The sequence below is a fragment of the Streptomyces sp. NBC_01198 genome, assembly GCF_036010485.1.
GTDB lineage: Bacteria > Actinomycetota > Actinomycetes > Streptomycetales > Streptomycetaceae > Actinacidiphila.
The window spans coordinates 6,205,566-6,262,570 of record NZ_CP108568.1 but is presented as its reverse complement, the minus strand read 5'-3'; the positions used below and the strand labels follow the sequence as shown (position 1 = coordinate 6,262,570).

The window sequence follows — 57,005 nt, the reverse complement described above, 5'->3', positions numbered from 1 at the left end:
GGTGTCGAGCACGGTGCCGTCGTCGGCGACGGTCGCAAGTCCGACGCCGATGGCGCCGGAGGCACGGGAGTCATTCATACCGATGACGCTAACGCGTCGCCGGAGGATCCGTGCACCCGGCCCGCCGCTGTCCGCCCTGGTCCGGGACGGCAGGGGCGGCGGGGGAGTGCGCGGGCTAGAGCTGGGGCCGGTGGCGCGGTGCGGGGCGACGCGCTGGCCGCCGCAGCGACCGGGCCGGTGCTGCGGACGACGACGCGCAGGGGGCGCCCCCGTCCGACCTGCCCGGCCGGGCACCCGCCCTGGACCTGGGCCGTCAGTAGCGCGGCGCCGGCGGGGTGTCCTGCCAGGCGGCCGACTCCGCCGCCCCGGCGCCGAGGACGGCGCAGCGCAGCCAGTGCTCGCCCGGTTGGAGGTGGGCCAGCAGGGTGGGCAGGGCGGTGCGGCGGACGAGGACGTTGGTGCCAGGCAGCAGGTCGATCACCCGCCCTTCCCGCGCCGGTGCGGCGCCGGCGGAGTCCGGGGCGGGCAGGTCGAGCAGGCCGCTGAGGTCGCCGTCGGCGTTGACCGCCGACGCGCGCCCCGCGGCCTGCTCGCGGGCGGTCGGGCCGCGGTCGCGGTCGACGGCGAAACCGCCCTCGGCGGTGTGCAGGGCCCGACCGGTGCGGATGCGGTGGGTGCGCAGGTGCCAGGGGGCGGCGGCGGTCAGCCAGGTGGTGATCTCCACGTCCGCCCACGGCCGCCAGGAGCTGCGGACGGTGCCCTCCTCGTCGAGCCGCTCGCCGCCGGAGGCGCTGTCGCCCGAGGCCGCGGGGTCCTCGCAGGTCTCGCGCACCCGGAAGTGCACCGGCTCGCCCGAGTCGTCGCTGACGGCCAGCACCGAGTCGTACGCCCCCTGGACCAGGCCGAGTTCACCGGCCGGCAGGCTGAAGCCGAAGCGGGTGGAGTAGGCGAACTTGGCGTATTTGGCCGGCCCGCCCCGCGCCCAGCCGCTGTACTGGCGCCCGCTGAGCAGGGTGACGTCGCCGCCGGAACGCAGCAGGACGGCCCCGGCGGGCGGCTGGACGAGGGTGTCGGGCAGCTCGGGCGGCGGCTGCTCGGCGGCGGCCCAGAAGCGGTGGCCGGCGGGCAGCGCGAGCGGCAGGAAGGCCTTCATCGCCCAGTACGGCGAGGCGGGGCCGTTGTACTGCTCGGCGACGGCGGGCTGCGGGTAGCCGTAGCCGATGCTCAGCAGGCCGCCGGGCGTGGTCGCCGCCGACCGGTCGCGCCACCAGCGCAGGTGCCGCATCAGCAGCCCCTGGACCTCGCCGGCGGGCAGCGCGTCGACGCCGGCGTAGCCGAGCGCGCCCCAGAAGGAGCCCTGGGCGAAGCGGTAGGTGAGGCTGCGCCCGTAGGGCACCGCGGAGCCGTCGTCGGCGAACCAGTGCCGGAAGCCGAGGGCGAACTCGCCGGCCCGCTGCCGGAATCGGGCGGTGCGCGCCGGGTCCTCGTCACCGGCCAGCGCGGCGTAGATCAGGCCGTAGAAGTGCATCGCCCAGGGGATGTAGTAGTCGCGCTGCTCGGCGGGTCCGTCGCTGTACCAGCCGTCGGCGAGCGCGTAGGTCTCCAGCCGGTCCAGGCGGGCGTGCCGGGCGTCGCGGTCGTGGGCGTAGCCCACCCGGTCGAGGCCGAGGGAGACCATGACGGGGAAGAAGTTCCAGTTGTTGTCCGGGGTCCCCGCGTCGAGGAAGCGGGTCAGCCAGGCGCCGGCCCGGTCCTTCTCGGCGCCGCTGAGCGGGTCCCACAGCCGGTCGGGCGCCAGCGCCAGGGCGAATCCGACCGCGGCGGATTCGACGGTGCGCTGGTCGACGCCCTCGGGGGCGCCCCAGTATTCGGGGTGCGCGGGGTCGGTGCCCGCCGCCAGGCCGCGGGCCCACAGGTCCCAGTGCGCGAAGTCGCCGCCGCCGGCCGCCAGCGGTGCCAGGCCCCACAGCGGGCGGGCGTAGCCCTCCAGGTCGGCGGCGGTGTCGTCGTGGTGCGCGATGTTGACGCCGAGCCGGATACGCGCGCCGTCCTTGCTCGCGTACGGCACCAGGGCGCCGGCCAGTTCGGTCGCGTACGCCCGCATCTCCTCGCGTGCCGACGCGTGTTCGCCGCCGCCGCTCGTTGTCGCCGCAGCCATGCGGACCGCCCTCCGGACTCGATGTTGCGACAACTTTCGCAACTCCGCGGGACGGCGTCAACGGCCGGACATGAGACCGGCCGCGCCCGGAGGATCGGGCGCGGCCAGCCGGACGGGAGGCGTCAGACGTTGAAGCCCAGGGCGCGGAGCTGCTCCCGGCCGTCGTCGGTGATCTTCTCCGGGCCCCACGGCGGCATCCAGACCCAGTTGATCTTCAGGGCGTTGACGATGCCCTCGGTCGCGGTCTGGGCCTGCTCCTCGATCACGTCGGTGAGCGGGCAGGCCGCCGAGGTCAGGGTCATGTCGAGGGTGGCGACGTTCGTGTCGTCGACGTGGATCCCGTAGATCAGGCCCAGGTTGACGACGTCGATGCCCAGCTCGGGGTCGACGACGTCGTAGAGCGCCTCGCGGATCTCGTCCTCGGAGGCCGGCTTGAGAGCGACCTCGGTGCTGTCAGTCATGCGGTCTCCTCGGGTTCGGTGCCGGACAGCGCCTTCGCCGTCGCGTCCTTCCAGGCCATCCAGCTCAGCAGCGCGCACTTGACCCGCGCCGGGTACTTCGAGACGCCGGCGAACGCGACGGCGTCCTCCAGCACCTCCTCCATCGCCTCGTCGGGCTCGATGCGCCCGCGGGACTGCATCAGCTCCAGGAAGGTCTCCTGGATCTTCTGCGCCTGCTCGACGTCCTTGCCGACCAGCAGGTCGTTGAGGACCGAGGCGCTGGCCTGGCTGATCGAACAGCCCTGGCCCTCGTAGGAGACGTCGCCGATGACGGAGCCGTCCATCCGGACCCGCAGGGTGATCTCGTCACCGCACGTCGGATTGACGTGGTGCACCTCGGCCTGGCCGTCCCGCAGGCCGCGCCCGTGCGGGTGCTTGTAATGATCCAGGATCACGTCCTGGTACATCGAGTCGAGCTTCACAGCAGCACCACCATCGTCACCCGAAGAAGTTCCGGACCTGTTCGAGACCCTCGGCCAGGGCGTCGACCTCAGCCGGGGTGGAGTACAGATAGAACGACGCCCTGGTGGTCGCAGGAATTCCGTACCGCAGGCACACCGGCCGCGCGCAGTGGTGGCCGACCCGCACCGCGATGCCCTGCTCGTCGAGCACCTGGCCGACGTCGTGCGGGTGGATGTCACCCAGCACGAAGGAGATCGCGGCGGCCCGGTCCTGCGCGGTGGCCGGGCCGATGATCCGCAGGTCGGGGACCTGCAGAAGCCGCTCCAGGGCGTACTCCGTCAGCGCGTGCTCATGCGCGGCGATCTTGTCCATGCCGATCGCGGACAGGTAGTCCACGGCCGCGCCGAGCCCGATGGCCTGGGCGATCGGCGGGGTGCCGGCCTCGAACTTGTGCGGCGCCGGGGCGTAGGTGGAGGAGTGCATCGAGACGGTCTCGATCATCTCGCCGCCGCCGAGGAAGGGCGGCAGGTCCTCCAGCAGCTCCTGGCGGCCCCACAGCACGCCGATACCGGTCGGGCCGACCATCTTGTGGCCGGTGAAGGCCACGAAGTCGGCGCCGAGCGCCTGCACGTCCAGGACGGTGTGCGGGGCGGCCTGCGAGGCGTCGATCAGCACCAGGGCGCCGACGTCCTGGGCGCGGCGCACGATGGCCTCGACCGGGTTGACGGTGCCCAGGATGTTGGAGACCAGCACGAAGGAGACGATCTTCGTCTTCTCGGTGATGACCTGCTCGATGTCGGACAGGTCGAGCCGGTAGTCATCGGTCAGGCCGAACCACTTCAGCGTCGCACCGGTGCGCTGCGAGAGCAGCTGCCACGGCACGATGTTGGAGTGGTGCTCCATCTCGGTGATGACGATCTCGGTGTCCCGGTCCACCCGGTAGGGCTCGTCGGCCCAGCCGAGCATGTTGGCCACCAGGTTCAGCGACTCCGAGGCGTTCTTGGTGAATATCACCTCGTCGCGGCTGGGCGCGTTGATGAAGGCGGCGACCTTGTCGCGGGCGCCCTCGTACAGCGCGGTGGCCTCCTCGGCCAGCACGTGCACTCCGCGGTGGACGTTGGCGTTGGACCGCTCGTAGTACGAGTTGAGCGTGTCGAGCACCTGGCGCGGCTTCTGCGAGGTCGCCGCGTTGTCCAGATACACCAGCTTCTTGTCGTCGTGGACCAGCCGGTCCAGGGCGGGGAAGTCCTTGCGGATCGCCTCGGTGTCGAGGAGGCCGGGCAGCAGCCGCCGGCTCGCCGGGGAAGGGGTCATGCGACATCCCCCTCGGAGTTCGCTCCGCTCACGGGGCCACCCTTCACGTAGGACTCGTAGCCCTCTTCCTCCAGCTTGTCCGCCAGCTCGGCGCCACCGGACTCGGCGATCCGGCCGGCCGCGAAGACGTGGACGAAGTCGGGCTTGATGTAGCGCAGGATGCGGGTGTAGTGGGTGATCAGCAGGGTGCCGACCTCACCGCCCTCGCGGACCCGGTTGACGCCCTCGGAGACCACCCGCAGCGCGTCCACGTCGAGGCCGGAGTCGGTCTCGTCCAGGATCGCGATGTGCGGCTTGAGCAGTTCGAGCTGCAGGATCTCGTGCCGCTTCTTCTCACCGCCGGAGAAGCCCTCGTTGACGTTGCGCTCGGCGAAGGCGGGGTCCATGTTCAGCCGCTCCATGGCCTCCCTGACCTCCTTCACCCAGGTGCGCAGCTTGGGGGCCTCGCCGCGGATGGCGGTGGCGGAGGTGCGCAGGAAGTTGGAGACGGACACGCCGGGCACCTCGACCGGGTACTGCATGGCGAGGAAGAGGCCGGCCCTGGCCCGCTCGTCCACGGTCATCGCCAGCACGTCCTCACCGTCGAGGGTGACTGTGCCGCCGGTGACGGTGTACTTGGGGTGTCCGGCCAGCGAGTAGGCGAGGGTGGACTTGCCGGAGCCGTTGGGGCCCATGATGGCGTGGGTCTCGCCCTGCTTGACGGTCAGGTCGACGCCTTTGAGGATCTCCTTGGTGGAGTTGTCGGCTTCGACGGTGACGTGCAGGTCGTTGATTTCAAGCGTGGCCATGGGTGACTCAGGACTCCTGGGTGACGGAGACGAGCACGTCGTCCCCAACGATCTTGACGGGGTATACGGGCACGGGCCGCGTGGCGGGCAGCCCGGACGGCTTGCCGGTGCGCAGGTCGAAACTCGACCCGTGCAGCCAGCACTCGATCTGGCAGTCCTCGACCTCGCCCTCGGAGAGCGAGACGTTGGCGTGCGAGCAGATGTCGTTGATCGCGAAGACATCGCCGGCGGTACGGACCACGGAGACCGGCACACCGTCGATCTCGACCCGGCGGGGGGTGTCCTCGTCCAGGTCGCCGAGCGCGCAGACGCGTACGTACGAGTCGGTGGCGGTCATCCGACGGATGCCTCCAGTTCGGCGTCGATCCTCGCCATCAGCCGCTCTTCCAGGTCGGCCAGGCCGATCTGCTGCACCAGCTCGCCGAAGAAGCCGCGGACCACCAGGCGGCGGGCGTCCTCCTCGCGGATGCCGCGGGACTGCAGGTAGAACAGCTGCTCGTCGTCGAAGCGGCCGGTCGCGGAGGCGTGTCCGGCGCCGACGATCTCGCCGGTCTCGATCTCCAGGTTCGGCACCGAGTCGACCCGGGCGCCGTCGGTGAGGACGAGGTTGCGGTTCAGCTCGTAGGTGTCGGTGCCCTCGGCGGAGGCCCTGATGAGCACGTCGCCGATCCACACCGCGTGGGCGTCCTGGCCCTGGAGCGCGCCCTTGTAGGCCACGTTGGACCGGCAGTGCGGGGTGTCGTGGTCGATGAAGAGCCGGTGCTCCTGGTGCTGGCCCTCGTCGGTGAAGTACAGCCCGTACAGCTCGGCCTCGCCGCCGGGGGCGGCGTAGACGACCCGCGGGCTGAGCCGGACCAGGTCGCCGCCGAGGGTGACGACCACCGACTTGAAGGTGGCGTCCCGGCCGACCAGCGCGGTGTGCTGGGCGGCGTGCACGGCGGTGTCGTCCCAGTCCTGCACGGAGACCACGGTGAGCTTGGCGCCGTCGCCGACCAGATATTCGACGTTGCCGGCCAGCACGGTGTCACCGGTGTGCTCGATGACCACGACGGCCTCGGCGAAGGCGCCCACCTCGACGACCTGGTGGCCGTAGACGGTGCCGCCCTCGCCGTGCACGGCGATCCTGACCGGCTCGGTCAGGATCGCTTCCTTGGGGATGCTGACGACCGAGGCCTTCTCGAAGGAGCTGTACGCCTGGGCGGCGACCCGGTCGACGGGCTTGCCCGCCTTGCCGACCCGCGGGTCGGTGCGGTCCACGGTCTGCACGGTGACGCCGTCCGGCGCGCTCACCTCGACCCGCAGGCCGCCGGTGGCCTCGGCGGTGCCGTCGTGCAGGCCGCGCAGCCGTTCCAGCGGAGTGAAGCGCCACTCCTCCTCGCGGCCGTGCGGCACCGGGAAGTCGGCCACGTCGTAGGACGGGACCGCGCTGACCCGGGCGTCGGCGGGCTGTCCCACCGTGATGGCACCGTCCGTGGTGCTGCCCGCAGGGGTGTTGTCAGCCATGGCTTGTCGTACAGCTCTCTCTCGGAAGAACGTCGTCGGGATGTGGGACCTGGCAGGGCGGCCGGCGGCTAGCCGACGGAGCCCTCCATCTGCAGCTCGATGAGCCGGTTGAGCTCCAGGGCGTACTCCATCGGCAGTTCCTTGGCGATCGGCTCGACGAAACCGCGCACGATCATCGCCATGGCCTCGAACTCGGTCATGCCGCGGCTCATCAGGTAGAAGAGCTGGTCGTCGGAGACCTTGGAGACGGTCGCCTCGTGGCCCATGGACACGTCGTCCTCGCGGACGTCCACGTAGGGGTAGGTGTCGGAGCGCGAGATCGTGTCGATCAGCAGTGCGTCGCACAGCACGTTCGACTTCGATCCGGCCGACCCCTCGCCGATCTCGATCAGACCGCGGTAGGAGGTGCGGCCGCCGCCGCGGGCCACCGACTTGGAGACGATGTTGGACGACGTGTTCGGCGCCATGTGCACCATCTTGGCGCCGGCGTCCTGGTGCTGGCCCTCGCCGGCGAAGGCGATGGACAGCGTCTCGCCCTTGGCGTGCTCGCCCATCAGGTAGACCGCCGGGTACTTCATGGTGACCTTGGAGCCGATGTTGCCGTCGACCCACTCCATGGTGGCGCCCTCGTACGCGACGGCGCGCTTGGTCACCAGGTTGTAGACGTTGTTCGACCAGTTCTGGATCGTCGTGTAGCGGCAGCGGCCGCCCTTCTTCACGATGATCTCCACGACCGCGGAGTGCAGCGAGTCGGACTTGTAGATCGGCGCGGTGCAGCCCTCGACGTAGTGGACGTAGGCGTCCTCGTCGACGATGATCAGCGTCCGCTCGAACTGGCCCATGTTCTCGGTGTTGATACGGAAGTAGGCCTGCAGCGGGATGTCGACGTGCACGCCCTTCGGCACGTAGATGAACGACCCGCCGGACCACACCGCCGTGTTCAGCGACGCGAACTTGTTGTCGCCGGCCGGGATGACCGTGCCGTAGTACTCCTGGAACAGCTCGGGGTGCTCGCGCAGCGCGGTGTCGGTGTCCTGGAAGATGACGCCCTGCTCCTCCAGGTCCTCGCGGATCTGGTGGTAGACGACCTCGGACTCGTACTGCGCCGCGACACCGGCGACCAGCCGCTGCTTCTCGGCCTCGGGGATGCCGAGCCTGTCGTAGGTGTTCTTGATGTCCTCGGGCAGGTCCTCCCAGGACTCGGCCTGCTTCTCCGTGGACCGCACGAAGTACTTGATGTTGTCGAAGTCGATGCCGGACAGGTCCGAGCCCCAGGTCGGCATGGGCTTCTTGCCGAACAGCCGCAGACCCTTGAGCCGGAGCTTGAGCATCCACTCGGGCTCGGACTTCTTCGCGGAGATGTCACGGACGACGGCCTCGGACAGGCCGCGCTGTGCGGCCGCGCCCGCGACGTCGGAGTCGGCCCAGCCGTACTCGTACGTGCCGATGCCTTCGAGCTCAGGGTGAGTGGTCTCCGTGGGAGCAGTCATGCGGGGTTCCTCCCGGACGTGCTGGCAGATGCTGCCTGGTGTGTGGTCTCGGTGTGAGCGGGTCGGGCCGGTCGGTCGTCGGTGTCCTGGCCGGTCGGGTGCGGGGCCTGCGGGACGAAGGTGGTGCATACGCCGTCGCCGTGCGCGATGGTGGCCAGCCGCTGGACGTGCGTCCCGAGCAGGCGGGAGAAGACCTCGGCCTCCGCCTCGCACAGTTCGGGGAACTGTTCGGCCGTGTGGGCGACCGGGCAGTGGTGCTGGCACAGTTGCTCGCCGGCAGGACCGGGGGCGCTGCGGGTCGTAGCAGCGTACCCGTCGGCGGACAGCGCACGAGCGAGTGCCCGGGTGCGGTCCTCGGGGGCCGCCGCGTCCACGATCGCACGGTAGCGCTCGGCCTGCGCAGCGACACGGGCACGGGCGAACGCGGAGACCGCGGCCTGGCCGTCCGGCCCGCCGCCGGCGGACTCGGCGATCCAGCGCAGCGCGTCGGCGGCGAGTACGTCGTAGGCCTGGTCGAACGCGTCCCGGCCGCAGTCGGTCAGCGCGAAGACCTTGGCGGGTCTACCGCGTCCGCGGTGACCGTAGACTCGCTGGTCGCGGGCCTCGACGACGTTGTCCGCCGCGAGTGCGTCCAGATGGCGGCGCACCGCGGCCTGGGTCAGGCCGAGCCGCTGCGCCAGGTCGGCCGCGGTGGAGGGTCCGTGGTCCAGGATGGACCGGGCGACCCGGTTGCGGGTGCGCCGCTCCCCGGTCGTCTGCTCCTCCGCCGCACCCTGCGCGGCACCACCGACGTATTTCACAACCCCATTGTTGCGTAATTCGTCAGGCCCGGGCAAGCGGCACCACTGCCGGGCGCGGTGTGCTGCGTCACTTAGGGTCACCTAATCCCGCCCTGCCGCCAGAACCGCCGCCACGCCTCCCTAGACTCGTCCGCATGCGAAACGAGCCCGCCGTCGAGGTGACCGGTCTGGTCAAGCGGTACGGGACCAGGGCCGCCGTCGACGGCCTCGACCTCCGGGTGCCGCACGGCAGCGTCACCGCCGTGCTCGGCCCCAACGGCGCGGGCAAGACCACCACCGTCGAGGTCTGCGAGGGATACCGCCGCCCGGACGGCGGCAGCGTACGGGTCCTCGGGCTCGACCCGGTCACCCGGGGGGCCGAGCTGCGGCCCAGGATCGGCGTGATGCTGCAGGCCGGCGGGGTCTACCCGGGCGCGCGCGCCGAGGAGATGCTGCGGCACACCGCCGCGCTGCACGCCCGCCCCATCGACCCGGCGGTGCTGATCGAGCGGCTGGGCCTGGAGTCCTGCGGCCGCACCACCTACCGGCGGCTGTCCGGCGGGCAGCAGCAGCGGCTCGCGCTGGCGATGGCCGTGGTCGGCCGGCCGGAACTGGTCTTCCTCGACGAGCCCACCGCCGGCCTCGACCCGCAGGCCAGGCACGCCACCTGGGACCTGGTCAGGGAGTTGCGGGCGGACGGCGCCACCGTGGTGCTGACCACGCACTTCATGGACGAGGCCGAGCAGCTCGCCGACCAGGTGGTGATCATCGACGGCGGCCGGTCCATAGCCCGCGGCACCCCCGAGGAGCTGTGCCGCGGCGGCGCCGAGGGCACCCTGCGCTTCTCCGGCCGCCCCGGCCTGGACCTGGCCTCGCTGCTCAAGGCGCTGCCCGCGGACAGCGCGGCGGCCGAGCTTGGCCCGGGCAGCTACCGCATCGAGGGCAGGATCGACCCGCAACTGCTGGCCACCGTCACCTCCTGGTGCGCCCAGCACGGCGTGATGCCCGACCGGCTCGCGGTGGAGCGCCGCACCCTGGAGGACGTCTTCTTGGAACTGACCGGCAGGGAGCTGCGCGGATGACCGCCACCACGGGCACCACGACCGGGCGGGCGTACGCCGCCGGCTCCTTCACGCCGGCGCCCGGCGCCGCCCCCACCGCCACGATGATCCGCGCCCAGGCGGTGCTGGAGACCAGGATGCTGCTGCGCAACGGCGAGCAGCTGCTGCTGACGGTGATCATCCCGGCGCTGCTGCTCGTGCTCTTCAGCGCCGTCGACATCGTGGACACCGGCGCGGGCAAGTCGGTGGACTTCCTGACCCCCGGCGTACTGGCGCTCGCGGTGCTGTCCACCGCCTTCACCGGGCAGGCCATCGCGACCGGTTTCGAGCGCCGCTACGGGGTGCTCAAGCGGCTGGGCGCCTCACCGCTGCCGCGCTGGGCGCTGCTGGCCGCGAAGACCTGCTCCGTGCTGGTCACCGAGCTGCTGCAGGTCGTACTGCTGACGGTGATCGCCTTCGCGCTCGGCTGGTCGCCGCACGGGAACCCGCTGGCGGTGCTGGTGCTGCTGCTGCTGGGCACCGCGGCCTTCTCCGGGCTCGGGCTGCTGATGGCCGGCACCCTGAAGGCCGAGGCGACGCTGGCAGGCGCGAATCTGGTCTTCCTGCTGCTGCTGGTCGGCGGCGGGGTGATCGTGCCGATGGACAAGTTCTCGGGACCCGTGCGGTCGGTGCTCGAACTGCTGCCGGTCTCCGCGCTGTCCGACGGCCTGCGTGACGTGCTGCAGCACGGCGCCGGGATGCCCTGGGGCGACCTGGGCATCCTCGCCGTCTGGGCGGCCGTCGGGCTGGCGGCGGCGGGGCGCTTCTTCCGCTGGGAGTGAGTCCGTCCCCCGGAATCCCCCGGGGCGGCGGCTTCCGGACGCGGCGTGCGGCACCCTCGTGAAACCGTGCACAAGGCGGGCGCCTACCATGTGTCCGTGCCGAAGCTGCCCGAAATCGCGCGAAACCCGCTCGCCTTCATCGCCGCCCGGTGGACGCCGAACCCCGAGACCGTCCGCCGGGCGACGCTCGCGGCCCTGGTCATGTCGGTGGTCATCGTGGTCACCGGCGGCGCGGTCCGGCTGACGGCCTCCGGCCTCGGCTGCCCGACCTGGCCGACGTGCAGCGGCGACAGCCTGCTCGGCACCCGCGAGATGGGCGTCCACCACATCATCGAGATCAGCAACCGCATGCTGACCTACGTGCTGTGCGCCGCGGTCGGCTGGGCGATCGTGGCGGTGCGCGCGACGCAGCCGCGCCGCACCGGCCTGTACCGGCTGGCCTGGGCGCAGTTCTGGGTCGTGGTGGGCAACGCGGTGTGGGGCGGCCTGACCGTGCTCACCAAGCTCAACCCCTACGTGGTCTCGCTGCACTTCCTGCTGTCAGCCGCGCTCATCACCGTCGCGGTGCTCACCTGGCAGCGGGTCGCGGAGGGCGACGCCTCGCCGCGGCCGCTGGTGGGCAAGCCGGTACGGCAACTGGGGCAGTTGCTGGCCGCCGCCGCCGCGGTGCTGATCGTGGTGGGCACCCTGGTCACCGGGGCGGGGCCGCACCCGGGCGACGCCAGCGGCACGTACAAGATGCAGCGCATCGAGGTCGACTGGCGGACCATCGCCCAACTGCACGCCGACTTCGCCTGGGTGGTGGTCGGGCTGACCGTCGCGCTGTGGTTCGTGCTGCGCGCGGTGGACGCGCCGGCCGGGCCGCAGCGCAGGGCCGTCGAGCTGTTCGCGGTGCTGATGGGCCAGGGCGTCATCGGCTACGTCCAGTACTTCACCCACCTGCCCGCCGTGCTGGTGGACCTGCACATGTTCGGCGCCTGCCTGGTGTGGATCGGGACGCTGCGGGTGCTGCTGTCCTTCCGGGAGCGGACCGCGGCGGCGGCGTACCTGTCAGCGCCAGGTCCCGTCGGGCGGGAGGTGCGGGACGCGGCCGGCGGCGGCCTCAGGCAGCCGGTAGACGCGCCGCGCGTTCCCCTCCCCGACCAGGGCGGCGACCCGCTGTCCGTCCGCCGCTGACCACTCCCCCGCCGCCACCCGCTCGCCGACCAGCCGGTCGAGCGCGGCCAGGAAGCCGCGCGACCCGGTGACGTACAGCTCGGGCAGGCCGATCGCGCCGCCGGCGTAGAGCACCTTGCCGAAGGGGACGCGGGCGAGCACCGCGGCCGGGTCGGTGCCGATCCCCAGATACACGTGCGGCAGTCCGGCGGCCAGCAGGGCCGCGGCGCTCTCGTGGGCCGGCCCCGGCAGCAGCACCACGTCGGTGCCGAGCCCTTCGGCGGCCCGCAGCAGGCCGGTCACCGCGGCCGGCCCCGGCCCGTCCTGCCGGTGCCGTAGCACCAGCGGCAGGCCGCCGGCCAGCGCCTGCCACACCAGGTGCCGCAGCAGCACCGGGTCCGCGGGCCGCTCGCCGACCCGCCGGGTGGCCAGCCAGTACGCGGCGGCGTACCGCACCTCGAAGTGACCCGGCGGCCCGTGAGCGGGCGACGAGCCGTCGGCCAGCAGTTCCGCGGCACACGAGAAGCCGACGGCGCTCAGCGCGGCACCGTGCACGGACTCCGCGAGATTGGCCAGAAATCCGTCTACCGTGCCCGAGGTGTCGGCCACCTGCTGGGCCAGCGGTTCGAGCCGGACGATCTCGTACGCCGCCGCGCCGCCCGCCGCGCCCAGCTCCTTGGGCGGCGTCAGGTCGCCCGGCTCACCGGTGTCGACCAGATACCCGCGGATGCCGGTGCCGCGCAGCAGCAGCCGGGCCGCCTCGTACGCGCCGAGCTCGCGGCGGCGGGCCAGGTAGCGGGCCGGAGCGCAGTGCGGCTCCAGCCCCAGCAGCGGCGGGCACCAGCGGCGTACCGCGAAGCCGGTGGGGCTGTCGAACAGCGTCGTGCGGGGCGCCGCCGCGCCGGGCAGCCGGGCCTCGAAGGCCGCGATCCCCAGCTCACCGGGGAGCACCCCGTGGCAGTACGCGTCCACCAGGTGTCCCCGCGCCCCGGCCATCCGCCGCCCCTCGTGCCGCCCTGCGTCCGCTGTGACCCTGCCATGGTCCTAACGGTGGGGGGTGGCGTCAGGTGTTGGCGCGCCCGCCGACCTGAATTCCGGCCATCCGGGTCCACTCGTACGGCCCGGTGCGGACGCGGGCGGCCAACTCCCCGCCGAATTCGTCGTGCACGGTCACCTCGGCGGTTTCGGCTGCCGCCTGGGCCGCGGGGTACGAGGGCGCGACGAGGTCGCCCCAAGCCCCGTCCTTCCCGACCAGGACGATGCGTGCGCCGCGCTGCCCGAGGTATTCGACGACGGCGTCGACCCCGCCGTGCTTGGCCCCGAACCCGCGAATGCCTCTCGCGAGGCGCCTGACCCGCCGCTCATCCGTCTTCTCGCTCATGCGCCCACATTACCTGCCGGTGGGCCTCCCGCCGGGGTGCCCATACGTAAGGCGGCGCCTTACAGGGGCGCGGGGAACTGCGCGACCAGCCCCCACCGGCGGGTTGGTGCGAAACCCACCGCAAGTGGCACCCACCCAGGGGCGCGGGGAACTGCGCGACCAGCCCCCACCGGGCGCGCGGGTCGCCACCGGCCGAAAGGGGCTGTTGCTGTCGCATCCGGACCACCGGCCGGTGGGTGGCTGAGCGCGCAGTTCCCCGCGCCCCTGGGGTGGTGGCGGTCCGTCGCCGCACAGCGGCCCGCGGAGGCCCGCGCCCCGGTGGGGCACCCACCTACGTAGCGGCAAGCCCCCCGCAGGGGCTCAGTGGAGGAAGGGGTCGATCGCCACCGCGACGAAGAGCAGCGTGGCGTACGTGATCGACCAGTGGAAGAGCCGCATCTCCTTGAGCTTCGGGCCGGTCACACCGGCCTTGGCCCGGGCGTGCAGGGCGTGCGCCTCCTTGAGCCAGAAGGCACCGAGGACCGCCGCCACCAGCGGGTAGAACCAGGACGTCTCGCCGAGCGGCCACCACAGCGTGAGCGACGTCAGCACCATCACCCAGCTGTAGAGGACGATCTGCCGGGCGACGACCTGGTTGCCCGCGACCACCGGCAGCATCGGCACGCCGACCCGCGCGTAGTCGTCCTTGACCTTCATCGACAGCGGCCAGTAGTGCGGCGGCGTCCAGAAGAAAAGGACGAGGAAGAGGACGAAGGGCGCCCACCCCAGCTCGTCGCGGACCGCGGACCAGCCGATGAAGACCTGCAGGCAGCCGGCGACCCCGCCCCACACGATGTTCTGGGCGGTGCGGCGCTTGAGGCCGAGGGTGTAGACGAAGACGTAGTAGAGGATCGCGGTGAGCGACAGGCCCGCGGACAGCGGGTTGACGAGCAGGGCGAACCACACCGTGGACACCACGGACAGCGTGATGCCGAAGACCAGGCCCTCGCGCGGCGAGACCAGCCCGGTGACCAGCGGCCGCTGCTCGGTGCGGTGCATCAACGCGTCGATGTCGCGGTCGATGTACATGTTCAGCGCGTTCGCGCCGCCCGCGGACAGGTAGCCGCCGGCCACGGTGGTCAGCACCAGCCACAGGTCGGGCACACCGCCGGCCGCCAGGAACATCACCGGAACCGTCGTGATGAGCAGCAGTTCGATGATCCGCGGCTTGGTCAGCGCCACGAACCCCATGACACGGGCCTGCAGCGGCCGATGACCTGAGCCCGTCCCGATGACCCCTGCGGGTCGGGATTCGACGGCCGTCACGAACACCCCAAGAGAGATGAGTCAAGCAGGTAGCCGAGCACCCGGCCGCCGGCTTCACCGAGCGGGCAAGACCACGGTGCGGCCTGCGCGTACCACGCCACTCTAGACGCAGGGAATACCCCGGCTGCTTCCGGGGGTGGATCGTGTTGCCCGACCCTCGTTCACCAGGCGTTAACGGGGTTCAGGAGGCGAATACGGACGTACGGGGGCAGGATCGAATTGGTGCGCGCCCTCGACGGTAGGCTCAGCGCTGTCGGGTAGGCACACGTCACCGGCGCGTTTCGACGTATTTGTTGAGAGGAGCCCTGACCCAGGGTGAGCAAGCAGCCGACCACCGCAGACCTTGACTGGACAGAACTGGACCGGCGGGCCGTTGACACCGTCCGAGTCCTGGCCATGGACTCCGTGCAGAGGGTCGGCAACGGCCACCCCGGCACGGCGATGAGCCTGGCCCCCGCCGCGTACCTGCTGTTCCAGAAGGTCATGCGGCACGACCCCGCGGACGCCGACTGGACCGGCCGCGACCGATTCGTGCTGTCGGCGGGCCACAGCAGCCTGACCCTCTACTGCCAGCTCTTCCTGGCCGGGTACGGCCTGGAGCTGGCGGACCTCGAAGGCTTCCGCACCTGGGGCTCGCGCACCCCCGGTCACCCTGAGTACGGCCACACCACCGGCGTCGAGACCACCACGGGGCCGCTGGGCCAGGGTGTCGCCAACGCGGTGGGCATGGCGATGGCGGCCCGCTACGAGCGCGGCCTGTTCGACCCGGACGCGGAGGCCGGCACCTCGCCGTTCGACCACACCATCTGGGCGATCGCCGGCGACGGTTGCCTGCAGGAGGGCATCTCCGCCGAGGCGTCCTCGCTGGCCGGGCACCAGAAGCTCGGCAACCTGGTGCTGCTGTGGGACGACAACCACATCTCCATCGAGGGCGACACCGAGACAGCGGTGTCCGAGGACACCGTCAAGCGCTACGAGGCGTACGGCTGGCACGTGCAGCGGGTCGAGCCGCTGCCCGACGGCGACCTCGACCCGCACGCGCTGTACGCGGCGCTGCTCGCCGCCAAGGCGGAGACCGGCCGGCCGTCCTTCATCGCGGTCCGCTCGATCATCGCCTGGCCGGCCCCGCACGCGCAGAACACCGAGGCCGCGCACGGCTCGGCGCTGGGTGAGGACGAGGTGCGGGCCACCAAGGAGGTGCTCGGCTTCGACCCCGACCAGCACTTCGCGGTGGCCGACGACGTGCTCGCGCACACCCGCGCGGTCGCCGACCGCGCCCGGGACACCAGGGCGGCGTGGGAGAAGTCCTTCGCCGCCTGGCGCACCGCCAACCCGGAGCACGCCGCCACCTTCGACCGGATCGACGGGGCCGAACTGCCGGAGGGCTGGCAGTCGCACCTGCCGTCCTTCGAGCCGGGCAAGTCGCTGGCCACCAGGGCCGCTTCCGGCAAGATCCTGGAGGCGCTTGGCGCCGTCGTCCCCGAGCTGTGGGGCGGCTCCGCGGACCTCGCGGGCTCCAACAACACCACGATCGACAAGACGTCGTCGTTCCTGCCGGCCGGCAACCCGCTGCCGGGCGCGCAGCCCTACGGCCGCACCATCCACTTCGGCATCCGCGAGCACTCGATGGCCGCCGAGATGAACGGCATCACCCTGCACGGCAACACCCGTGTCTACGGCGGTACGTTCCTGGTCTTCTCCGACTACATGCGCAACGCGGTACGGCTGTCCGCGCTGATGCACCTGCCGGTGACGTACGTGTGGACGCACGACTCGATCGGCCTCGGCGAGGACGGCCCGACCCACCAGCCGGTGGAGCACCTGGCCTCGCTGCGCGCCATCCCGGGGCTCAACGTGGTGCGCCCGGCGGACGCGAACGAGACGGCCGTCGCCTGGCAGGAGATCTTCAAGCGCTGGACCAAGGAGTTCGGCAAGGGCGCCCCGCACGGTCTGGCGCTCACCCGGCAGGGCGTGCCGACCTACGAGCGCAACGAGGACGCGGCGCGCGGCGGGTACGTGCTCTTCGAGGCCGAGGGCGGCCCGGCGCAGGTCATCCTGATCGGCACCGGTTCCGAGGTGCAGCTGGCCGTGGGCGCCCGCGAGGAGCTGCAGGCGGCGGGGATCCCCACCCGGGTGGTGTCGATGCCGTGCGTGGAGTGGTTCGAGCAGGAGGATCAGGCGTACCGGGACGGCGTGCTGCCGCCCTCGGTGAAGGCACGTGTGGCAGTGGAGGCGGGCATCGGGCTGACCTGGCACCGCTTCGTGGGAGACGCGGGACGCATCGTGAGCCTTGAGCACTTCGGTGCCTCGGCTGACGCGAAGGTGCTGTTCCGTGAGTTCGGGTTCACCGTGGAGGCGGTGGCCGCCGCGGCGCGGGAATCTCTCGCCGCCGCTGATCGCTGACGCAGATACACGACACATCAGGAGATGCAACTCTCATGACAGACGCACTCAAGCGCCTCTCCGACGAAGGCGTCGCGATCTGGCTGGACGACATGTCCCGCAAGCGCATCACGACCGGGAATCTGGCGGAGCTGATCGACCAGCAGCACGTGGTCGGCGCGACCACCAATCCGTCGATCTTCCAGAAGGCGATCGTCGGTGACGAGCGCTACGACCCCCAGCTCACCGACCTGGCGTCGCGCCGGCTGACCCCCGACGAGGCGGTGCGGATGATCACCACCGCCGACGTGCGGGACGCCGCCGACGTCTTCCGCCCGGTCTTCGACGCCACCGGCGGCCAGGACGGCCGGGTCTCGATCGAGGTCGACCCGCGCCTGGCGCACGACACCCGGGCGACCATCGCCGAGGCCAAGCAGCTGGCCTGGCTGGTGGACCGGCCGAACACCCTGATCAAGATCCCAGCCACCGAGGCGGGCCTGCCGGCCATCGCGGACGTCACCGGCCGCGGTATCAGCGTCAACGTCACGCTGATCTTCTCGCTGGAGCGCTACCGCAAGGTGATGGACGCCTACCTGACCGGTCTGGAGAAGGCCAAGGCGTCCGGCCTGGACCTCTCGCAGATCTACTCGGTCGCGTCCTTCTTCGTGTCCCGGGTGGACACCGAGATCGACAAGCGGCTGGAGAAGATCGGCTCCGGCGAGGCCAAGGCACTCAAGGGCAAGGCCGCCGTGGCCAACGCGCGGCTGGCCTACCAGGCGTACGAGGAGGTCTTCTCCTCCGACCGCTGGGAGGCCCTGGAGAGGGCCGGCGCGAACAAGCAGCGCCCGCTGTGGGCCTCGACCGGCGTCAAGGACCCGGCCTACCCCGCGACGCTCTACGTCACCGAGCTGGTCGCGCCGAACACGGTGAACACGATGCCGGAGGCGACCCTGGAGGCCACCGCCGAGCAGGGCAAGGTCACCGGCGACACCATCCACGGCACCTACGAGCAGTCGAAGGCCGAGCTGGACGCCATCGAGGCGATCGGCATCTCGTACGACGAGGTCGTGCGGCTGCTTGAGGACGAGGGCGTCGACAAGTTCAAGACGGCCTGGAACGAGCTGCTGGACTCCACCAAGGCGGAACTCGAACGGCTCGCCCCTTCGGAGGCCTGAGGTGAGTACCGAGACCACCGCCGAGGAGACAGCTCGCGCGGCGAACCCGCTGCGGGACCCGCTGGACCGCCGGCTGCCGCGCATCGCCGGCCCCTCCGGCCTGATCATCTTCGGCGTGACGGGCGACCTGTCCCGCAAGAAGCTGATGCCGGCCGTCTACGACCTCGCCAACCGCGGGCTGCTGCCGCCGGGCTTCGCCCTGGTCGGCTTCGCCCGCAGGAGCTGGGAGGACGAGGACTTCGCGCAGGAGGTGCACGACGCGGTCAAGGAGCACGCGCGCACCCCCTTCCGTGAGGAGGTGTGGCAGCAGCTCGCCGAGGGCTGCCGCTTCGTGCAGGGCGACTTCGACGACGACACCGCGTTCGAGACGCTCAAGGAGACCATCGACGAGCTGGACAAGGCCCGCGGCACGGGTGGCAACTTCGCCTTCTACCTGTCCGTACCGCCGAAGTTCTTCCCCAACGTGGTGCAGCAGCTCAAGAAGCACGGGCTGTCGCAGGGCACCGGCGAGTCGTGGCGGCGTGCCGTCATCGAGAAGCCGTTCGGCCACGACCTGGCCAGCGCCCAGGACCTCAACCGGATCGTGCACGACGTCTTCCCGCCCAACGAGGTCTTCAGGATCGACCACTACCTGGGCAAGGAGACGGTCCAGAACATCCTGGCGCTGCGCTTCGCCAACACGATGTACGAGCCGATCTGGAACCGCTCGTACGTCGACCACGTGCAGATCACGATGGCCGAGGACATCGGCATCGGCGGCCGGGCCGGCTACTACGACGGCATCGGCGCGGCGCGCGACGTGATACAGAACCACCTGCTCCAGCTGCTGGCGCTGACCGCGATGGAGGAGCCGGGCTCCTTCCACCCCAAGGCGCTCACCGCGGAGAAGCTCAAGGTGCTCGGCGCCGTCGTGCTGCCCGACGACCTCGGCAAGCACACCGTGCGCGGGCAGTACGCGCACGCCTGGCAGGGCGGCGAGGAGGTGGTCGGGTATCTGGAGGAGGACGGGATCGACCCCAAGTCCAAGACCGACACCTACGCCGCCGTCAAGCTGGAGATCAACAACCGCCGCTGGGCCGGGGTGCCGTTCTACCTGCGCACCGGCAAGCGGCTGGGCCGCCGCGTCACCGAGATCGCGGTGATCTTCAAGCGGGCCCCCTACCTGCCCTTCGAGTCCGGGGCCACCGAGGAGCTGGGCGAGAACGCCCTGGTCATCCGGGTGCAGCCGGACGAGGGCGTGACCGTGCGGTTCGGGTCGAAGGTGCCGGGCACCTCCACCGAGGTGCGGGACGTGACGATGGACTTCGCCTACGGGGAGTCCTTCACCGAGTCCAGCCCGGAGGCGTACGAGCGGCTGATCCTGGATGTGCTGCTCGGTGACGCCAACCTCTTCCCGCGGCATCAGGAGGTCGAACTGTCCTGGACGATACTGGATCCGATCGAGGCCTACTGGGACAAGCACGGCAGGCCCGCCCAGTACGAGTCCGGCACCTGGGGACCGGCCGAGGCCGACGAGATGCTCGCACGAGACGGCAGGAGCTGGCGCCGGCCATGAAGATCGACCTCACGGACACCACGTCCGCACGCATCAACGGCGGTCTGATCGACGCCCGGCGGGCGATCGGCACCCCCGCCGTCGGGATGGTGCTGACCCTGGTCATCGTCACCGACGAGGGCAGCGCCTACGACTCGCTCAAGGCGGCGCACGAGGCGTCCAGGGAGCACCCCTCGCGCATCCTGGTCGTCATCAAGCGGCCGGGACGCTCCCCCCGGGAGCGGGCCGGCGCCCGGCTGGACGCCGAGGTGGTGGTGGGCGCCGAGGCCGGCACCGGCGAGACCGTGGTGCTGCGCATGCACGGCGAGCTGGCCAACCACGCCGAGTCCGTCGTCCTGCCGCTGCTGCTGCCGGACGCCCCGGTGGTGTGCTGGTGGCCCGACCAGGCGCCGGACAAGGCGGGAGCCGACCCGCTGGGCCGGCTCGCCCAGCGCCGCATCACCGACGCGTCCTCGGCCGAGGACCCGGTCGGCTCGATCGCGGTACGCGCCGCCTCCTACACCCCGGGCGACACCGACCTGGCGTGGACCCGGGTCACCCCGTGGCGTTCGATGCTGGCGGCGGCCCTGGACCAGAAGCACTCCACGATCACCGCGGCCTCCGTCGAGGGCGAGGCGTACAACGCGAGCACCGAACTGCTCGCGCTGTGGCTCGCCGACCGGCTGGGCGTCGAGGTGGAGCGCAAGGTCTCCGACGGCCCCGGCATCACCGCGGTCCGGCTGGTCACCACCGACGGCGACATCTGCCTGGACCGGTCCGACGGCCTGCTCGGCGAGCTGTCGGTGCCCGGCCAGCCGGACCGGCACGTGGCGCTCAAGCGGCGGGAGACCGCCGAGCTGATCGCCGAGGAACTGCGCAGGCTCGACCCCGACGACATATACCGCACCACGGTGCAGTTCGGCGTCAAGCACCTGATCAGCACCTCCAAGGCCGGCAAGGGCATGGAGGAGGGCCCGACCGCCGCGGCCCGCGCCACACCGTCGACCGCGAAGAAGGCGGCCCCGGGAGGGAAGGCGGCGACGCCGAAGTGAGCACTCCCCAGGTCGTGGTCCACCGCGACAAGGAACTGATGGCGCGCGCCGTCGCGGCCCGGCTCATCACCCGGATCGTGGACGCCCAAGCCGCCAGGGGCACAGCCTCGGTGGTGCTCACCGGCGGCCGCAACGGCAACGCGCTGCTGGCCGCGCTCGCCGAGTCCCCCGCGCGTGACGCGGTGGACTGGGCGCGGCTCGACCTGTGGTGGGGCGACGAGCGGTTCCTGCCGGACGGCGACCCGGAGCGCAACGTCACCCAGGCCGCCACGCTGCTGGACGCCGTCCCGCTGGACCCCGCCAGGGTCCACCCGATGGCGGCGTCCGACGGCCCGTACGGCTCCGATGTGGAGGCGGCGGCCGAGGCCTACGCGGCGGAGCTGGCCGCGGCGGCGGAGCCAGGCGACCACGGCCGGGTGCCGGCCTTCGACGTGCTGATGCTCGGCGTCGGACCGGACGCGCACGTCGCCTCGCTCTTCCCGGAGCATCCCGCGGTGCGGGAGCTCACCCGCACGGTGGTCGGCGTCCACGGCTCTCCCAAGCCGCCGCCCACCCGGCTCTCGCTGACGCTGCCCGCAATCCGGGCGGCCCACGAGGTGTGGCTGCTCGCCGCCGGTGACGACAAGGCCGGGGCGGTCGCGCTGGCCCTGTCCGCCCCCGGCGAGCTCCAGGCCCCGGCCTCCGGGGCGCACGGCCTGTCCCGCACGCTGTGGCTGCTGGACCGCGCGGCGGCGTCCAAGCTGCCGCCGCAGCTCTACCCGTCCGCCTCGTCCTAGGACAGGGCAGCCGGGGACAGCACGTCACAGGGGCGCCGGGGATTCCCCCGGCGCCCCTGTGGTGCTCAGCGCCCGCGCAGTTCGCGGTACTTGGCCACCAGGTGCTTGGTGCTCGGGTCGAGACCCGGGACGTCGGCGCCCTCCGTGAGGGCTGGCTCGACGCGCTTGGCGAGCACCTTGCCGAGCTCGACGCCCCACTGGTCGAAGGAGTCGATGTTCCAGATCGCGCCCTGCACGAACACCTTGTGCTCGTAGAGCGCGATGAGCTGCCCCAGCACGGACGGCCTGAGTTCGGTCGCCAGGATCGTCGTCGTCGGGTGGTTGCCGCGGAAGGTCTTGTGCGGGACCAGGTCCTCCGGGACGCCCTCCGCCCTGACCTCGTCGGGGGTCTTGCCGAAGGCCAGCGCCTGGGTCTGCGCGAAGAAGTTGGCCATCAGCAGGTCGTGCTGCCCGGCCAGCGGGCCGAGTTCGGCGATCGGCCGGGCGAAGCCGATGAAGTCCGCCGGGACGAGCTTGGTGCCCTGGTGCAGCAACTGGTAGTAGGCGTGCTGCCCGTTGGTGCCGGGCGTGCCCCACACCACGGGTCCGGTCTGCCAGCTCACCGGGTTGCCCTGGCGGTCGACGGACTTGCCGTTGGACTCCATGTCCAGCTGCTGCAGATACGCGGTGAACCTGCTCAGGTAGTGGCTGTACGGCAGCACCGCGTGCGACTGGGCGTCGTGGAAACCGCCGTACCAGACACCGAGCAGCCCCAGCAGCAGCGGGACGTTCTGCTCCGGCGGGGCGGTCCTGAAGTGCTCGTCGACCAGGTGGAAGCCCGCCAGCATCTCGCGGAAGGCGTCCGGGCCGATCGCCAGCATCAGCGACAGGCCGATGGCCGAGTCGAACGAGTAACGGCCGCCGACCCAGTCCCAGAACTCGAACATGTTGGTCGGGTCGATGCCGAAGTCGGTGACCTTCTCGGCGTTCGTCGACAGGGCCACGAAGTGTTTGGCCACCGCGTCGTCACCGGCACCGAGCTGCCCGAGCAGCCACTGCCGGGCGGAGGTGGCGTTGGTGATGGTCTCGATGGTGGTGAACGTCTTGGACGCGATGATGAACAGCGTCTCGGCCGCGTCCAGGTCGCGGACCGCCTCGTGCAGGTCGGCGCCGTCGACGTTGGACACGAAGCGTACGGTCAGGTCACGGTCGGTGTAGGAGCGCAGCGCGTCGTAGGCCATCGCCGGGCCGAGGTCGGAGCCGCCGATGCCGATGTTGATGACGTTCCTGATGCGCTTGCCGGTGTGGCCGGTCCACTCGCCGGAACGGATGCGGTCCGCGAAGACCCCCATCTTGGTGAGCACCGCGTGCACGGCCGGCACCACGTTGTAGCCGTCGACCTCGATCGTCGCGGACTGCGGGGCGCGCAGCGCGGTGTGCAGCACCGCGCGGTCCTCCGTGGTGTTGATCCGCTCGCCGCGGAACATCGCGTCGCGCAGCTCGTACACACCGCTGGCCGCGGCCAGCTCCCGCAGCAGCCGCAGCGTCTCGTCGGTCACCAGCTGCTTGGAGTAGTCCAGGTGGAGGTCCCCCACCCGGAGGGTGTAGCGGTCGGCCCTGCCGGGGTCGGCGTCGAACAGCTCCCGCAGGTGAGTGCCCGACGTCTCCTCACGATGCTTGCCGAGCGCGTGCCATTCGGGGCGCTGGTCGAGACGGTTCCGGCCCTGCGCGTTGGTTTCGGACATCAGTCCACTTCTCCTCGTCCTCGCTGCAGGATCAACGCTAGTTGATGATGCTGCGGAACGAGGCTCCGGCACCCGGGAGGAGTGGAGGCGGTGCGGGACGCCGCCGGGAGGTCAGATCTCGCCGCGCAGCTTCGCCAGCGCCTCGGCGAGGATCGCCTCGCCGTCCGCGGCGGAACGCCGCTCGCGCACGTAGGCGAGGTGGGTCTTGTACGGCTCGGTCCGCGGCGGTGCCGGCGGATTCTCCTCGTCCTGGCCGGCCGGGAAGCCGCAGCGCGGGCAGTCCCAGGTCTCCGGGATCTGCGCGTCGCTTGCGAAGCTCGGCTGGGTCTCATGTCCGTTGGAGCACCAGAAGGAGATGCGGAGGCGCGGCGCGGACTCGCCGCGCTCGGCCTCTCCCATCGGCCCCGCTCCGACCCGACTGCCACGGATCGCGTTGCCACTTGCCACGGTCGTAACTCCCTGCGTGATGGTGCTGCGAGATCGCCCAGTTTACGGGGACCTTACGTGCCGTCCAGTGGCAGGCGCACGACCCGCCCCCCGAAGACGTCTTCCCATAGTAAGCCGCGGTGGCGACGAGGCGTCAGTTCACCCTGGATGCGCGGGAGTCGGACGCGGAGCCAGGGCGCGCCTCAGTTCTGGTACTTCATCACCAGACCGAGGACCACGATGCACGCGAACCACAGCAGACCGACCACCACGGTGATCCGGTCGAGGTTGCGCTCGGCCACCGAGGAGCCGCCGACGGAGGACTGCATGCCACCGCCGAACATGTCCGAGAGGCCGCCGCCCTTCCCCTTGTGCATCAGCACCAGCAGCAGAAGCAGCAGGCTGAAGATGATGAGGGCGATGGAGAACCCGATGACCACGGCTGGACCAACTCTCTCGACTACATGACAACGGCACGGGGCCGGACGGTGCGGCTACACGGTTCGGCCCCGCCAGGGTACTTCACAGCGCTGCGGACATCACTGGTCGCGGAAGCGGACGATCTTGACGAACTCCTCCGAGTCCAGTGCCGCCCCGCCGACCAGGGCCCCGTCCACGTCCGGCTGGGCCATGATCGCGGCGACGTTGCCCGCCTTGACCGAGCCGCCGTACTGGATACGGACGCCGTCGGCGGTCTCCTGGTCGTACAGCTCGGCGAGCCTGGCCCTGATCGCCCCGCAGACCTCCTGGGCGTCCTCCGGGGTGGCCACCTCGCCGGTGCCGATCGCCCACACCGGCTCGTAGGCGATCACGACGGTGGCGGCCTGCTCCTTTGGGATGTCCTTCAGCCCGCCGTCCAGCTGCGCCAGGGTGTGCGACACCTGCTGCCCGGCCCTGCGGACGTCCAGGCCCTCGCCGACGCACACGATCGGGGTCAGGCCGTTGCGGAAGGCGGCCTTGACCTTGGCGTTGACGATCTCCTCGGTCTCGGCGTGATACTGCCGTCGCTCGGAGTGACCGACGGCCACGTAGCTGCACTTGAACTTCGCCAGCATCGGCCCGGAGATCTCGCCGGTGTAGGCGCCCGAGTCGTGGGCCGAGATGTCCTGGGCGCCGTACTTGATCTTCAGCTTGTCGCCGTCGACCAGGGTCTGCACCGACCGCATGTCGGTGAACGGCACCAGGACGGCGACCTCGACGGCCGCGAAGTCCTTGTCGGTGAGTCCGAAGGCAAGCTTCTGGACGTGCGCGATGGCCTCAAGGTGGTTGAGGTTCATCTTCCAGTTGCCCGCCATCAGCGGGGTACGGCTCTGCTCTGTCATCGGATTCGTCACTTCTCCAGCTCGTGGTCGGGCTTCCTGCTCAGTCCCTCCGCGAACGGCCTCGTTCCTCGGCCGGCCGCTCCGGGAGCTCGGGCGTCAGCCCTCCAGTGCGGCGAGACCCGGCAGGGTCTTGCCCTCAAGATATTCCAGGCTTGCGCCGCCGCCGGTGGAAATATGGCCGAAAGCATTCTCGTCGAAGCCCAGAATGCGGACAGCCGCGGCCGAGTCGCCGCCGCCGACGACCGTGAAGGCCGGGGAGTCGATCAGCGCCTGGGCGACCGCGCGGGTGCCCTCGGCGTAGTCGGGGTGCTCGAAGACGCCCATCGGACCGTTCCAGAAGACGGTGGCGGCGTCGGCCAGCTTGCCGGCGAAGAGCTTGCGCGACTCCGGGCCGATGTCCAGGCCGATCATGTCGGCCGGAATGGCGTCGACGGGCGCGGTGACCGGCGAGGACGGCGCCTTCGTCTTCAGGTCGGGGAATTCGGTGGCGCCGACCACGTCCACCGGCAGCACGAACTCCACGCCCTTGGCCTTCGCCCGCTCCAGGTACTCGCGCACCACGGGCAGCTGGTCCTCCTGCAGCAGGCTCTTGCCCACCTCGTGGCCCTGGGCCTTGAGGAAGGTGAAGACCATGCCGCCGCCGACCAGGATCCGGTCGGCCTTCTCCAGCAGGTGGTCGATCACGCCGAGCTTGTCGGACACCTTGGAGCCGCCCAGCACCACCGCGTACGGCCGCGTGACGTCCTCGGTGAGCTTCTTGAGCACGCCGACCTCGGTGGCGATCAGACCGCCCGCCGCGTGCGGCAGGCGGGCCGGCAGGTCGTAGACCGAGGCGTGCTTGCGGTGCACCGCGCCGAAGCCGTCACCGGCGTAGACGTCGGCGAGCGACGCGAGCTCGTCGGCGAAGGCGCCGCGCTCGGCGTCGTCCTTCGCGGTCTCACCGGCGTTGAAGCGCAGGTTCTCCAGCAGGGCGACCTGGCCGTCCGCCAGGCCCTCCACGGTGGCACGGGCGCTGTCGCCGACGGTGTCGGCGGCGAAGGCCACGTCCTTGCCCAGCAGCTCGCCCAGCCGGGCCGCGACGGGCGCCAGCGAGAACTGCGGGTCGGGCTCGCCCTTGGGGCGGCCCAGGTGCGAGGCGACGATCACCCGCGCGCCGGCCTCGGCGAGCTTGGTGATGGTCGGTACGGCGGCCCGGATCCGGCCGTCGTCGGTGATGGTCCGCCCGTCGAGCGGCACGTTCAGGTCGGCGCGGACGAACACCCGCTTGCCCGCCACCTGCCCCTGGCCGATGAGGTCGTCGATCGTCTTCATCTTCTGCGGTATCTCCGGTCTGCTACGAGTGGGCTGGCACGGAGACAGGGTCCGGCCGGGCGCTCCGTCGCGCCCGGTCCGGACCCTGTCCCTCACATCGCTGTGCGTGGCGGCTGCTGGCCGGCCTGCCGGTTACCCGGTCAGAGCTGGTCGCCGACGAAGACCGTGAGGTCCACCAGGCGGTTGGAGTAGCCCCACTCGTTGTCGTACCAGCCGATGACCTTGACCGTCTTGCCCTGCGCCATGGTCAGCGAGGAGTCGAAGGTGCAGGAGGCCGGCCAGTTGACGATGTCGGAGGACACGATCGGGTCCTCGGTGTACTCCAGGATGCCCTTGAGCTGACCCTCGGAGGCCTTCTGGAACGCGGCGTTGACCTCGTCCTTGGTGACCTCGCGCTCCAGGTCGATCACCAGGTCGGTGACCGAGCCGGTGGGGACGGGCACGCGCATCGCGATGCCGTCCAGCTTGCCCTTGAGCTGCGGGATGACCAGCGCGGTCGCCTTGGCGGCACCCGTGGTGGTCGGGATGATGTTCTCCGCGGCGGCGCGGGCGCGGCGCAGGTCCTTGTGCGGGAAGTCCAGGATGCGCTGGTCGTTGGTGTACGCGTGGACCGTGGTCATCAGGCCCTTGACGATGCCGAAGTTCTCCAGCAGCACCTTCGCCATCGGCGCCACACAGTTCGTGGTGCACGAGGCGTTGGAGATGATGTTGTGGTTCGCGGGGTCGTACGCGTCCTGGTTGACGCCCATGACGATGGTGATGTCCTCGTCGGTGGCGGGCGCCGAGATGATGACCTTCTTGGCACCGCCCGCGATGTGCTTGCCCGCGTCGGCGGCCTTGGTGAAGATGCCGGTCGACTCGACGACGATGTCGACGCCCAGCTCGCCCCACTTGATCGCCGCGGGGTCGCGCTCCGCGAGCACCTTGATCGTCCTGCCGTCCACCGTGATGGAGTCCGCGGTGTGGGTGACCTCGGCCTTGAGGCGCCCCAGGATGGTGTCGTACTTCAGCAGGTGCGCCGTGGTCGCGGTGTCACCCAGGTCGTTGACAGCCACGATCTCGATGTCCGCGCCCTGCTCCAGGGCGGCGCGGAAGAAGTTACGACCGATACGGCCAAAGCCGTTGATGCCTACCCGGATCGTCACGAACCGATCTCCTCGCTCAGTCGCCGGAATCCACTCCGGCTGCGAAATATGGGATGTCCCCGACCACCCCCGACCCTACCTCGCCCCTGTCCCCCCGGTGACATCACCCGACCCCCTCCGGTCACCTTTCCCCCCACCCGGCGAGCGCCCCGCACAGCGGTGCCCGACAGGGGCGCGGGCGTCAGCCGACCATCTCGTCGGTGAGGTTGGCCTCGGTGCCCGGGAGGCCCAGGTCGGACGCCCGCTTGTCGGCCATCGCGAGGAGCCGGCGGATCCGGCCGGCCACCGCGTCCTTGGTCAGCGGCGGCTCCGCCAGCGAGCCCAACTCCTCCAGGGACGCCTGCTTGTGGTCCATCCGCAGCCGACCGGCGGCGGCGAGGTGCTCGGGCACCTCGTCGCCCAGGATCTCCAGCGCCCGCTGCACCCGCGCGCCCGCGGCGACCGCCGCCCGGGCGGACCGCCGCAGGTTGGCGTCGTCGAAGTTGGCCAGCCGGTTCGCGGTGGCCCGGACCTCGCGCCGCATGCGGCGCTCCTCCCAGGCCAGTACGGAGTCGTGCGCGCCCAGCCGGGTGAGCAGCGCGCCGATGGCGTCGCCGTCGCGTACGACGACCCGGTCGACGTTGCGCACCTCGCGCGCCTTGGCCGGGATCTGCAGCCGGCGCGCGGCGCCGACCAGGGCCAGCGCGGCCTCGGGGCCGGGGCAGGTCACCTCGAGCGAGGAGGACCTGCCCGGCTCGGTCAGCGAGCCGTGCGCCAGGAAGGCCCCACGCCAGGCGGCCTCGGCGTCGCAGGTGGCGCCGGAGACGACCTGCGGGGGCAGCCCGCGGATGGGGCGCCCGCGGCCATCCACCAGGCCGGTCTGCCGGGCCAGCTGGTCACCGCCGGCGACCACCCTGACCACGTACCGGCTGCCGCGCCGCAGCCCGCCCGGCGCCATCACCACCAGGTCCGAGGAGTGGCCGAAGATCTCCAGGATGTCCTTGCGGAGCCGCCGTGCGGCGATCCCGGTGTCCAGCTCCGCCTCGATCACGATCCGGCCGCTCACCAGGTGCAGGCCGCCGGCGAAGCGGAGGATCGACGAGACCTCCGCCTTGCGGCAGCAGGTCCGGGTGACGGGGAGCCGGGAGATCTCGTCCTTCACCGCTGCCGTCATCGCCATGGGCCGATCCTTCCACGCATACGAAAAATCCGGTCATACGCGGCGGCCAACAGCTCCGGGTCGTGTTGCGGCCCCTCAGGGGCGGCAACCGGGGCCAGCTCGACCGTGCCGCCCAGCCGCAGGGCGGCCTCTTCGAGGCTGTCACGGTCCGGGACGGCGGCCTCGTCGGCGAGAACCACGTCGATGGTGAGTTTAGGGGCGTGTCGCCCCAAAACCTCCAAGTGACGCTGCGGAGAAAATCCGGCGGTTTCGCCGGGTTGCGGCGCCAGATTGAGCGTGAGGACCCGCCGGGCCCTGGTGGTCATCAGCGCGTCGGCCAGTTCAGGCACCAGCAGATGCGGGATCACCGAGGAGAACCAGGAGCCGGGACCGAGCACCACCCAGTCGGCGTCGAGCACCGCCTGGACGGCTTCCGGCACCGCCGGCGGGTCGGCTGGCTCCAGCATCACCTCAAGCACCTCACCGGGGGTGAGGGCGACGGTGGCCTGGCCGCGGACGGTCGACACCGCGTCCGGCTCGGCGGGGTCGTGGCCGCGGACGACGGCGTGCAGGTCGAGCGGCACGGCCGACATCGGCAACACCCTGCCGTGCGCGCCGAGCAGCCGGCCGACCCACTCCAGCGCGGCGACCTCGTCGTTCAGCTGCTCCCACAGGGCGACGATCAGCAGGTTGCCGACCGCGTGGCCGTGCAGGTCGCCGCCGCTGACGAAGCGGTGCTGCACCACCCGGGACCAGGTCCTGCCCCATTCGTCGTCGCCGCACAGCGCCGCGAGCGCCTTGCGCAGGTCCCCTGGCGGCAGCACGCCCATCTCGCTGCGCAGCCGACCGCTGGAGCCGCCGTCGTCGGCGACGGTGACCACAGCGGTGAGGTCGCCGGTGATCCGGCGCAGTGCCGACAGCGAGGCGGCCAGCCCGTGGCCGCCGCCCAGGGCGACCACCTTCGGCGGAACTCCGCGGCCGCGGCCCGTGCCCGCGCGGCCGGTGCGGCGCTGCCGCCGACCCGTCATGATCACTCGCGCCCCATGTCCCTGTGCACCGTCACCGTCTCCACTCCGTCCGCCGCCAGCCGGGCGGCCAGCCTCTCCGACATCGCCACGCTGCGGTGCTTGCCGCCCGTACAGCCGACGGCGATGGTCACGTACCGCTTGCCCTCACGCCGGTAGCCGGCGGCGATGATGTGCAGCAGCTCGGCGTACCGGTCGAGGAACTCCTTGGCGCCGGGCTGGTTGAACACGTACGTGGCGACCTCGTCGTTGAGCCCGGTGAAGGGGCGCAGCTCCGGAACCCAGTGCGGGTTCGGCAGGAAGCGGCAGTCCACCACCAGGTCGGCGTCGACGGGCAGCCCGTACTTGAATCCGAACGACATGACGGTGGCCCGGAGTTCCTGCTCCTCCTCACCGGCGAACTGCGCGTCGAGCTTGGCGCGCAGCTCGTGCACGTTCAGACTGGAGGTGTCGACCACCAGGTCGGCGTCGCCGCGCAGCTCGCGCAGCAGGTCCCGCTCGGCCCCGATGCCGTCCACGATGCGGCCCTGGCCCTGCAGCGGGTGCGGCCGGCGCACCGACTCGAAGCGGCGTACCAGCGCGTCGTCGGAGGCCTCAAGGAAGATCACCCGGCGCTTGACGTGCTTGGCCTCCAGGTCCGCGAGGGACTCCCTGAGGTTGTCGAAGAACTGCCGGCCGCGTACGTCCACCACGACCGCGATCCGCGCCACGTTGCCCTGGGAGCGGGCGCCGAGGTCCACCATGGTCGGGATGAGGGCCGGCGGCATGTTGTCGACCACGAACCAGCCCAGGTCCTCCAGGCACTTCGCCGCGGTGCTGCGGCCGGCTCCCGACATCCCGGAGATGATCACCAGTTCCGGGATGGCCTGGCCGGCCTCACCCGCTCCTCCACTGGTCATATGCCCACTGTCCTGTTCGTCCTGCTCGCTCATGTGCTCTTCCCCCGATGCTCGCCGCCGGGCGCCGCCGGCGGTGTGCCCGCGGTCGTACCGTCGTCGTCCTCGATGATCTCTCCGGTCGCGGTGTTCACCGCGGGTGCGGCCGGGGCCGCGGACGCCAGGGCGGCGGCGACCGTCTCCGCCGTACGGCGGCCGATCCCCTGGACCTGGCAGATCTCCTCGACGGTCGCCGCGCGCAGCCGCTTGAGCGAACCGAAGTGCTTCAGCAGTGCCTGCTTGCGCGTCTCGCCCAGGCCCGGCACCGCGTCCAGCGCGCCGGCCTTCATCGACTTGGTCCGCTTGCTGCGCTGGTAGTTGATGGCGAAGCGGTGCGCCTCGTCGCGGACCCGCTGGAGCAGGTAGAGGCCCTCGCTGCTGCGCGGCAGGATCACCGGGTCGTCGTCGCCCGGCACCCAGACCTCTTCGAGGCGCTTGGCCAGGCCGCACACGAACACGTCGGCTATCCCCAGCTCGTCCAGCGCCCGGCGGGCGGCCGCGACCTGCGGCTGCCCGCCGTCGACGACCACCAGCTGCGGCGGATACGCGAACTTGCGCGGCCGCCCGGTGTCCGGGTCGATGGGCCCGCCGACGGCCTCGGGACGGCCCTCGTCGCCCTCGTCGTTCTGCGTGTCGTCCTGCGTGCTGTCGTCCTGCGTGCTGTCCTGCGGGCCCTGCTGGGCCTGCGGCTGGTCTGGCTCCCACTCGCCGGTCTTCTGCTTCTCCAGCAGGTAGCGGCGGAAGCGGCGGGAGATGACCTCGTGCATGGACCGGACGTCGTCCTGCCCGGCGAAGGACTTGATCTGGAAGCGGCGGTATTCGCTCTTGCGGGCCAGGCCGTCCTCGAAGACCACCATCGAGGCGACCACGTCGTCGCCCTGCAGATGGCTGATGTCGTAGCACTCGATCCGCAGCGGCGCGGTGTCCAGGTCCAGGGCGGCGGCGATCTCCTCCAGCGCCCGGGAGCGGGTGGTCAGGTCCGAGGCGCGGCGGGTCTTGTGCAGGACCAGCGCCTGCTGCGCGTTGCGCTGCACGGTGACCATCAGGTCCTTCTTGTCGCCGCGCTGCGGCACCCGCAGGCTCACCTGGGAGCCGCGCCGGTCCGACAGCCACTGGGCGACCGCTTCCGCGGCCCGCGGCAGCGCCGGGACCAGCACCTCCTTGGGCACGCCGCCGCTGCCGCCGGACTGTGCCGCGTCGCCGGTCTCGTCGCCGTAGAGCTGCTGGAGGGCGTGCTCGACCAGGTCCGCGGTGTCCACCGCCTCGACCTTGTCGGTGACCCAGCCGCGCTGGCCGCGGACCCGGCCGCCGCGGACGTGGAAGATCTGCACGGCGGCTTCGAGTTCGTCCTCGGCGACCGCGATCAGGTCGGCGTCGGTGGCGTCGGCGAGCACCACCGCGTTCTTCTCCATGGCGCGGCGCAGCGCCTCCAGATCGTCGCGCAGCCGGGCCGCCTGCTCGTACTCCATGGCGGACGCGGCGTCCTTCATGCGCTGTTCGAGCCTGCGCAGATAGGTGCCGGTGTGGCCGGCCATGAAGTCGCAGAACTCCTCGGCCAGTTCGCGGTGGTCGGGCTCGCTGATCCGGCCGACGCAGGGCGCGGAGCACTTGCCGATGTAGCCGAGCAGGCAGGGCCGGCCGATCTGCGCGGAGCGCTTGAAGACCCCGGCGGAGCAGGTGCGGACCGGGAAGACCCGCAGCAGCAGGTCGACGGTCTCGCGGATCGCCCAGGCGTGCGCGTAAGGGCCGAAGTAGCGCACGCCCTTGCGCTTGGGACCGCGCATCACCTGGACGCGCGGGAACTCCTCGTTCATGGTGACGGCGAGGGACGGGTAGCTCTTGTCGTCGCGGTACTTGACGTTGAACCGCGGGTCGAACTCCTTGATCCAGGAATACTCCAGCTGCAGCGCCTCGACCTCGGTGGAGACCACCGTCCACTCCACGGCCGCCGCGGTCGTCACCATGGTGGCGGTGCGCTGGTGCAGGTTGGTGATGTCCTGGAAGTACGAGGACAGCCGCTGGCGCAGGCTCTTCGCCTTGCCGACGTAGATCACCCGGCCGTGCTCGTCCCGGAATTTGTAGACCCCGGGAGAGTCGGGGATCTGGCCCGGCTTCGGTCGGTACGTACTGGGGTCTGCCATGCTTCCCACCCTACTTGCGGGATGCGACAAACCGGGGTCAGGCTCGGGGTCCCGGAACCCCGCGATCCGGGGCCCGGGGACCGGCCGGCCGACAGGTCAGCTCGCGGGTCCCGCGGTGATTCTGCCGCCCGCCACCGTGACGGGGACGGCGGGCAGCGCCTTGGTCGCCGGTCCCTGGACGACAGCCCCGGTCTCGGCGTCGAACTGGCTGCCGTGGCAGGGGCAGGAGATGGTCGTGCCCTCCACCGAGTCGACCACGCAGCCCTGGTGGGTGCACACCGCGCTGAACGCCTTGAAGGTGCCCTGCTGCGGCTGCGCGACCACGACCTTGTCGTTGCGGTAGAGCTTGGCGCCGCCCACCGGCACCTCGGTGGCAGCGCCCAGCTCCACGGCCTTGGCGGGCCCGGCGGCCGAGCCGTTCCTGCCGCCGCAGGCGGTCAGTCCGATCCCCGCGGCCCCGGCCAGCGCGGCACCCCGCAGGACGGTACGGCGGCGGGCGGGCAGTTCGCTGGTCATACGTGCTCCAGGTGGTACGGGTGCGCACGGTCTCGTGCGACCCGTACCTTACGTCCCCCGGCTGTGGCTACGCTTTGGCCGCCCGCTTCCTGGGGACGGCGGCCTTCTTGGCCGCGGGCTTCTTGGCCGCCCGCTTCCTGGGCGCGGGCACCGCGGCGTCGCTGATCCGATCGGGCGCCAAAACGTCGCGCAGGAACTTGCCGGTGTGGCTGGCCGGGACGCCCGCGATCTGCTCGGGGGTGCCCTCGGCGACCACGAGACCGCCGCCGCTGCCGCCCTCCGGGCCCATGTCGATGACCCAGTCGGAGGTCTTGATGACGTCCAGGTTGTGCTCGATGACGATCACCGAGTTGCCCTTGTCGACCAGCCCCTGCAGCACCTTGATCAGCTTGCTGATGTCCTCGAAGTGCAGCCCGGTGGTCGGCTCGTCCAGGACGTACACCGTCCGCCCGGTGGAGCGCTTCTGCAGCTCGGAGGCGAGCTTGACGCGCTGCGCCTCGCCGCCGGACAGCGTCGGCGCGGACTGCCCGAGCCGGACGTACCCCAGACCGACCTCGTTCAGGGTGCGCAGGTGGCGGGAGATGGTGGGCACCGCCTCGAAGAAGTCCAGCGCCTCCTCGATGGGCATGTCGAGCACCTCGGCGATGGACTTGCCCTTGTAGTGCACCTCCAGCGTCTCCCGGTTGTAGCGCGCGCCGTGGCAGACCTCGCACGGCACGTACACGTCGGGCAGGAAGTTCATCTCGATCTTGATCGTGCCGTCGCCCGCGCAGTTCTCGCAGCGGCCGCCCTTGACGTTGAAGGAGAACCGCCCCGGCAGATAGCCGCGGACCTTCGCCTCCATCGTCTCGGCGAACAGCCGCCGCACGTGGTCGAACACCCCGGTGTACGTCGCCGGGTTGGACCGCGGGGTCCGGCCGATCGGCGACTGGTCGACATGCACGACCTTGTCCACCAGGTCGTCCCCCGCCACCCGGGTGTGCCGGCCGGGCACGCTCCGCGCGCCGTTCAGCTCGCGGGCCAGGTGGGTGTAGAGGATGTCGTTGACCAGGGTCGACTTGCCGGAGCCCGACACGCCGGTGACCGCGGTGAGCACGCCCAGCGGGAAGGACACATCGATGTCCTGCAGATTGTGCTCCCGGGCGCCGTGCACGGTCAGCTGCCGCTTGCGGTCGATCGGGCGGCGCACGTCCGGTGTCGGGATGGCCCGCTTCCCGGCCAGATACTGCCCGGTCAGCGACTCGTCGTTGGCCAGCAGGCCCTTGAGCGAGCCCGAGTGCACGACCTTGCCGCCGTGCTCACCGGCGCCGGGGCCGATGTCGACCACCCAGTCGGCGGTCTTGATGGTGTCCTCGTCGTGCTCCACCACGATCAGCGTGTTGCCCAGGTCCCGCAGCCGGACCAGCGTCTCGATCAGCCGGTGGTTGTCGCGCTGGTGCAGGCCGATGGACGGCTCGTCCAGCACGTAGAGCACCCCGACCAGGCCGGAGCCGATCTGGGTGGCCAGCCGGATGCGCTGGGCCTCGCCGCCGGACAGCGTGCCGGCCGCCCGGTTCAGCGACAGGTAGTCCAGGCCGACGTCGACCAGGAACCTCAGCCGCTCGTTGACCTCCTTGAGCACCCGCTCGGCGATCTTGCGGTCCCTGGCGTCCAGCTTCATCGCGCCGAGGAACTCGGCGCAGTCGCTGATCGACATCGCCGAGACGTCGGCGATGGAGCGGCCCTGGACGGTGACGGCCAGCACGATCGGCTTGAGCCTGCTGCCCTTGCAGGTGGGGCAGGGCACCTCGCGCATGTAGCCCTCGAAGCGCTCCCGGCTGGAGTCGCTCTCCGAGTCCTGGTGCCGCCGCTTGACGAACGGCACCGCGCCCTCGAAGTGTGCGTTGTACACCCGGTCACGGCCGTAGCGGTTCTTGTACGCGACCCGGACCTCGGCCTTGTGGCCGTAGAGCAGGGCCTTCTTCGCCCGGGCCGGCAGCCCGGCGAACGGGATGTCGGTGCGGAAGCCCAGCTCGGTGGCCAGCCCGTCCACCAGGCGCTCGAAATACCCCTTGGACATGCCGCCGGTCCAGGGTGCGATGGCACCCTCCTGCAGCGACTTCTGGTCGTCGGGGACGATCAGCTCCGGGTCGACCTCCATCCGCGAGCCGATGCCGGTGCAGTCCGGGCACGCGCCGAAGGGCGAGTTGAAGGAGAACGAGCGCGGTTCGAGCTCCTCGAAGGAGAGGTCGTCGTACGGGCAGTACAGGTGCTCGGAGAACATCCGCTCGCGCTGCGGGTCGTCCTCGGGGAGATCCACGAAGTCCAGGATGACCATGCCGCCGGACAGCCCGAGCGCGGTCTCCACCGAGTCGGTGAGCCGGCGCTTGGCGGAGTCCTTCACCGTGAGGCGGTCCACGACCACCTCGATGGTGTGCTTCTCCTGCTTCTTCAGCTTCGGCGGGTCGGTGAGCTGGATCGTCACGCCGTCGACCCTGGCCCGGCTGTACCCCTTGGTCTGCAGATCCGAGAAGAGGTCGACGAATTCGCCCTTGCGTTCCCGGGCCAGCGGCGAGAGCACCTGGAAACGACTGCCCTCCTCCAGTTCGAGCACCCGGTCCACGATGGCCTGCGGCGACTGCCGGGAGATCGGGCGGCCGCACTCGGGGCAGTGCGGCTTGCCGATCCTGGCGAAGAGCAGCCGCAGGTAGTCGTAGACCTCGGTGATGGTGCCGACGGTGGACCGCGGGTTGCGCGAGGTGGACTTCTGGTCGATCGAGACAGCCGGCGACAGGCCCTCGATGAAGTCCACGTCGGGCTTGTCCATCTGGCCGAGGAACTGCCGCGCGTAGGACGAGAGCGACTCGACATACCGGCGCTGGCCCTCGGCGAAGATCGTGTCGAACGCCAGCGAGGACTTGCCGGAACCGGACAGCCCGGTGAAGACGATGAGCGCGTCCCTGGGGAGCTCCAGCGAGACGTTCTTCAGGTTGTGCTCGCGAGCGCCACGGACGATGAGTCGATCGGCCACGCCAGTGCGCACCTTTCCTAGAAACGGGAGGAGAGACCACACCCCCCAGTCAGCCTAAACGGGGTGCGCCCGGGTTTTCTTCCTGTCGCCTCTGTTGCGACACAACGACCATATAGCACGTGCATTCGATTTACCGGATCCGGCTGCCAGGATCACCCGATCGGGTGGTGCGCATCGCTGTCCGTACCGGCGGGCATACGGAAACCTGAAGCCGTACCCCCGCCGATCCCACCGGGAGCGCCCGTGACCGTCCAACGACCCGATCCCGATCGCGATGCGGCCGACGTGGCGGAGGCGACCGAGCAGCTGCTCGACGCCGCGGCCAAGCTGTCGGCTGAGGACCTCGCGGGGCCCTCCCTGCTGCCCGGCTGGAGCCGCGGGCACGTGCTGTGCCACGTGGCGCGCAACGCCGACGCCCTGGGCAATCTGCTGACCTGGGCGGAGACCGGCGAGGAGACCCCGATGTACGCCGACCCGGCCGCCCGCGACCGCGACATCGAAGCGGGCGCGGGCCGCACGCCGGCCGAGCACCTCGCCGACCTGCGGGAGTCCGCCGACCGCTTCGCCGCGGCCGTAGCGGCGCTGCCGCCGGCCGCCTGGGCGACCCAGGTCGCGATGCGCTCGGGCCGGGTGATCGCCGCCGCCGAGATCCCCTGGCGGCGGCTGATCGAGGTGCGGCTGCACCTGGTCGACCTGGACGCCGGACACACCGCCGACGACCTGCCGGCCGGCTTCGCCGACCGCGAGCTGGCCTGGGTCGTGGACGGGCTGACCGCCCACGAGGGCGTCGCCCCCGTGCGGCTGCGCGACACCGGCTCCGGCACCACCTGGGACCTGGGCGCAGCCGCGGAGCCCGAGCTGACCGTCTCCGGCCCGTCGCGCGCGCTGCTGGCCTGGCTCAGCGGCCGCGGCAGCGGTGACGGGCTGGACGTCGAGCCGGCGGGGCGCCCGCTGCCGGTACTCCCGCCGCTAGGCTGACGCCCATGGCGTACAGCGGACAGGTGACGGTGGGCGGGGCCCCCGATGTGCACGAACTCAGCGATCTGATCATCAGCAAGGTCGCGGTCGGCCCGATGAACAACAACGCGTATCTGCTGCGCTGCCGCGCCACCGGTGAGCAGCTGCTCATCGACGCGGCGGAGGAGCCGGAGACGCTGCTCGACCTGGTCGGGGCCGACGGCCTGACCTCGGTGGTCACCACCCACCGGCACGGCGACCACTGGCAGGCGCTGCGCGCGGTGGTCGACGCGACCGGCGCCCGTACCTACGCGGGCCGCGACGACGTGGACGGCATCCCGGTCCGCACCGACGTGCCGGTCGACGACCTCGGCACCGTCGAGGTCGGCCGGATCACCCTCACCGCCCGCCACCTGGTCGGCCACACCCCGGGCAGCATCGCGCTGGTCTACGACGACCCGCACGGCCACCCGCACGTCTTCACCGGCGACTGCCTCTTCCCCGGGGGGGTCGGCAACACCCACGACGACCCGGCCGCCTTCGTGTCGCTGCTGGACGGCGTGACCACCAGGCTCTTCGACCCGCTGCCCGACGAGGCCTGGGTGTACCCGGGCCACGGCGACGACACCACGCTGGGTGCCGAGCGCCCGCACCTGGCCGAGTGGCGCAAGCGCGGCTGGTGACGACCCGGACCGGGGCGTCCGCCGGCCGGGCGGGGCCCCGGGCGACGCGGTTCCGGGGCCGGCCGGGAATGTAGCCTCGGTGGCGGCGGGTTGACGCCGACCGACGCTCCGACCCCGCGAAGAAGGCAGGTCCCCCGTGCCCTCACCGACCACCATGCGCGCCGTCCGGCTCTCCGCACCCGGCCCCGTGGACAACCTGCGGCTGACCACGCTCCCGCTGCCGCCCGAGCGGGACGGCTGGGTGCGCATCCGCGTCGAGGCGTTCGGCCTCAACCGCTCGGAACTGAAGCTCCGGCTCGGGGTGAGCGAGGGCGTCAGCTTCCCCCGGGTGCCCGGTATCGAGGCCGCCGGCACCGTCGACGCGGCCCCCGCGGGCAGCGGGCTGGTCACCGGGCAGAAGGTCGTCGCGATGATGGGCGACATGGGGCGCACCTACGACGGCGGCTACGCCGAGTACACGTCGGTGCCGCTGTCCCAGGTCATCCCGGTCGACACCGGCCTGCCCTGGGAGGTGCTCGGCGCGCTGCCGGAGATGGTGCAGACCGCCTACGGCTCGCTCACCGTGGGCCTGGACCTGCAGCCCGGCCAGTCCCTGCTGATCCGCGGCGGCACCTCCTCGGTGGGCCTGGCGGCCGCCGCGCTGGCCGGCTGGCGCGGCGCCACGGTGCTGGCCACCACCCGGCGGGCGGACCGCCTGGCGTCGCTGAAGGAGCACGGCGTCGACCACCCCCTGCTGGACACCGGCGAGGTCGCCCCCGCCGTGCGCGAGCTGTACCCGGACGGCGTCGACGCCGCCCTCGACCTGGTCGGCACGCCGACCCTGCCCGACACGCTGCGGTCGGTCCGAGTGCACGGCACCGGCTGCTTCGGCGGCAGCCTGTCGAACCAGTGGACGGTGCGGGACTTCTCGCCGAACGAGTACCTGCCCAGGGGCGTGCGCCTTGCGGGCTACTTCGGCGACGCCGCCGACCTGCCCCGCGAGGCCTTCCAGGAGATCCTCGACGCGGTCGCGGCCGGCCGGCTGGCCTTCCCGGTGGACCGCGTCTACGACGGCCTGGAGCAGGTCAAGCAGGCGCACGACGACATGGAGCACGACCGCGCCACCGGCAAGCTCGTCGTCCGCGTCCGGCACGAGGGCCGCTAGAAGACGAATCCCGCCTGGCCCGCGGCGCCTGGCACGGCCTAAGCCCTCCGCCGGGTGAGCTCCATGACCCAGTTGGTCAGCCAGGTCTCGCCGCCGTCCGCCGAGAAGGCCTGCTCCCAGCGGGCGGAGTCCTTGGTGATGTCCGACCAGAGGAAGCGGGCCGTGACGGGCGTGCCCTCGTGGGTGTCCTCACCGTGGAAGACGCCCGTGCCGCCGGTGAAGCGGCCGGTCACCGGCGGGAAGAGCAGGCCGGTGCTGCTGCTCGACCAGTAGAGCGACCACAGGTCGCGGGCCGGGTCGTACAACCGCAGCGTCAGTCCTGCGGTGCCCTTGGTGGGGAAGGCGATCTCGTCGAAGTTCGCGCCGCCGTCGAAGTGCCGTGAGGCGGTGCTGACGCCGGGGAAGTCCTCCCAGCGGCTGCCAGGGTCGAGGAAGGCGGTGCGCCGGTGGTTGGCGACGTCCCAGCTGCCGGTGAGGAAGTCGAAGTCGTTCATCCGCGGTCTCCGGTACTGCCCGCGGGCAGCGAGTCGTCGAGATAGCCGGCCAGGTCGGGCCGGTCGGGGGCGAGGACGTGGCGGACCCAGGCGTCCCGCTCGTGCAGGATCGGCGGCAGTTCCCAGACGCAGCCGATCAGCCGCCCTTCGAGCCGGACGAAATGCGTCGGGTCCTGGTCGGGGCAGCCCAGGAAGGGCTGCCCCGCCACGGCCGCCGCGAAGTGCAGCGCGTTGTCCCAGGCCCAGGTGTAGGCGTTGAGATACGCCCCGTCGTCCGCTCCCCTGTGGAGGACGGCGAAGGCCGCGCCCGGCGTGCCGTCGTCCGCCGGCAGCAGGCCAGGCAGCATCGCGTACGCCGCCTTCTCCACGTCCGGCGCGATGCCCGCCGGGTCGGCGGTGACGTGGTAGCGCTTGACGTGCCGGCCCGCGACCTCGATGGGCGGCGGCACCGTGAGGAACCTCTCGCGGAAAGCCATGGCTGGACCGTACGGCCGCTCCACTGACACCTTGTGTCAGTGAAGTCCAGCCGCCTGCTGTCGATCCTGCTGCTGCCCCAGACCCGAGGCCGGATGACCGCCGCCGAGCTGGCGGCGGAGCTCGACGTGTCGCCGCGGACGGTCTACCGGGACGTGGAGTCGCTGCACGCGGCCGGCGTGCCGCTGTACGGCGATGCCGGGCACCGCGGCGGCTACCAGCTGCTCGCGGGCTACCGCACCCGGCTGACCGGGCTGAACGCCGGCGAGGCCGAGGCGCTGTTCCTGGCGGGCGTGCCGGGGCCGGCCGCGGAGCTGGGCCTGGGTCCCGCGCTGGCCGCCGCGCAGCTCAAGTTGCGGGCCGCGCTGCCGCCCGAGCTGCGCGAGCAGGCCGACCGGATGCGCACCCGCTTCCACCTGGACGCGCCCGGCTGGTACGCCGCGGACACCGAGGTGCCCTTCCTGCCGCAGGTCGCCGACGCGGTGTGGCACGGCAGGGTCCTCCAGGTGCGCTACCGCCGCTGGAAGGAGCCGACCGACGTCGACCGGCGGCTCGAACCGTACGGTCTGGTGCTCAAGGCGGGCCGCTGGTACGCGGTGGCCGCTCCGGGACCGCGCACCTACCGGGTGGACCAGATCCTGCGGCTGGCCGCGGGCGACGAGCGCTTCGAGGTGCCCGCCGACTTCGACCTGGCGGAGCACTGGCGGCGCTACCAGGCGGACTTCCACGCCCGGCTGCACCACGGCGAGGCGGTGGTACGGCTCTCGCCGCCGGCCGCGGCGCGGCTGACCGGGCCTGCCGCACGGGCGCTGGCGGCGACCGGCACGGCCGAGCCGGACGGCTGGACCCGGGCCACGCTGCCGACCGAGTCCCTGGAGCAGGCGCACGCGTTCTTCCTGTCGCTGGGCGCCGGGGCGGAGGTGCTGGCCCCGCGCGAACTGCGGGACCGGCTCGCCGCCACCGTCCGCGCGCTCGCGGCGGCCTACCGGGACTGACCCGCCGGTCGCGGCAGCCGGCTCGGGTCAGCGGCCCCGGCGCATCCGCTCGCCGACCTCGCCCTGGTCGGTCTCCCACCAGGGCCGGGTCATCCCGGGCACGGCGGGCACGGCGGGCACCGCGGCCGGCGCCGCCGCCGCAGCGGGACCGGGGGCCGGTGTGACCGCCGCCAGCTCCTCGCGGTCGAGCCGGGCGTCCAGCTCGGCGGTCTTGCCACGTTCGGCCCGCCACCACTCCATGAAGACCAGCAGGACGAAGGGCAGTCCGACCAGTTCGGCCAGCGTCAGCATCAGCCCGCCGCCGAGCATCTGGTCGTGGTGCACGCTCGGCCCCCAGCCGCGGGGGTGGTCGGTGTACCAGTGGCCCGCCACCAGCGTGCCGCTGGTCATCACCACGATGCCGGGCACCGAATCGAACAGCCCGTCGAGGAAGACCAGCGCCGCCCGCACCGGGTGGGTGCACCAGCGCGGCAGCAGCTCCTGCCTGCTGAGCATCGGCAGCACGAACAGGCTGCCGGTGAGCAGCAGTTGCAGGTGCATCAGCTGGCGGACCGCCGGATCGGCCAGCGCGGTGGCGAAGTAGGGCGTGAAGTAGATGGTCAGCTCGGAGACGAGCACCAGCAGCGAGCTGACCAGCGGGTAGGTCAGCGCGCGCACCGGGCGGGAGGTGAAGGCCCGGTGCAGCCGTCCGTCCGGGTCGGCGAGCCCCAGCGGGTCGCCCAGGGCGAGCCCGAGCGGGGCGAAGAGGTCGAGCAGGATGTTCTGGACCGCCGCGGGCCAGAAGAGCACCCGGTCGTAGACCGCGAGCGAGGACATCGTGGCGACCACCAGGGTGCCCAGGCCCAGCAGGTAGAAGGCGGCGGTACGCCACAGCGGCCACCGCTCCCCCGCGCGCCGCCTGCGGCGTACTCCGTAGGCGTAGCCGAGGCCGAGCAGCAGGACGGCCGCGAGGGCCACCGTGTCGAGCTGCCAGGCGTCGAGATACCTGGCTCCGGTCAGCTCGGGGAGGGCCTGGGGGCTCGCCACAATCCGCGCCTTTCCACGTCTTCCGTCCGCAACGTGGCCACCGTAGACCCCGGCGGGCGGTGCGCGGCGCTCAGGGGGAGGTCAGGCGTCTATGTGCTGGTCGGGCGCATCGCTCGGCGTGTCCCGGCCGCCTGGACCGTGCCCGTCCCGCGGGTTGCCGTCGGCGGCGGGTTCGGCGCCGCGGACGGCCCACAGGCTGGTGGCGGTGGTGACGGCGAGGACGGTGACGATGACGCCGAGCGAGACCGGGATGGAGATCTCCGGGACGTGGACGCCCGCCTCGTGCAGCGCGTGCAGCACCAGCTTGACGCCGATGAAGCCGAGGATCACCGACAGGCCGTAGGACAGGTGGACCAGCTTCCTGAGCAGCCCGCCGATCAGGAAGTACAGCTGGCGCAGGCCCATCAGAGCGAAGGCGTTGGCCGTGAAGACGATGTACGGATCCTGGGTGAGGCCGAAGATCGCCGGGATGGAGTCCAGCGCGAAGAGCACGTCGGTGGTGCCGATGGCCAGCATCACCACCAGCATCGGGGTCATCAGCCGCTTGCCGTTCTCGGTGACGAACAGCCGGGTGCCGTGGTAGCGGTCGGTGGCGGGCACCCGCTTCTCGACGGCCTTGAGCAGCCGGTTCTCCTCGAACTCCGGATTCTCCTCCTGCTCGGTGCGGGCTTCCTTGATCAGCTTCCACGCCGTCCAGACCAGGAAGGCGCCGAAGATGAAGAACACCCAGGAGAAGCTGGCCACGATCGTGGCGCCCGCGGCGATGAAGACCGCGCGCAGCACCAGCGCTATCAGCACGCCGACCAGCAGCACGCGCTGCTGGTAGTGCGAGGGCACCGCGAACTTGCCCATGATCAGGACGAAGACGAAGAGATTGTCGACGCTGAGCGACTTCTCGGTGATGTAGCCCGCGAAGAACTCACCCGCGGGCTGTCCGCCGGAGAAGAGCAGCAGGCCGAGGCCGAAGAGTCCGGCCAGCACCACCCAGACGGCGGTCCACAGGCCCGCCTCCCGGACGGACACGTCGTGCGGGGTGCGGCCGACCAGGAAGTCCGCGCCGATCAGCGCGCACAGCCCGGCGATGGTCAGCACCCAGAGGGCGAGGGAGACGTCCACAGGTCCTCCGGCGGGTCGAAATGACTCGGTCAAAGAACCGTACACGAATAACCAAGAATTGGTAAAGGTAATTCCAAAGGTGCAGGTCAGGTGCCGTACGCCGGGCGTGCCGCAGCGAGCTGCCTGAGCACGTCGGTGAGGATCCGGCTGCCGGGCGGCACCAGCGGCGGCTCGTAGGTCCAGGCGTGCCCGACCCACGGGTCGGCCAGATGGTCGCTGGGCAGCGGGGTCAGCCGCAGCAGCGAGCGCCACAGCGGGTCGAGCACCGGGCCGTAGGCCGCCGCGTCCTCCCGGTCGGCCACCACCAGCAGATGCACCCCCGCCGAGGGGCCCTCGTCGGCGAGATAGCGCAGCTGGTTGACCGAGCGGTCGTCGAAGCCGTACGGGAACTCGTTGACGATCAGCAGCTGCTCGGCGGTGTCGAAGCCCGGCGGCAGGTCGTCGGCCGCGCCGCCGCGCCTGGCCATCTGGATCAGGTCGACGCGGTCGGTCAGCCGGCTCAGCAGATCGCTGACCCCGGCCGCGCCGGCCGCGGGCGGCGGCAGCACCAGGGCGCCGCCGGCATGCAGCGGGGCCAGCGCGGTCGCGCCCGAGCCCGCCGGGTCCAGGGCGTGCACCGCGAAGGCGCCCACCGGGTGCGAGGCGAGCAGCCTGGCGGCTATCGCCACCGCGGCCTCCATGGCCGCCCGGCGGTCCTCCGCGCTGTCCATCCACAGCCCGCGCTCCAGCGGGAGCCGGCTGAGCAGCGGGATGCGCAGCTCGGGCACCTCCGGCAGGCACAGGCTGCCCAGGCGTACCGCCAGCGGCAGCCGGCCCGGCACCCGGTAGCCGTGCCACACCGGATTCTCCCAGCCGGCGAACTCCGGCGGCAGCGCCGGCTCGACGGCCTCGGCCTCCGCAACGAGCTGCGCCAGGTCCCGGTCGAGCACCGCCCTGGCCTGGTCGACCAGCGCGGCCTGCTTGCCCTGGGCCGCGTCGCGGGCGGCCTCCGCCGCGGGGCCGCCCCGGGTGCGCGGATCGGCGAGCAGCCGGTCCAGCTCCTGCTCGAACCGCGACTCGGCGAAGTCGGCGGCGCTGCGATACGCGGCCACCGACCGCGACAGGTCCTCGAACATGCCCCAGACCTGGTTGTACAGCCGCTCCTCCATGGAGCGCCCGGCCGCGTCCCCGGCCACCGGCACCCGCGGCGCGTCCGCGGGCTGCTGCGGCGGCGTCGGCGGCACAGGACCGGCCTCCCGCGGCGGCGGCACCAGGCCGGGGCGCGCGGGCGCCGTGCGCCGCCGCGGGTGGCGGTAGTCGACCGGCCCGGTGGTGCCGGACGGCGGCGAGCCGCCACCCGCGGTGCGGTCGGCGGGGCGCCCGGCGGAGGTCGGCGGGGCGGGCAGGTCGACGGAGCGGGCCTGCTCGTGGCCCACCGCCGTGTGGATCGCCTCGGCCGCGCCCGCCGGGTCGGGCACGCCCTGGTCGAGGAACAGCGCGGGCAGGCCGCCGCCGTAGCCCTGGCCGACCGCGCGGACCTTCCAGGCGGACTGGCGGCGGTAGAGCTCGACGGCCAGCAGCGCGGTCTCGGCGCCGAGCCCGGTGATGGTGAAACCGGCGATGCCGGTGCCGTCCGGCGTGGTGACGGTGAGCCGGGGGACAGGGGCGGCGCCGAAGTCGGCCGGCGCGCCCGGGCGGGCCGCGGCGCCGGGCAGCGCGAGCAGCACGTGCACCCGGTGCACCGCCGGCGGCATCGCGCCCAGATCCACCGCGAGCCGGTGCTCCGCGGCGGCCTGCCGCGGCACCTCGACCCCGGCGAGCTGGGGTTCGCCGGGGTGGGCGAGCCAGTCCCCGTCGCCGACGACCCGGCCCGCCTCGTCCCCCAGGGTGACCGCGGCCACCACCGGTGTGCCCGCCGACACCCGGATCTCCAGCCGGTTGCCTGGCAGCGGATGATTCTGCCCCCGGACCAGTTCGGCCGTCATGTCCGCCGCCCCCGTCTTCCTGTGTAGGTGAACTGCTCCGGCCCTCCGGCCGGACCCGGCGTCAGAGCGCGGGAAGTATGGCCGGGATCAGGTCCTGGAACGTCCGGCCGTTGGCCGGGGTGCCGATCGCCGTCATCGACCAGCCGGTCGTCCCGCGCTGCACCTTCGCCATGATCTGCGCGGTGTACGCGCCGCCGCCGGTCAGCGTGTAACGGGCCAGCTCCAGGCCGCTGGTCTCGTCCACCAGCCGGCAGAACGCGTTCTCCACCTCGGCGAAGGTCTGGCCGGTGAAGGAGTTGACGGTGAAGACGATCTGGTCGACGTGCACCGGGACCCGGGACAGGTCGACGATGATCGACTCGTCGTCGCCGCCCTGGCCGACGCCGCCGACCAGGTTGTCGCCGGTGTGCCGGACGGAGCCGTCGTCGCTGGTCAGGTGGCGGAAGAAGACCACGTCGACCGGCTGCTTGTCGGCGAAGAGCACTGCGGAGGCGTCCAGGTCGATCTCCCTGGTGCGGCTGCCGAACAGACCGCGGCGCGGCGCCGCCTTCCAGCCCAGCCCCATCCTGACTGCCGTCAACGAGCCTCCGTCGGCCTTGCTCAGGCTGATCTTCTGGCCCTTGGTCATGTTGACCGTCACGCGCTTGCCCCTCTCACCCGTCACCCGATGTGTGCGGTTGCTGCCCCGCACACTAACAAGACGCGGGCCGGCCGTAGCCTGGTTCGTCCGGTGGCGATTTACGCCGGGGTCAAGCCATTCCAGCATCCCGCATCTGGCGCAACTCCTTCTTCAGGTCCCCCAGTTCGTCCCGGATCCGGGCGGCCACCTCGAACTGCAGCTCCGCCGCCGCCGCGTGCATCTGGTCGGTGAGCTGCCCGATCAGGTCGGCCAGCTCCTCGGCGGGCAGCGCTCCCCCGGTGCGCTTGCCGGGCTTCGCCGACAGACCGGGCACCGGCGCCTTGCCGCGCGAGCGCTGCCGCCCGGAGCCGAGCAGCTCCTCGGTGTCGGCGTCCTCGCGGGCGAAGGAGTCGAGGATGCCGGCGATCTTCTTGCGCAGCGGCTGCGGATCGACGCCACGCTCGGTGTTGTAGGCGATCTGCTTCTCGCGGCGGCGGTTGGTCTCGTCGATCGCCCGCTCCATACCGGGGGTGATCCGGTCGGCGTACATGTGCACCTGGCCCGACACGTTGCGCGCCGCGCGGCCGATGGTCTGGATCAGCGAGGTGCCTGACCGCAGGAAGCCCTCCTTGTCGGCGTCCAGGATCGCCACCAGCGACACCTCGGGCAGGTCGAGGCCCTCGCGCAGCAGGTTGATGCCGACCAGCACGTCGTACTCGCCGGCCCGCAGCTCCTGCAGCAGCTCGACCCGGCGCAGGGTGTCGATGTCGCTGTGCAGATAGCGGACCTGGATGCCCAGCTCCAGCAGGTAGTCCGTCAGGTCCTCGGACATCTTCTTGGTCAGCGTGGTGACCAGCACCCGCTCGTCCTTCTCGGTGCGCAGCCTGATCTCGTGCACCAGGTCGTCGATCTGGCCCTCGGTGGGCTTGACCACGACCTCCGGATCGATCAGACCGGTCGGGCGGATGATCTGCTCGACCACGCCGTCGCCGCGGGACAGCTCGTAGGGGCCGGGGGTCGCCGACAGGTAGACCGTCTGGCCGACCCTGGTCAGGAACTCCTCCCACTTCAGCGGCCGGTTGTCCAGCGCGGACGGCAGCCGGAAGCCGTGGTCGACCAGGGTGCGCTTGCGGGACGCGTCGCCTTCGTACATCGCGCCGATCTGCGGCACGGTGACATGCGACTCGTCCACCACCAGCAGGAAGTCCTCGGGGAAGTAGTCGATGAGGGTGTCCGGGGCGCTGCCCTGCACGCGGCCGTCGATGTGCCGCGAGTAGTTCTCGATGCCGGAGCAGCTGCCGATCTGCCGCATCATCTCGACGTCGTAGGTGGTGCGCATCCGCAGCCGCTGGGCCTCCAGCAGCTTGCCCTGCTTCTCCATCTGCGCGAGCTGGCCATCCAGCTCGTTCTCGATGCCGGCGATGGCGCGTTCCATCCGTTCGGGGCCCGCCACGTAGTGGGTGGCGGGGAAGACGTAGATCTGCTCGTCCTCGGTGATGACCTCGCCGGTCAGCGGGTGCAGCGTGTACAGCGCCTCGATCTCGTCGCCGAACATCTCGATCCGCACGGCCAGCTGCTCGTACACCGGGAAGATCTCGATGGTGTCGCCGCGCACCCGGAAGGTGCCGCGGGTGAACGCCATGTCGTTGCGCGTGTACTGGATGTCCACGAAGCGGCGCAGCAGCTGGTCGCGGTCGATCACGTCGCCGACCTTGAGGCGCACCATCCGGTCGATGTACTCCTGCGGGGTGCCCAGGCCGTAGATGCAGGACACCGAGGCGACCACGACGACGTCGCGCCTGGTCAGCAGGGAATTCGTGGCGGAGTGCCGGAGCCGCTCCACCTCCTCGTTGATCGAGGAGTCCTTCTCGATGTAGGTGTCGGTCTGCGGGACGTACGCCTCGGGCTGGTAGTAGTCGTAGTACGAGACGAAGTACTCGACCGCGTTGTTCGGCAGCAGCTCGCGGAATTCGTTGGCCAGCTGTGCCGCGAGGGTCTTGTTCGGCGCCATCACCAGGGTGGGGCGCTGCAGCCGCTCGATCATCCAGGCCGTGGTGGCCGACTTGCCGGTGCCGGTGGCGCCCAGCAGCACCACGTCCTGCTCGCCCGCGCGGATACGCCGCTCCAGGTCGTCGATGGCGGTGGGCTGGTCACCGCTGGGCTGAAAGGGACTGACGACCTCAAAAGGCGCCACAGTGCGTTCGATGTCTGATACGGGCCGCATGTCACAACCGTACGACGACCCACCGACAATCGGCCGGGCCCCGGCTCCGCGCCCGGCCCGTTGTCGGACCCTCCCCCTACGCTGACCGGCATGACCAGTCTCGCCTGGACCCGCTACGACGCCCCCATCGGGCCGCTGCTGCTCGCGGCCACCGAGGAGGGGCTGGTCCTCGTCGCCTTCCGGGCCGACCAGGAGACCGCCGCACGGGCGGTCGCCGCCGTCGGGCGGCGGCTGGGCTGCGCGCCGGTGGAGGACGCCGCCTCCCTGGCGCCGGTGACCGCCCAGCTCGACGGCTACTTCGCGGGCACCCTGAAGGATTTCGACCTGCCGCTGGACTGGTCGCTGATCACCGGCTTCCAGCGCCGGGTGCTGCGCGAGCTGGCCGAGGGCGTGCCGTACGGCACGGTGGTCGGCTATCAGGACCTCGCCGACCGGGTCGGCGAGCCGGACGCGGCCCGCGCGGTGGGCGGCGCCATGGGTGCGAACCCGCTGCCGGTGGTGGTGCCCTGCCACCGGGTGATCGAGAGCGGCGGCGGCATAGGCGGCTTCGGCGGCGGCCTGGAGATCAAGCGGACGCTGCTGGCACTGGAGGGCGTGCTGCCCGCGCCGCTCTTCTGAGCGGCGACGGCCCCGGGGCCCCGGCAGGGCGGCGGGGCGGCGCGGTCAGTCCTCGGACGTCCTCGGGTCGGGGATCTGCAGCGGCGGCACCGGCCCCGGCAGCTCGCTGCGGCCGGCCTGCTCGACCTCGGCCGGTGCCGGCCCGGACGGGGCCGGCGTGACCTCGGTGCCGGCGGGCTGCTCCTCGACGGCGGCGGGCGCGGCCGGCGCGGCCGCGCCCGAGCCCGCGGCGGCGCGGTCGAAGAAGCGCAGCAGCTCCACGGGGAAGGGCAGCACCAGCGTCGAGTTCTTCTCGGCTGCGACCTCCACCACGGTCTGCAGCATGCGCAGCTGCAGCGCCGCCGGATTGGCGTCCATGGTCCTGGCCGCCTCGGAGAGCTTGTGCGAGGCCTGGAGCTCGCCGTCGGCGGTGATGATCCTGGCCCGCCGCTCGCGGTCGGCCTCGGCCTGCCGTGCCATCGAGCGCTTCATGGACTCCGGCAGCGCGACGTCCTTGATCTCGACCCGGTCGATGTGCACGCCCCAGCCGGTGGCGGGCGTGGACAGCATCAGCTCCAGGCCCTCGTGCAGCTTCTCCCGCCCGGACAGCAGGTCGTCCAGGTCGCTCTTGCCGATGATCGAGCGCAGCGAGGTCTGCGCGACCTGGAGCATCGCGAACTGGTAGTTCTGCACGTCCACGGTCGCCCGGACCGGGTCGACCACCCGGAAGTAGAGCACCGCGTCCACCCGGACCGAGACGTTGTCGCGAGTGATGCCCTCCTGCGAGGGCACCGGCATGGTGACGACCTGCATGTTGACCTTGGTCATCCGGTCGACGAAGGGCAGTAGCAGCCGCGGCCCGGGTTCCTTGGGCAGCGCGTTGACCCGGCCGAAGCGGTAGACGACGCCGCGCTCGTACTGCTTGACGACCCGGACGCTGCTCATCAGCCCTATCAGGCCGATCACCGCTGCCACGACGAGCAGCACCACGATGGCTTCCATGTCCCCCGCTCCCCTCGGTCAAGGGTGTGAAGATAACGGCAGCGCCCGCCCGACGCATCATCGGGGGGCGCTTTCTTGACAGGAGTTTGACGAGCCGTCGGCAGGCGGGACCGGTCGCCCGGTGGGCCGCTCCCGCCGGGCCGGAGCGACGCTCCAGGTCCGGTGGCCGGCCCGACCCCTGGGCCGTGTCTGACAATCCCGCCTGGGCCGCGGTGTCTGGCACGACCTAGTCGTCGAAGCGGGCCGCGGCGAGGTAGTCCGGGCGCGGGTCGAGGGCGGCGGCCAGCCGGAAGTGCCGCTTGGCCTCGTCCGCCCGGCCGGCTCGCTCCAGGGTGCGCCCGAGCGCGAAGTGGGCGAACGCGTTGTCCGGCTCGCGTTCCAGCACGATCTGGAACTCCAGCTCCGCGGGCCGCAGTTGCGCGGCCAGGAAGAACGCACGGGCCCGCAGCAGGCGGGCCGCGGTGTTGTCCGGGTGCGTCGCGATCACCGGGTCGAGCAGCTTCACGGCACCACGCGGATCGCGCGCGGCGAGCAGCTGCTCGGCGGCGCGGAAGTCGATGACATCGGTCTCGGGTGTGCGCTCGGGCAAATCCGCCTCCCTGACATCGGGGCACGGGGACGAATGATCGTCTGGTCAGACATACCCAACACATCGGTCGGCAACCGCATTCCCCACGTACGGCCCACTCCGGCGGATCCGGTCACACCCCGTCGCCCTGCGCGTCGCCCGGTGTGCCCGCCCGCTCCCGCAGCCGCTCCCACACCGCGCGCACCTGCGTCTCCAGCGCGTCCAGCGGCCCTTCGTTGTCGATCACCAGGTCGGCGACCGCCAGCCGCTCGGCCCTGCTCGCCTGGGCGGCCATCCGGGCGCGGGCGTCGTCCTCGGTCATGCCGCGGACCCGTACCAGCCGGTCGAGCTGGGTGCCGGGGTCGACGTCGACCACCACGACCAGGTCGTAGGCCGGGGCCAGGCCGTTCTCGGTAAGCAGCGGGACGTCGTGCAGCACGATCGCGTCGGGCCCTGCGGACCGCTGCAGCTCCGCGGCGCGGGCGCCGACCAGCGGGTGCACGATCGCGTTGAGCGCCTTGCGGCGGTCCTCGTCGGCGAAGACGACCGCGCCGAGCCTCGGCCGGTCAAGCGATCCGTCCGGGGCCAGCACCTCGGTGCCGAACTCGGCGACCACCGCGGCGAGCCCCTCGGTGCCGGGCGCCACCACCTCGCGGGCGATCCGGTCGGAGTCGACCAGGACCGCCCCGTAGGACGCGAGCAGCCGCGCCACCTCGCTCTTGCCGGCCCCGATACCGCCGGTCAGACCCACAGTCAGCATGGCCGCCAGCCTACCCAGCGGCCTGCCGGGCGATCCGCTCAGCGGCCGCCGTCGTCCTCCCGGTCGGCGAGGAAGCGCTCGAACTCCGCCGCGAGGTCGTCGGCCGAGGGCAGGTCGACGGGCTCGGCGATCAGGCTGTCGCGGGACTGCGCCCCGGCGACCGCGTCGTACTGGCTCTCCAGGCCGCGCACCACGGACACCAGCTCGCCGTCCCCCTCGGCGACCTGCCGGTCGATCTCGACCCGCACGGTGTGTGCCTCGTTGCGCAGGGCGTGGGCGATCTCCGGCAGCACCAGGCCGGTGGCGGCGGTGATCGCCTCCAGGACGGCCAGCGCGGCGTCCGGATACGGGGAGCGCGCCAGGTAGTGCGGCACGTGCGCGGCGACACCGAGCACGTCGCGGCCGGCCTCGGCCAGCCGCAGCTCGACCAGCGCGGACGCGCTGCCCGGCACCTGGGCCTCGTCGAACCAGGCACGGTGACCCGGCATCAGATCGACCCGGTTGCCGTGCGGGGTGAGCCCGACTGGGCGGGTGTGCGGGACACCCATCGGGATGCCGTGGAAGTTGATGGCGAGCCGGACACCGAGGCGTTCGATGACCTGCAGCACCGCGGTGGCGAAGCGCTCCCACTCCACGTCCGGTTCCGAGCCGGTGAGCAGCAGGAACGGGGTGCCGGTGGTGTCGCGCACCAGGTAGAGGTCGATCTCCGGCGCCTCGTATGACGTCCAGTGGTCGCGTTCGAAGGTCATCAGCGGGCGGCGGGCCCGGTAGTCCACCAGCCGGTCGGCGTCGAAGCGCGCGACGAGCTGGTTGTCGAGCCGGTCGAGCAGCTGCTGGCTGATCTGTTCACCGGTCTCACCGGCGTCCATGAACCCCTCGAAGTGGTACAGCAGTACGGGCCCCGCGTCCCCGACCGCTTCGTCCACGGCCTCGGCCCCGCCCGGCACGTACTCGTACAGCCCTTGCGGATCCAGCACGATGATCGTCCTCCTCGTTCTCTGTCACCACAACGAACAACCCGGGCCCGCCATTCCCGCCCCGGCCCGGCGGACCCGGCCGCGGCACACAACGCGGCCCCGCTCCCCGGAGAGGGGGGCGGGGCCGCGACGGCTGCGGTCAGCGGTCAGCTCTGGCCGCCGGCCAGCTTCTCGCGCAGGGCCGCAAGGGCCTCGTCGGAGGCCAGCGCGCCGGAGGTGTCGTCGGACTCCGAGGAGTACGAACCGCCGCCGGTGCCCGTGCCGCCGGGAGCCGGAGCCGCGGAGCCGGCTTCGGCCGCCGCCTGCTCGTCGGCCTCGCGGGACTTGATGACCTGGGCCTGGTGCTGCTCGAAGCGGGTCTGGGCCGTGGCGTACTGGCCTTCCCACTCCTCGCGCTGCTTGTCGTAGCCCTCGAGCCAGTCGTTGGTCTCGGGGTCGAAGCCCTCGGGGTAGATGTAGTTCCCCTGGTCGTCGTACGACGCGGCCATGCCGTAGAGCGTCGGGTCGAACTCGACCGAGGCCGGGTCGCTGCCGAAGGACTCGTTGGCCTGCTTGAGCGACAGCGAGATCCGGCGCCGCTCCAGGTCGATGTCGATGACCTTGACGAAGATCTCGTCGTTGACCTGGACGACCTGCTCCGGGATCTCCACGTGGCGCTCGGCCAGCTCGGAGATGTGGACCAGGCCCTCGATGCCCTCGTCGACGCGGACGAACGCACCGAACGGGACGAGCTTGGTGACCTTGCCGGGCACGACCTGGCCGATCTGGTGCGTCCGGGCGAACTGCTGCCACGGGTCTTCCTGGGTCGCCTTCAGCGACAGCGAGACGCGCTCGCGGTCCATGTCGACGTCCAGGACCTCGACCGTGACCTCCTGGCCGACCTCGACCACCTCGGAGGGGTGGTCGATGTGCTTCCAGGACAGCTCCGAGACGTGCACCAGACCGTCGACACCGCCGAGGTCCACGAACGCACCGAAGTTGACGATGGAGGAGACGACGCCGGAGCGCACCTGGCCCTTCTGCAGGGTGGTGAGGAAGGTCTGGCGGACCTCGCTCTGGGTCTGCTCCAGCCAGGCACGGCGGGACAGGACCACGTTGTTGCGGTTCTTGTCCAGCTCGATGATCTTGGCTTCGAGCTCCTTGCCCACGTAGGGCTGCAGGTCGCGCACGCGCCGCATCTCGACCAGCGACGCGGGCAGGAAGCCGCGCAGGCCGATGTCGAGGATGAGGCCGCCCTTGACGACCTCGATGACGGTACCGGTGACGATGCCGTCCTCTTCCTTGATCTTCTCGATCGTGCCCCAAGCGCGCTCGTACTGCGCACGCTTCTTCGAGAGGATCAGGCGGCCTTCCTTGTCCTCCTTCTGGAGAACCAGGGCCTCGATCTCATCGCCCACGGCGACGACCTCGTTGGGGTCGACGTCGTGCTTGATGGAGAGCTCGCGGGAGGGGATGACACCTTCGGTCTTGTAACCGATGTCGAGCAGGACCTCGTCCCGGTCGACCTTCACGATGACGCCGTCGACGATGTCGCCGTCGTTGAAGTACTTGATCGTCTCGTCGATCGCGGCGAGGAAAGCTTCCTCGTTGCCGATGTCGTTGACCGCCACCTGCGGGGTGGTACGAGGGGCCTCGGTGCTGCTCGTCATTAGGGAAAGGACTCCGGTACGGACAGTAAGTCGTAGGTACTGCTACGCCTGGAGCCTTTTTCAATCCTGCCCCGATACCGACGGCCGACGGCCGTGGGGATCATGCAACAGATTCGAGCGTGGCCTGCTCCGTCTGAGGCGCGCAGGCTCGCAGCGCAACTTGTAGCATACGGGGGCAGCCGGGCACGGTCAATGCACGAAGACCGCACCGGGCGCGTAACGAACCAAACCGGCGTAAGTCCCCCGACCGCAGGTCTTTTCAGAGAGTACGACGACTGGCGCGATGATCCAAGGACCTGAACCTGAAGCTACCCGGCGCACCGCCGGGATCACGGAGAGCAGCCGGGCCAGTCGTGGCTGGTGGGACCGCAACGCGGACGCCTACCAGATCGAGCACGGCGACTTCCTCGGCGACGACCGGTTCGTCTGGGGCCCGGAAGGCCTGGACGAGGCGGACGCCGGGCTGCTCGGCACGGTGGCCGGCCTCAAGGGCCGCACGGTGCTGGAGATCGGCGCGGGCGCGGCCCAGTGCTCGCGCTGGCTGGCCGCGCGGGGCGCGCGGCCGGTGGCCCTCGACCTGTCGCGGCGGCAGCTGCAGCACGCCCGGCGGATCGACCAGGAGCCCGGCAGGCCGGCACCGCTGCCGCTGGTGCAGGCCGACGCCGCCTTCCTGCCCTTCGCCGACGCCTCCTTCGACCTGGCCTGCTCGGCCTACGGAGCGCTGCCCTTCATCGCCGACACCGCCCGGGTGCAGCGGGAGGTGCGCCGGGTGCTGCGGCCCGGGGGGCGCTGGGTCTTCTCGGTCACCCACCCGGTGCGCTGGGCCTTCCCCGACGAGCCGGGGCCCGACGGCCTGACCGCGGTGTCCTCCTACTTCGACCGGACGCCCTACGTCGAGCAGGACGACCGGGGCCTCGCCGTCTACGTCGAGCACCACCGCACGCTGGGCGACCGGGTCCGCGAGATCGCCGCGGCCGGGCTGCGCCTGGTCGATCTGGTCGAACCGGAGTGGCCGCGGTGGAACGAGCAGGAGTGGGGCGGCTGGTCCCCGCTGCGCGGCCGGCTGCTGCCCGGTACGGCGATCTTCGTGTGCGTGGCGGAATGACGGGACGCGCGGGCACCCGCGGTGCCGCCCGCCGGCGCGGCCCGGGCCGCCCCACAGCTACGCGGGCGGTGCCGTGGCCGGGCCGGTAGCCGGCGGGGCGGGTACCGGCGGCCTCGCGATCCGGGCCGAGGGGCACGCGCTGCCGGTGGCCGCGGTCGTACCCGCCCTGCTCGGCGCGCTCGCGGACCGCGGCTGCGCGGTGCTGGCCGCACCGCCGGGCACCGGCAAGACCACGCTGGTGCCGCTGCTGCTGGCCGGCGCCGACGGCGGTCCCCCGGGGCGCGTGCTCGTCGCCGAGCCGCGCCGGATGGCGGCCAGGGCCGCCGCCCGGCGGATGGCCTGGCTGCTGGGCGAACAGGTCGGCGGCACCGTCGGCTTCACCGTCCGGGGCGAGCGGCGGGTGTCGGCGGCCACCACCGTGGAGGTGGTGACCACCGGGGTGCTGCTGCAACGTCTGCAGCGCGACCCGGAGTTGGCCGGCGTCGGCACCGTCGTGCTCGACGAGTGCCACGAGCGGCACCTCGACGCGGACACCGCGATGGCCTTCCTGCTGGACGTACGCGCCACGCTGCGGCCTGACCTGCGGCTGATCGCCGCGTCCGCGACCACCGACACGGCGGCGTGGGCCGCGCTGCTCGACGCCCCGGTGGTGGAGGCGGCCGGGGTGCTGCACCCGGTGGCCGTCCGGTGGGCGCCGCCGCCGCGGCAGGTGCGCCCGCCGCACGGCATGCGGGTGGACCCCGCGCTGCTCGACCATGTCGCGGCGGTGGTCCGCCGGGCACTGGCCGAGGGCGGGGACAGCGGGGACGTGCTGTGCTTCCTGCCGGGCGTCGGGGAGATCGCCCGGGTCGCCGGAATGCTGTCCGGCCTCGGAGTCGACGTCCTGCAGCTGCACGGCCGGGCACCGGCCGCCGTCCAGGACGCGGCGCTGGCCCCGGGGCAGCGGCGCCGGGTCCTGCTGGCCACGTCGGTCGCCGAGTCCAGCCTGACCGTGCCCGGAGTGCGGGCGGTGGTCGACAGCGGCCTGGCCCGCGAGCCGCGGATGGACCACGCCAGGGGCCTCGGGGCGCTCACCACCGTCAAGGTGTCGCGGGCCGCGGCGGAGCAGCGCGCCGGGCGCGCCGGCCGTGAGGCGCCCGGCACCGTCTACCGGTGCTGGGCGCAGGGCGAGCACGACCGGCTCTCCCGGCAGCCCGCACCGGAGATCGCGCTGGCCGACCTCACCGGCTTCGCCTTGCAGGCCGCGTGCTGGGGCGAGCCCGACGCGACCGGGCTCGCCCTGCTCGACCCGCCGCCGCCCGGCGCCCTGGCCGCCGCCCGCAGCACGCTGCGCACGCTGGACGCGGTCGACGCGGCGGGGCGCGCCACCCCGCGCGGGCGGCGGCTCGGCCTGCTCGGGCTGCACCCCCGGCTGGCCCGCGCCCTGCTGGACGCCGCGCCCACGCTGGGCGCCACGCGCGCCGCCGAGGTGACCGCGCTGCTGTCGGAGGAGGTCCCGGCCGGTTACGGCCCCGACCTGACCGCCGCCTGGCACACCGCCCGCCGCGCCGGCGACGCCTACGGCAACCGCTGGCGCGCCGAGACGCGGCGGCTGGAAGCGGCACTGCGTACGTCGCAGGCCGGCGAGCACGGCCGCGGGCGCGCGGGCGGGTTGAGCGACGACGCCGCCGCCGGGCTCGTGGTGGCGCTGGCCTTCCCCGAACGGCTGGCGCGGCGGCGGGCCGACGGTGCGTATCTGATGGTGTCCGGCACCGGGGCGGAGGTCGGGGCCGGCCTCGGCGGGGCGGAGTGGGTCGCGGTGGCCGTGGCTGACCGCGGAGTGGGGCGGGCGGCGGCCCGGGTGCGGCTCGCCGCGGTGGTGGACGAGGAGACCGCGCGCGGCGCCGCGGCCTGGGCGCTTGAGCGGTACGAGGAGGTGCGCTGGGCGCAGGGCGACGTGGTGGCCAGGCGGGTGGAGCGGCTGGGCGCCGTGGAGTTGACGGCGGCGCCACTGCGGTCAGCCGACCCCGCCGCGGTGCGAGCCGCGCTGCTCGACGGGCTCGCCGCCGAGGGCACCGGGCTGCTGCGGTGGACCAGGGACGCCCGGGAGCTGCGGCAGCGCATCGCGTTCGTCCACCGGGTGCTGGGCGCGCCCTGGCCGGATGTCGCGGAGGACGCGCTGCTGGCCCGCGCCGCCGAGTGGCTGGGCCCCGAACTGGCCGCCGCCCGCCGCCGCGCCGACCTGGAGCGGATCGACGCGGGCGCCGCCCTGCCCCGGCTGCTGCCCTGGGCGACCGGCCAGGCGGCCAGGTTCGGCGAGCTGGCGCCGGAGCGCATCGAGGTGCCGAGCGGTTCGCGGATCCGCGTCGACTACGGCGGCGAGCAGCCCGTACTGGCGGTGAA

General features: G+C 71.9%; 51 protein-coding genes and 1 pseudogene (2 of these 52 cut by a window edge). 15 read left to right on the top strand and 37 right to left on the bottom strand.

Features of this window, described 5'->3' with window-relative positions; genetic code table 11:
• From dapD to OG702_RS27820, 10 genes are all read right to left on the bottom strand, one after another.
• Positions 1–78, bottom strand: partial view of a 2,3,4,5-tetrahydropyridine-2,6-dicarboxylate N-succinyltransferase gene (gene dapD, locus OG702_RS27865; protein WP_327291690.1) — the 5' end (the start) only. 900 nt of this gene lie to the left of the window's left edge; only the first 78 of its 978 coding nucleotides appear in the window; its start codon is at positions 76–78; the stop codon falls past the left edge of the window.
• Positions 79–313: 235 nt separating this feature from the next.
• Positions 314–2,158, bottom strand: coding sequence for a DUF2264 domain-containing protein (locus OG702_RS27860; protein WP_327291689.1), 1,845 nt, complete (start codon positions 2,156–2,158; stop codon positions 314–316).
• A gap of 122 nt (positions 2,159–2,280) precedes the next feature.
• Positions 2,281–2,619, bottom strand: a complete 339-nt coding sequence (locus OG702_RS27855; protein WP_327291688.1) for a metal-sulfur cluster assembly factor — start codon at positions 2,617–2,619, stop codon at positions 2,281–2,283.
• A complete protein-coding gene (gene sufU / locus OG702_RS27850) occupies positions 2,616–3,080 on the bottom strand; it encodes a Fe-S cluster assembly sulfur transfer protein SufU (protein WP_327291687.1) in 465 nt (154 codons plus the stop codon). Before sufU ends, OG702_RS27855 begins: the two co-directional genes overlap by 4 nt.
• Positions 3,081–3,096: 16 nt before the next feature.
• On the bottom strand, positions 3,097–4,374 hold the full coding sequence (locus tag OG702_RS27845) for a cysteine desulfurase (protein ID WP_327291686.1): 1,278 nt from the start codon (positions 4,372–4,374) through the stop codon (positions 3,097–3,099).
• Positions 4,371–5,162: a Fe-S cluster assembly ATPase SufC gene (sufC, locus tag OG702_RS27840; RefSeq protein ID WP_327291685.1), complete on the bottom strand. Its 792-nt coding sequence runs from the start codon at positions 5,160–5,162 to the stop codon at positions 4,371–4,373. Before sufC ends, OG702_RS27845 begins: the two co-directional genes overlap by 4 nt.
• Positions 5,163–5,169: 7 nt before the next feature.
• Positions 5,170–5,499 (bottom strand): non-heme iron oxygenase ferredoxin subunit, encoded by a 330-nt coding sequence (locus OG702_RS27835; RefSeq protein WP_327291684.1) that lies wholly within the window; start codon positions 5,497–5,499, stop codon positions 5,170–5,172.
• Positions 5,496–6,665: a Fe-S cluster assembly protein SufD gene (gene sufD, locus OG702_RS27830; RefSeq protein WP_327291683.1), complete on the bottom strand. Its 1,170-nt coding sequence runs from the start codon at positions 6,663–6,665 to the stop codon at positions 5,496–5,498. The genes OG702_RS27835 and sufD overlap by 4 nt, the downstream gene beginning before the upstream one ends.
• Positions 6,666–6,733: 68 nt before the next feature.
• Positions 6,734–8,155 carry a Fe-S cluster assembly protein SufB gene (gene sufB / locus OG702_RS27825; protein WP_327291682.1) on the bottom strand — a complete coding sequence of 474 codons (1,422 nt, stop codon included), beginning with the start codon at positions 8,153–8,155 and terminating at the stop codon, positions 6,734–6,736.
• Positions 8,152–8,955 carry a helix-turn-helix transcriptional regulator gene (locus OG702_RS27820; RefSeq protein ID WP_327291681.1) on the bottom strand — a complete coding sequence of 268 codons (804 nt, stop codon included), beginning with the start codon at positions 8,953–8,955 and terminating at the stop codon, positions 8,152–8,154. The genes sufB and OG702_RS27820 overlap by 4 nt, the downstream gene beginning before the upstream one ends.
• A gap of 134 nt (positions 8,956–9,089) precedes the next feature.
• Between OG702_RS27820 and OG702_RS27815 the strand changes: the two genes are divergently transcribed.
• The 3 genes from OG702_RS27815 (at position 9,090) to OG702_RS27805 (ending at position 11,992) form a co-directional block, all read left to right on the top strand.
• Complete coding sequence (locus OG702_RS27815; RefSeq protein ID WP_327291680.1) at positions 9,090–10,016, top strand: ABC transporter ATP-binding protein; 927 nt, start codon at positions 9,090–9,092, stop codon at positions 10,014–10,016.
• Positions 10,013–10,816, top strand: coding sequence for an ABC transporter permease (locus OG702_RS27810; RefSeq protein ID WP_327291679.1), 804 nt, complete (start codon positions 10,013–10,015; stop codon positions 10,814–10,816). Before OG702_RS27815 ends, OG702_RS27810 begins: the two co-directional genes overlap by 4 nt.
• Before the next feature lie 96 nt (positions 10,817–10,912).
• A complete protein-coding gene (locus OG702_RS27805; RefSeq protein ID WP_327291678.1) occupies positions 10,913–11,992 on the top strand; it encodes a COX15/CtaA family protein in 1,080 nt (359 codons plus the stop codon).
• Here OG702_RS27805 and OG702_RS27800 read toward each other — a convergent pair.
• The 3 genes and pseudogenes from OG702_RS27800 to OG702_RS27790 form a co-directional block, all read right to left on the bottom strand.
• Positions 11,924–12,967, bottom strand: a pseudogene (locus OG702_RS27800) (amidohydrolase); the annotation flags it as partial. The gene OG702_RS27805 and the pseudogene OG702_RS27800 sit on opposite strands and share 69 nt — an antisense overlap.
• A 67-nt stretch (positions 12,968–13,034) precedes the next feature.
• Positions 13,035–13,352: a hypothetical protein gene (locus OG702_RS27795; protein WP_327291677.1), complete on the bottom strand. Its 318-nt coding sequence runs from the start codon at positions 13,350–13,352 to the stop codon at positions 13,035–13,037.
• A 360-nt stretch (positions 13,353–13,712) separates the two neighbouring features.
• Positions 13,713–14,657 carry a heme o synthase gene (locus OG702_RS27790; protein WP_327291676.1) on the bottom strand — a complete coding sequence of 315 codons (945 nt, stop codon included), beginning with the start codon at positions 14,655–14,657 and terminating at the stop codon, positions 13,713–13,715.
• 315 nt (positions 14,658–14,972) lie between these two features.
• On the opposite strand from OG702_RS27790, the gene tkt reads away from it, so the two are divergent.
• The 5 genes from tkt to pgl are packed head-to-tail and all read left to right on the top strand — an operon-like array spanning position 14,973 to position 21,576.
• Positions 14,973–17,060 carry a transketolase gene (tkt, locus tag OG702_RS27785; RefSeq protein ID WP_327291675.1) on the top strand — a complete coding sequence of 696 codons (2,088 nt, stop codon included), beginning with the start codon at positions 14,973–14,975 and terminating at the stop codon, positions 17,058–17,060.
• A gap of 35 nt (positions 17,061–17,095) precedes the next feature.
• Entirely contained in the window at positions 17,096–18,214 is a 1,119-nt protein-coding gene (tal, locus tag OG702_RS27780; RefSeq protein WP_327291674.1) for a transaldolase, read from the top strand.
• Between the two features lies 1 nt (position 18,215).
• Positions 18,216–19,769 (top strand): glucose-6-phosphate dehydrogenase, encoded by a 1,554-nt coding sequence (gene zwf, locus OG702_RS27775; RefSeq protein ID WP_327291673.1) that lies wholly within the window; start codon positions 18,216–18,218, stop codon positions 19,767–19,769.
• Positions 19,766–20,800, top strand: coding sequence for a glucose-6-phosphate dehydrogenase assembly protein OpcA (gene opcA, locus OG702_RS27770; RefSeq protein ID WP_327291672.1), 1,035 nt, complete (start codon positions 19,766–19,768; stop codon positions 20,798–20,800). Before zwf ends, opcA begins: the two co-directional genes overlap by 4 nt.
• A gap of 38 nt (positions 20,801–20,838) precedes the next feature.
• Positions 20,839–21,576, top strand: coding sequence for a 6-phosphogluconolactonase (gene pgl, locus OG702_RS27765; RefSeq protein WP_442814740.1), 738 nt, complete (start codon positions 20,839–20,841; stop codon positions 21,574–21,576).
• A gap of 65 nt (positions 21,577–21,641) precedes the next feature.
• Here the strand turns inward: pgl and pgi are convergent, their stop codons facing one another.
• From pgi to uvrA, 12 genes are all read right to left on the bottom strand, one after another.
• A complete protein-coding gene (gene pgi, locus OG702_RS27760) occupies positions 21,642–23,300 on the bottom strand; it encodes a glucose-6-phosphate isomerase (RefSeq protein WP_327291670.1) in 1,659 nt (552 codons plus the stop codon).
• A 111-nt stretch (positions 23,301–23,411) separates the two neighbouring features.
• Entirely contained in the window at positions 23,412–23,747 is a 336-nt protein-coding gene (locus OG702_RS27755) for an RNA polymerase-binding protein RbpA (protein ID WP_073497103.1), read from the bottom strand.
• A gap of 182 nt (positions 23,748–23,929) precedes the next feature.
• A complete protein-coding gene (gene secG, locus OG702_RS27750) occupies positions 23,930–24,166 on the bottom strand; it encodes a preprotein translocase subunit SecG (RefSeq protein WP_327291669.1) in 237 nt (78 codons plus the stop codon).
• 99 nt (positions 24,167–24,265) lie between these two features.
• Positions 24,266–25,048 (bottom strand): triose-phosphate isomerase, encoded by a 783-nt coding sequence (gene tpiA, locus OG702_RS27745; RefSeq protein WP_327291668.1) that lies wholly within the window; start codon positions 25,046–25,048, stop codon positions 24,266–24,268.
• A 96-nt stretch (positions 25,049–25,144) separates the two neighbouring features.
• A complete protein-coding gene (locus OG702_RS27740) occupies positions 25,145–26,359 on the bottom strand; it encodes a phosphoglycerate kinase (protein ID WP_327291667.1) in 1,215 nt (404 codons plus the stop codon).
• 140 nt (positions 26,360–26,499) lie between these two features.
• Entirely contained in the window at positions 26,500–27,504 is a 1,005-nt protein-coding gene (gene gap, locus OG702_RS27735; RefSeq protein WP_327291666.1) for a type I glyceraldehyde-3-phosphate dehydrogenase, read from the bottom strand.
• A gap of 181 nt (positions 27,505–27,685) precedes the next feature.
• The gene (gene whiA, locus OG702_RS27730; protein ID WP_327291665.1) at positions 27,686–28,663 is read right to left on the bottom strand and encodes a DNA-binding protein WhiA; all 978 of its coding nucleotides are present in this window, start codon (positions 28,661–28,663) and stop codon (positions 27,686–27,688) included.
• Positions 28,654–29,670 (bottom strand): gluconeogenesis factor YvcK family protein, encoded by a 1,017-nt coding sequence (locus OG702_RS27725; protein ID WP_327293402.1) that lies wholly within the window; start codon positions 29,668–29,670, stop codon positions 28,654–28,656. Before OG702_RS27725 ends, whiA begins: the two co-directional genes overlap by 10 nt.
• A 2-nt stretch (positions 29,671–29,672) precedes the next feature.
• Entirely contained in the window at positions 29,673–30,566 is an 894-nt protein-coding gene (gene rapZ / locus OG702_RS27720; RefSeq protein ID WP_327291664.1) for an RNase adapter RapZ, read from the bottom strand.
• A gap of 29 nt (positions 30,567–30,595) precedes the next feature.
• Positions 30,596–32,743 (bottom strand): excinuclease ABC subunit UvrC, encoded by a 2,148-nt coding sequence (uvrC, locus tag OG702_RS27715; RefSeq protein WP_327291663.1) that lies wholly within the window; start codon positions 32,741–32,743, stop codon positions 30,596–30,598.
• Between the two features lie 96 nt (positions 32,744–32,839).
• Positions 32,840–33,259 (bottom strand): Rieske (2Fe-2S) protein, encoded by a 420-nt coding sequence (locus OG702_RS27710; RefSeq protein WP_327291662.1) that lies wholly within the window; start codon positions 33,257–33,259, stop codon positions 32,840–32,842.
• A gap of 67 nt (positions 33,260–33,326) precedes the next feature.
• On the bottom strand, positions 33,327–36,269 hold the full coding sequence (gene uvrA, locus OG702_RS27705; RefSeq protein WP_327291661.1) for an excinuclease ABC subunit UvrA: 2,943 nt from the start codon (positions 36,267–36,269) through the stop codon (positions 33,327–33,329).
• Between the two features lie 243 nt (positions 36,270–36,512).
• On the opposite strand from uvrA, the gene OG702_RS27700 reads away from it, so the two are divergent.
• From OG702_RS27700 to OG702_RS27690, 3 genes are all read left to right on the top strand, one after another.
• On the top strand, positions 36,513–37,247 hold the full coding sequence (locus tag OG702_RS27700; RefSeq protein WP_327291660.1) for a maleylpyruvate isomerase family mycothiol-dependent enzyme: 735 nt from the start codon (positions 36,513–36,515) through the stop codon (positions 37,245–37,247).
• 5 nt (positions 37,248–37,252) lie between these two features.
• A complete protein-coding gene (locus tag OG702_RS27695) occupies positions 37,253–37,909 on the top strand; it encodes an MBL fold metallo-hydrolase (RefSeq protein ID WP_327291659.1) in 657 nt (218 codons plus the stop codon).
• A 154-nt stretch (positions 37,910–38,063) separates the two neighbouring features.
• Positions 38,064–39,053, top strand: a complete 990-nt coding sequence (locus OG702_RS27690) for a zinc-binding dehydrogenase (RefSeq protein WP_327293401.1) — start codon at positions 38,064–38,066, stop codon at positions 39,051–39,053.
• 38 nt (positions 39,054–39,091) lie between these two features.
• Here the strand turns inward: OG702_RS27690 and OG702_RS27685 are convergent, their stop codons facing one another.
• Positions 39,092–39,547, bottom strand: coding sequence for a hypothetical protein (locus tag OG702_RS27685; RefSeq protein ID WP_327291658.1), 456 nt, complete (start codon positions 39,545–39,547; stop codon positions 39,092–39,094).
• Entirely contained in the window at positions 39,544–40,023 is a 480-nt protein-coding gene (locus OG702_RS27680) for a hypothetical protein (RefSeq protein WP_327291657.1), read from the bottom strand. Before OG702_RS27680 ends, OG702_RS27685 begins: the two co-directional genes overlap by 4 nt.
• Before the next feature lie 39 nt (positions 40,024–40,062).
• Here OG702_RS27680 and OG702_RS27675 point away from each other — a divergent pair, with 39 nt between their 5' ends.
• Positions 40,063–41,016: a helix-turn-helix transcriptional regulator gene (locus OG702_RS27675; protein ID WP_327291656.1), complete on the top strand. Its 954-nt coding sequence runs from the start codon at positions 40,063–40,065 to the stop codon at positions 41,014–41,016.
• A gap of 27 nt (positions 41,017–41,043) precedes the next feature.
• On the opposite strand, the gene OG702_RS27670 is transcribed toward OG702_RS27675, so the two are convergent.
• From OG702_RS27670 to uvrB, 5 genes are all read right to left on the bottom strand, one after another.
• Complete coding sequence (locus OG702_RS27670; RefSeq protein WP_327293400.1) at positions 41,044–42,045, bottom strand: cytochrome c oxidase assembly protein; 1,002 nt, start codon at positions 42,043–42,045, stop codon at positions 41,044–41,046.
• Positions 42,046–42,123: 78 nt separating this feature from the next.
• The gene (locus tag OG702_RS27665) at positions 42,124–43,158 is read right to left on the bottom strand and encodes a TerC family protein (protein WP_327291655.1); all 1,035 of its coding nucleotides are present in this window, start codon (positions 43,156–43,158) and stop codon (positions 42,124–42,126) included.
• A gap of 86 nt (positions 43,159–43,244) precedes the next feature.
• A complete protein-coding gene (locus OG702_RS27660) occupies positions 43,245–45,122 on the bottom strand; it encodes a TerD family protein (RefSeq protein WP_327291654.1) in 1,878 nt (625 codons plus the stop codon).
• Between the two features lie 61 nt (positions 45,123–45,183).
• Positions 45,184–45,762 (bottom strand): TerD family protein, encoded by a 579-nt coding sequence (locus OG702_RS27655; protein WP_327291653.1) that lies wholly within the window; start codon positions 45,760–45,762, stop codon positions 45,184–45,186.
• Positions 45,763–45,871: 109 nt separating this feature from the next.
• The gene (gene uvrB, locus OG702_RS27650; protein WP_327291652.1) at positions 45,872–47,965 is read right to left on the bottom strand and encodes an excinuclease ABC subunit UvrB; all 2,094 of its coding nucleotides are present in this window, start codon (positions 47,963–47,965) and stop codon (positions 45,872–45,874) included.
• A 90-nt stretch (positions 47,966–48,055) separates the two neighbouring features.
• Here uvrB and OG702_RS27645 point away from each other — a divergent pair, with 90 nt between their 5' ends.
• On the top strand, positions 48,056–48,583 hold the full coding sequence (locus OG702_RS27645; protein ID WP_327291651.1) for a methylated-DNA--[protein]-cysteine S-methyltransferase: 528 nt from the start codon (positions 48,056–48,058) through the stop codon (positions 48,581–48,583).
• A 45-nt stretch (positions 48,584–48,628) separates the two neighbouring features.
• Here the strand turns inward: OG702_RS27645 and OG702_RS27640 are convergent, their stop codons facing one another.
• The 5 genes from OG702_RS27640 to rpsA form a co-directional block, all read right to left on the bottom strand.
• Positions 48,629–49,564 (bottom strand): slipin family protein, encoded by a 936-nt coding sequence (locus tag OG702_RS27640; RefSeq protein ID WP_327291650.1) that lies wholly within the window; start codon positions 49,562–49,564, stop codon positions 48,629–48,631.
• Between the two features lie 226 nt (positions 49,565–49,790).
• Positions 49,791–50,153 (bottom strand): tetratricopeptide repeat protein, encoded by a 363-nt coding sequence (locus OG702_RS27635; protein ID WP_327291649.1) that lies wholly within the window; start codon positions 50,151–50,153, stop codon positions 49,791–49,793.
• A 112-nt stretch (positions 50,154–50,265) separates the two neighbouring features.
• Positions 50,266–50,892, bottom strand: coding sequence for a dephospho-CoA kinase (gene coaE / locus OG702_RS27630; protein ID WP_327291648.1), 627 nt, complete (start codon positions 50,890–50,892; stop codon positions 50,266–50,268).
• 38 nt (positions 50,893–50,930) lie between these two features.
• On the bottom strand, positions 50,931–51,869 hold the full coding sequence (locus OG702_RS27625) for a PAC2 family protein (RefSeq protein WP_327291647.1): 939 nt from the start codon (positions 51,867–51,869) through the stop codon (positions 50,931–50,933).
• A 146-nt stretch (positions 51,870–52,015) separates the two neighbouring features.
• Positions 52,016–53,518, bottom strand: coding sequence for a 30S ribosomal protein S1 (rpsA, locus tag OG702_RS27620; protein WP_327291646.1), 1,503 nt, complete (start codon positions 53,516–53,518; stop codon positions 52,016–52,018).
• A 283-nt stretch (positions 53,519–53,801) separates the two neighbouring features.
• Here rpsA and OG702_RS27615 point away from each other — a divergent pair, with 283 nt between their 5' ends.
• Both OG702_RS27615 and hrpB read left to right on the top strand, forming a co-directional pair.
• Entirely contained in the window at positions 53,802–54,623 is an 822-nt protein-coding gene (locus OG702_RS27615; RefSeq protein ID WP_327291645.1) for a class I SAM-dependent methyltransferase, read from the top strand.
• Positions 54,624–54,741: 118 nt separating this feature from the next.
• Positions 54,742–57,005 carry the 5' portion of an ATP-dependent helicase HrpB gene (gene hrpB, locus OG702_RS27610; RefSeq protein WP_327293399.1) on the top strand. It continues 238 nt past the right edge of the window, so the window shows 2,264 of its 2,502 coding nt (coding positions 1–2,264); the start codon lies at positions 54,742–54,744; its stop codon lies beyond the right edge, outside the window.

What these genes read in the sequence shown, in the direction of transcription:
- OG702_RS27860 (WP_327291689.1), bottom strand. Translation starts at nt 2,158, where the DNA reads ATGGCTGCGGCGACAACGAGCGGCGGCGGCGAACACGCGTCGGCACGC.
- OG702_RS27855 (WP_327291688.1), bottom strand. Translation starts at nt 2,619, where the DNA reads ATGACTGACAGCACCGAGGTCGCTCTCAAGCCGGCCTCCGAGGACGAG.
- OG702_RS27845 (WP_327291686.1), bottom strand. Translation starts at nt 4,374, where the DNA reads ATGACCCCTTCCCCGGCGAGCCGGCGGCTGCTGCCCGGCCTCCTCGAC.
- sufC (WP_327291685.1), bottom strand. Translation starts at nt 5,162, where the DNA reads ATGGCCACGCTTGAAATCAACGACCTGCACGTCACCGTCGAAGCCGAC.
- OG702_RS27835 (WP_327291684.1), bottom strand. Translation starts at nt 5,499, where the DNA reads ATGACCGCCACCGACTCGTACGTACGCGTCTGCGCGCTCGGCGACCTG.
- sufD (WP_327291683.1), bottom strand. Translation starts at nt 6,665, where the DNA reads ATGGCTGACAACACCCCTGCGGGCAGCACCACGGACGGTGCCATCACG.
- sufB (WP_327291682.1), bottom strand. Translation starts at nt 8,155, where the DNA reads ATGACTGCTCCCACGGAGACCACTCACCCTGAGCTCGAAGGCATCGGC.
- OG702_RS27815 (WP_327291680.1), top strand. Translation starts at nt 9,090, where the DNA reads ATGCGAAACGAGCCCGCCGTCGAGGTGACCGGTCTGGTCAAGCGGTAC.
- OG702_RS27810 (WP_327291679.1), top strand. Translation starts at nt 10,013, where the DNA reads ATGACCGCCACCACGGGCACCACGACCGGGCGGGCGTACGCCGCCGGC.
- OG702_RS27795 (WP_327291677.1), bottom strand. Translation starts at nt 13,352, where the DNA reads ATGAGCGAGAAGACGGATGAGCGGCGGGTCAGGCGCCTCGCGAGAGGC.
- tal (WP_327291674.1), top strand. Translation starts at nt 17,096, where the DNA reads ATGACAGACGCACTCAAGCGCCTCTCCGACGAAGGCGTCGCGATCTGG.
- opcA (WP_327291672.1), top strand. Translation starts at nt 19,766, where the DNA reads ATGAAGATCGACCTCACGGACACCACGTCCGCACGCATCAACGGCGGT.
- pgl (WP_442814740.1), top strand. Translation starts at nt 20,839, where the DNA reads ATGGCGCGCGCCGTCGCGGCCCGGCTCATCACCCGGATCGTGGACGCC.
- pgi (WP_327291670.1), bottom strand. Translation starts at nt 23,300, where the DNA reads ATGTCCGAAACCAACGCGCAGGGCCGGAACCGTCTCGACCAGCGCCCC.
- tpiA (WP_327291668.1), bottom strand. Translation starts at nt 25,048, where the DNA reads ATGACAGAGCAGAGCCGTACCCCGCTGATGGCGGGCAACTGGAAGATG.
- OG702_RS27740 (WP_327291667.1), bottom strand. Translation starts at nt 26,359, where the DNA reads ATGAAGACGATCGACGACCTCATCGGCCAGGGGCAGGTGGCGGGCAAG.
- whiA (WP_327291665.1), bottom strand. Translation starts at nt 28,663, where the DNA reads ATGGCGATGACGGCAGCGGTGAAGGACGAGATCTCCCGGCTCCCCGTC.
- OG702_RS27725 (WP_327293402.1), bottom strand. Translation starts at nt 29,670, where the DNA reads ATGACGGGTCGGCGGCAGCGCCGCACCGGCCGCGCGGGCACGGGCCGC.
- rapZ (WP_327291664.1), bottom strand. Translation starts at nt 30,566, where the DNA reads ATGACCAGTGGAGGAGCGGGTGAGGCCGGCCAGGCCATCCCGGAACTG.
- uvrC (WP_327291663.1), bottom strand. Translation starts at nt 32,743, where the DNA reads ATGGCAGACCCCAGTACGTACCGACCGAAGCCGGGCCAGATCCCCGAC.
- OG702_RS27710 (WP_327291662.1), bottom strand. Translation starts at nt 33,259, where the DNA reads ATGACCAGCGAACTGCCCGCCCGCCGCCGTACCGTCCTGCGGGGTGCC.
- OG702_RS27695 (WP_327291659.1), top strand. Translation starts at nt 37,253, where the DNA reads ATGGCGTACAGCGGACAGGTGACGGTGGGCGGGGCCCCCGATGTGCAC.
- OG702_RS27690 (WP_327293401.1), top strand. Translation starts at nt 38,064, where the DNA reads ATGCGCGCCGTCCGGCTCTCCGCACCCGGCCCCGTGGACAACCTGCGG.
- OG702_RS27685 (WP_327291658.1), bottom strand. Translation starts at nt 39,547, where the DNA reads ATGAACGACTTCGACTTCCTCACCGGCAGCTGGGACGTCGCCAACCAC.
- OG702_RS27680 (WP_327291657.1), bottom strand. Translation starts at nt 40,023, where the DNA reads ATGGCTTTCCGCGAGAGGTTCCTCACGGTGCCGCCGCCCATCGAGGTC.
- OG702_RS27660 (WP_327291654.1), bottom strand. Translation starts at nt 45,122, where the DNA reads ATGACGGCCGAACTGGTCCGGGGGCAGAATCATCCGCTGCCAGGCAAC.
- uvrB (WP_327291652.1), bottom strand. Translation starts at nt 47,965, where the DNA reads ATGCGGCCCGTATCAGACATCGAACGCACTGTGGCGCCTTTTGAGGTC.
- OG702_RS27645 (WP_327291651.1), top strand. Translation starts at nt 48,056, where the DNA reads ATGACCAGTCTCGCCTGGACCCGCTACGACGCCCCCATCGGGCCGCTG.
- OG702_RS27640 (WP_327291650.1), bottom strand. Translation starts at nt 49,564, where the DNA reads ATGGAAGCCATCGTGGTGCTGCTCGTCGTGGCAGCGGTGATCGGCCTG.
- coaE (WP_327291648.1), bottom strand. Translation starts at nt 50,892, where the DNA reads ATGCTGACTGTGGGTCTGACCGGCGGTATCGGGGCCGGCAAGAGCGAG.
- rpsA (WP_327291646.1), bottom strand. Translation starts at nt 53,518, where the DNA reads ATGACGAGCAGCACCGAGGCCCCTCGTACCACCCCGCAGGTGGCGGTC.
- OG702_RS27615 (WP_327291645.1), top strand. Translation starts at nt 53,802, where the DNA reads ATGATCCAAGGACCTGAACCTGAAGCTACCCGGCGCACCGCCGGGATC.